This is a genomic window from Candidatus Omnitrophota bacterium, from assembly GCA_040755155.1.
Classification (GTDB): Bacteria; Hinthialibacterota; Hinthialibacteria; order Hinthialibacterales; family Hinthialibacteraceae; genus JBFMBP01.
In genome coordinates, this window is the sequence record JBFMBP010000154.1 from 1 (window position 1) to 45,761 (window position 45,761).

Genomic DNA, 45,761 nt, shown 5'->3' on the forward strand with positions numbered 1-45,761 from the left:
TCTTCCATGGCATTGGTTTCCTTCCAAGTCATTGAACCAACTCCCTTCTTCTCGTTGGTTCTTAGTATCGACTTGTGTAAACCATCTGCCCGGTCTATTTTGTAAAGGATGTGCCCGGTTCATACACTCCTAACCTCCCCCAGGCTTGGGGGAGGAATAATGGAGTTTTGCAAGAGGCTCTATGGAAAAAACATCCGGCTTAAAAAGATTGATCGAATGCCTGCCATAAGCAAATAGTACTAAATTCCAGAAGAGAAGATTTTTTCTGGAATGGCTCTCTGCGCATTAACAAATCGAAAAAAGAGGTTATCCTAATTACGCTTCCGTCTTTCGTAATCGTAGCCGCAATATTTTTCTTTAGAAAAACCTCACGCTGGAGGGGTGGCCGAGTAGGCTGAAGGCACCGGTTTGCTAAACCGGCATACTGGAAACGGTATCGTGGGTTCGAATCCCACCCCCTCCGCCAGTTGTAATTTTGGTTCCCCCCTGCTAAAACTCGCTAAATAATTTAAAACGCAAAATCGTATTCTTACTCTTCCAAAATCATTTTCATTCCGATATTTTATAGATAGTGGCGGGTTTCGTTTTGCCGCTTTACGGCGAAAGAATTTTGGATTGGATAGCGGCAAAAATCATTTTTGCAAAAAAACCCGAAAAAATATCGGCTTGAACTTTCCATTTTATTCGAATCAAGCGAGATAAATATCATGAACGCCGCATCTCAACCAACAGAATGCTGCCCCCCATTCAATCCAACGCTTTGGGACGATAAAACCTTTGAATGGAACAATAAAAAATTCGTCAAGGATAAAGTGTTCACGCTTTTCTATATTCCGATCAATTTCGGTTCGGTCATGAAAAGACTTGACGAGAAAGTGAGAAAAGCCAACGCAATTATAGAGGACGGGCTTGGCCTTTCCGATCACACTTCAAAATGGAATATGGATGTTTATGTCGCCGTGGATAAAGAAGTTCCCGGCCTAAAAAATACAACGCTTTCGGGAAAGTTTTTGAGCAAAGTTTACGAGGGAGATTTCAAGGAAACCGGGAACTGGTGCAAGGATTTTGAAGCCTTCACAAAAAGTAAAAATCTTGAAGTCAAAAAGTGGTACATGTGGTATACGACTTGTCCGAAATGCGCCAAAAAATACGGCAAGAATTACGTCGCGATTATGGGTCAAGTTGAATAAAATAATTTCACGCCAAAAAAACTTGAAATCGTTCTGGCCGCTTCCGCTTCAAAGCCAGGCGGCGGAAAAGAGATACGAGAAAAATCCCGCCGCCGAAAATCTCTTTCTTTCACTTTGATTATTTCCAAATTTCAAAACGTTGATCCTACCAAGACGAGACGAAAAAGCCTAATCTAGTCTCAACCGTTTATCTCTACGAAAAAGTTATGCGCAATGGGGGAATTGAAACCGATAAAAATCGTTAATGCCTTGCGAACGGCGTTCAAAAACCGTCCCTGGTTGATTGCTTTTACGGCGTTGGGAGGAATGGAAATCCTGGTTCTGCTTTGGGGCCTATTGACGAATCATGGATTTGGGCGCCGTTATCTACTGCTCGCCGCCTCGACGACCTTCATTCTCGCGGCGATCGCGGGCGGAGCGTTGTCGATCCTCTATGGCCGGTTGATTGCATTAGCCTTGGTCTTTTGCTGGCTGGGAGACTACGCCGGTTCTTATATTTTCTTACTTAGCATCGCCTCCTTTCTCGCCGCCCATCTCGCTTTGATCGCCGCCTTCTTCCTTCACGGCGTCGAACGCCAACGTCTATTCAAAGCCTTAGCCGTTTTCGTTCCAATCAGCGTCGGGATTTTCTTATGGCTGAATCCCTATCTGACGGAGGTGTTTTATTATCCCGTCATCGCCTATATAGTCGTAATTACGATTATGGCGTCCTGCGCCTTCGGCGCCCGGCCTTCTCCTGTCGCCGCAATTCTCGTTTGGGGCGCTTGCCTGTTTTATATATCCGATATCTTCGTCGCCCGCGCCCGTTTCGTCAGTCCCGGCGTCGTCAATTCCATCGGCTGCTATCCGCTCTACTACTCTGCCTGCTTCCTCTTCGCCATAAGTCCCGCCGCATGTCGAAATCAAGACCCCACGATATCCGAACCTTGATCGACGATAGCTGCGGATCTTCCACGAAGTTTTTCGTCATGCAAATCGATGGAAGAGTTTACAAGTTTTTTTCCCGTTTGTTATCATAAGGAAGAATGGCCGATCTCATCAGGCGTTGTGACTCCGCTCCAAATCGCAAATAAGGAATGGCTGCGCGATGCGTCATTCGTTTTGGTCCTTTAAAGGAATCGCAGGAACAATTTGCGCCGTCGCGGCGGCGGCGATTGTTTTCGCGGGATATCAAGCCCATCAAAAAGCCAGATATATAACTTTGTTTGACGGCCCATATCAAATTTGCCCCCGCGAGACGCCTCATTATTATCCCTCCCTCGATTACAACTTTTCCGAATATGGGGAAGAAGAGGCCGAACCCTGGGGACAAAAGGAGGGAAGGATTGAAGGCGCAACGCCGGCGACGACGCCCTCGAAAGCCGAATCCGCCCAGGCTTTGCAATTGCGATTGCCCACGGTATACCGGGACCGGCGCCCCTATCGATCGCTTCAGATTCTTTGTCCGGAAGACGGCGCCTATTATCCCCCCAATCTTTGCGAACCATTTATCAAGTGGGAAGATCCGGCTAACAATTTTTGGTTGATCGAAATCGAATTCGGCGAAAAGCCGGAAAAACTGTCGTTTCTCTGCAGGGAAAAACAATGGCGTTTCCCATCCGCCCTTTGGAAGAGCTTGCGCAATGACGCCGTAGATCGAGACGCTCGCCTTCAAATCAAGGGGATCCGCATCGGCGCCGACGGGAAAAGAACGGAAACTATCCAAGCCTCCAAAACCGTGCGCTTTCGCATCGCCCAAGAGCCGGCGGACAATTTTATCGTTTATCGCGTCGTCGTTCCCCCTTTCAGTTCCAAAAAAACGCCCGATATTAGAATCCGCGATATTCGAACGGATCGAGAAGAATGCCTTCTCTCTGCTCATCGGCAGTATTGCATCAACTGCCATACCTTTTCCGATAAGCAAGGAAACCGGGGAAAACTGGGATTGCAAATCCGCAGTTTAAGCGGCGCGAATCAAAGCGGGAAAACGCCGGATTTGCGCATGTATTTGGCCATATTCGATATGGATGAGAAACTAGGCTTCAAAGCGCAACTGCCCTTCGTAGTGCAAATGTCCACCTTCATGGCCTGGTCTCCCGGCGGCGATAAGCTGGCTTATTCCGCCAATCAAAAATTGGCGACGCTCAGTCCCGTCACCTTCGAAACGCAGCACGCCAGTACGGTTACGTCGGACATCGCCATCTACGATCTTTCTCAAAGCGTTACTTATTTGCTGCCGGAAGCGTCTGATCCCGACTGGTTGGAGAATTATCCTTGCTGGTCGCCCGATGGACGCAAGTTCGTCTTCGCTCGCGCCCCGACGGGACAGCATCCCGCCACGCTGCGGTACGATCTGTTCGCCATTCGGGAAGAAGAGGGAGAACATAAGGCGAGTCCTATTGCGGGCGCTTCGAACAATGGACATAGCAATTATTTTCCCCGTTTTTCTCCCAATGGAAAATGGATGTCGTTTTGCCAATGCGACGGCGGCGATTTGATCCGCTCTTCCAGCGATATTTATATCTTAGACGGCGAGTTGAACGGCCCGCCCCGGCGGTTGGAATTCAACACGGAAAACTCCGCCGATTCCTGGCACAGTTGGAGTTCCAACAGCCGCTGGCTCGTCTTCGTCTCCAAACGGCGGGATGGAGCGTTCGCTTCCCTCTATTTAAGCCGCATCGGCGACGAAGGCCGCGCCTCTCCCGCCATTCCCTTGCCGATAGAGAATGAACCGCTAGCCAGTTACAACATTCCCGAATTCATCGCCAACGCGCCTGCTGCGCAGGAAAATGAACTATATGGCGCCATACGGGTGGAACAACCGCCGCGCGTCATCCGTGAAATCGACGGACGCAGCGCTGCGCCTATCGTCCACCCCTAAAGATTAGGATATTCGTTCATGAAGGATTCTATTCTTCGTTCAGGACTAGCGGTTTTCGCGGCGGCGTTCGTCGTTCTCGCCGCCGTCTATTCGCCTCTTCTTCATTCCAACGTTGGTTTGGCGGACAGCATCCTTAGCGCTCCGCCGGTTTCTTATGCGGGAGATATCCCCCTGATTCTATCCCGCGATTTTACGGCGTATACGGACGGCCAATACCGGCCGTTGAGTTACATTTTATTAGCGGCGGCGCGCACTTTCATCTCAGCGGACAATATTCTTTTCTGGCGCCTATGGATGCTGGGATTCCACGCCCTAAACGCCGCGCTCGTCTTCTCCATCGTCCGCCTTTTTTCCGAATGCGCTCTCGTCTCCCTTTTCGCCGCCGCCGCATTCGCCCTTCATCCTCTTTGTACGGCAGTCGTCAATGATATCGATCAATTTCACATTTTGCTTGGATTGACATTTACATTGCTTTCGATGAATTCGTATTTCTCCTTTCATCGCCAGGGAAAACGATGGCAATACGCTTACTCCATTCTCTTTTTTCTATTGTCGCTATTCACGGCGCGGTTGAGCGGGGGGCTGGGACTTTTTCTCTTGCTTTACGAAATTCTCTACGAACGGACTTCGGCGAAGCGAGCTTTGGCGCGAGCATTCGTCTTTCTGCTCCTGCCATTTTTTTTTCTTCCCTTATGGAGCGCTTTTCGTCCCAATCCCAATTACTATCGATACGCTACGACGCTATCCCCGGATACTTTCCTCTACAGTTTCATCTCGGTGATGGGAGCGACGGGGGATTATCTCGGCGGATTATTGTTTTCCTGGGGCTATCCTTCCATCCTCTACGAAAAAGCGGCGCAGATTTTTTCTCCCGCCCACAGCCGTTTTCTATTCTGGGCGTTGTTCGATCTTGCTTTTTTATTATCGGTCTTCTTTGCCATAATCAAAAAGCATTGGGCAGCGATAGGCTTGCTGGCTTCATTCGCCGCCATGCTGCCTTACAGTTCCATCGCTCTCAATCCCGTCCTCGATTACGTGGCCTGGCCTTATCTCTATTTCCCCATGTTCGGCGCCGCTTTTTTTATGGGAGGAATGCTTGAATCTTGCCGCCGCATGACCAATCCCTATTATAAAATCGCCGGACAAATCTTCCTCGCCGCCATCCTGATCTTTTGGGGTGTGTTGGCGATGCGGATAAACTATCAAAGCCGTTCGCCGGTTTCTTATTGGTCTTGCGCCCTAAAACAAAATCCCGCCAGCCCCTCCGCCGCCTTGAAGTTGGGCGAGGCCTATCTCCGCGAAGGCGACGAATCCAACGCCTTGCGCGTATTCTTTTCTCCCGGAGTAAGAGAGATAAACGAACCCTGCCTGATGATGGCCCGCCATTATCTGCAAGAGGGCGACGCCTTCGCCGCCTCGATCCACTTGCGCTATGGAATGCAGGATAACGCGCCGGGGCTGATTTACGAAAAATACTGCCGCGTCAGCGGCGAACTCATGTTGGCGATCGACGCATTGGATCATGCGGAGGACAATTTCGGCAAAATCGTCATGGTCAATCCCTTCGACGCGGACGCCATGATCCATCTGGCCCGGATTTGGCATCGCAAGGGCCGCGCCGCCGCCGCTCGCCGCATGGTCGAACAAGTCCGCTCCCTTGCGCCCAGCGATCCCGCCATTTCTATGGCCGAAAACGATTTCGCCGAGGAAGAGAAACAGTGGGAGGACAATCCTCAACTAATCGCCGTAACGCCTCCCGATCCGGAATGGCTGCAATACCTTCTCAACCAGGAACTGACCCCGGGGATCATGCAAAAAATCATCGAATTGAGTTCGAAAGCGGACGAGAACGACGCCGTCATTCATATGGAAGCCATTATCGCCTTTTTGGAAAGCGGCCATCCCCAAGAAGCGGCCGCCAAAGCCATAAACGTTATGCGGCGTTTATCGGGCAACGCTTACGCCTGCTCCATCTCCTGCCGCGCTCTGGCGATGGCGGGGAAATCCGATCTGGCCGTCAAAGCGGGACTGCAAGCGATCGCGATCGATATCAATAACAAAATGGCGTGGGAAAGCCTGGCTGTAGCCTACGCCCTTCAGGATAAACCCGGCGAAATGGCGGAAAAATTTCTGGAAGCCCTCTCGCGCCGCCCGGAAATCGCATTCGTCTTCTATTACAATTTGGGATTGGAAAAAAGACGCAAGAACCTTGATCCGGAAGCCGTGGAATTATTCAAAAAATCCTTGCAGGCGAAGCCGAATCAATACGACGCCCAATTGGCGCTGGGCGAAGCGCTCTTCGATCTGGGACAAACGGACGCATCGATCGACGCCTTTCGCAAGGCTATAGCGCTAAAGCCCGGCATGGATGCGCCTCACGGAAAACTGGGCGGAGCGCTCTTAAGTCAGGACAAGATTTCCGAAGCGCAGGCGGAACTGCGCGCCGCCATCCAACTCGAACCGAACATCGCTCTCTATCACAACAACCTCGGCGTCTGTTTGGCCAAACAAATCCTCGAAGAGGAAGCGATGAAAGAATATCGCCGCGCCATCGAATTGGATCCCCATTTGGATAAAGCCCATTTCAACCTGGCCAATTCATTGCTCCGCGAAAATCGGATTGATGAAGCTATCGCCGAATTCCGCAAAACGCTTGAAGCCGCGCCGGATCATCCCTACGCCCATTTCAACTTGGGACATATTCTCTACCGCAAGGGAGAGATCGAGGATTCCATCCATGAATTGCGCGAACAGATTCAACGCCATCCCCAATTCGCAGAAGCCTACTCCTTCCTGATTGCGATTTATTTCAATCGGAGAGAGTATGGATTGGCTTGGGATGCAGCGAAACAGGCCAATAACGCCGGAGTTCCCCTCGATCCTAAGATATTGGACGCGCTAAAAAAAGTCTCGCCGCCGGAAGATAGAAATGCGGATGATTTTTTCCGCTAACGCCCCCCTCAAGGCATCTTTTTCTTCCAATATTGAATGAAGATCAGCAAATCGCGTTGATCGACGACGCCGTCGCCGTTTAAATCGGGATTGAACGTCATAGGAGGGGTCGTCGGAGTTGGAGTGAGAACGGGCGTTCCAGGCGCAGTCGGCGTGGGGGGCGGAAGCGTGGGCGTCGCTTGCGGCGTGGGGGTAGGCAGAAAAAGAAACGGCGTCGGCGTAACCGTCGGCGTCGCGATCGAAGTCGGCGTCGGCCTCGGTCCCAGAATGGATCGGGCAATGGCCACCGTTCCCGTGGCGGAAACCACCGCCATGCCGACGCCGCCGTCGGTGAAAAAGAATCCCGGACGCTCTAGGCGCGGCGACGAATAAGTAAACACTTTGTTGATTCGCCCATACGTGGGATCGTCCGTTCGTTGAAACGCGATTACGCCGTCGCTTCGCGTATAAAGCAGTTCGTCAATCCCATCGCCGTTCAGGTCGTAGGGGAAAATATCGCTGCCCAGATAATCGGCGGAAAGACGAATCTGAGAGACAATAGCATCGCCCGTCAGCGTTCCGTAGATCGTATGAAACCAATACGTCGGATCCACTTCTCCCGTATCGGAAATGACGACGAACTCCCGCAAACCTGGCGTTTGGACGAAAGAGGCAAAGGCTTGGCGCCAATCGCCCTCCAAAGCGATTTTCTGGCGGATGGGATAAGAAGCGTCGCCCGTGCCGAAGAGGATGTAGGGATCGGAATTGGGCGAAGTGCCTCCGCGCGATAAATAGGCTAATAAATCGTCGTATCCGTCTTGGTTGACATCGCCGGCGGCCAGCAAATTCCGCCCTAGAGAAATCGATTTTACGGGGGGAGAAAAAGAGCCGTCCCCATTGCCAGTCAACAAATTAGGCTCGCCCCCCGCCATTATGTCGATGAATTGATCTCCATTAGCGTCTAGCAACGCAACCGTTGCGGCGCTGGCGGGAATTTGGGAAGCAACGAGAGTTTGGCTAAATCCGCCGGAAGCATTCGCGAGAAATACGGTTATGTCCGTCAAGATAAATGGCGGGGGGTACGGGGAGGCGATGATGAAATCCATGCGTCCATCCCGGTTGAAATCCGCCATGCGCGCTTTCTGGGGACGATCGCAATCGTAAGTAAGCGTCCGGTCGAAACCGGCGTAGCCGTCGGAATAACGAAGGATGATTTGATTGTCCTCTTCTGACAATAGCAGGATGTCTTCCAACCCGTCTCCATCCATATCCATGACTTCCATGCCGCTTATATAGGCTTCGACCGTAAACCGGGATTTTTCGGCGAAAAGATCGTCTTCGATGGGATTGATCATAGAAGCCGGAGTCTCCAGCAGAGAGGCTGGGCTGACGCGCATCCCCCATGCGATGAAAGTTCCTTTATTTCCCGGAACCAAATCCATGACTTGCAGCGTCCAATCGCCTTTGGGGGATCCGTTAAACAGCGGAGCGAACGGCATAGCGGAGGGAGTAATCGTTTCGTAAACGGGCGAAAATAGAGATTGGGCGGAGGGAATGCGATTATGCAGTACTACATATTCTCCCGCCGGATTGGTTAATGCAATCATCAAATCTTCCACGGCGGGGTGATCGATGCGGACGGCGATTTCCAAACTCTCCAAATCGGCATCGCCGGAAATGCGGATGACGCTGGATATCCCTGTAAAATCATTGTCGGGAATCGCCGCGTTGACTTGAATTTCGGCGACGGCGGTAGGCGTTTCCGAGGTTTGAGCCAAAGACGGCGGCGCGGCGAATAGCGCCAACGCCATTAGCGCCGCCCCGCAAAAAAAACAGAAATCAGCCGCGTATTCCCTCGCCCTTTGGGAGAGGGTTAGGGTGAGGGGCGCCGCGTTTGCGGCTGCGGGGCGCGGGTTTGCTTTTGGGCGCTGGCAATTCCCTATCGATCGTTTCCATTCCCGCTTGTTCGTAGGCCATAATTTTGTCACGATAGATCGCCGCCTTTTCAAATTCCAAATTCTTCGCCGCTTCCACCATGCGGCGCTTCAATTCCGCGATAGCCTCTTTCTGCGTTTTTCCTTTGAGTTCGACCGCATCGGAAAGGCTGTAAAGCAGTTCCTCCGATTCCCGTTTCTTCGCCGACCGGGCGTCCAAAATGCTTCGTACAGATTTTTGTATGGTTTTAGGAATAATCCCATGCTTTTCGTTATAGTCAAGTTGAATCCGGCGGCGGCGTTCCATCTCCGCCAAGGCGCGCTTCATGGACTGGGTTTCCTTGTCGGCGTACATGACCACTTCCCCCGCCACATTGCGCGCCGCGCGCCCGCAGGTTTGAATCAGTGAACGCTCGTCGCGCAGAAAGCCTTCCTTATCCGCGTCGAGAATCGCCACCAGCGACACTTCGGGCAAGTCCAATCCCTCACGCAAAAGATTAATGCCAACGATAACGTCGAACTCTCCGGATCGCAGCCCTTCCAAAATTTCCGCCCGCTCCAACGTCTCCACTTGAAAATGGAGATAGCGCACTTTGATGTTCAATTCCATCATATAATTCGACAAATCTTCCGCCATGCGCTTCGTCAGCGTCGTTACCAGACAGCGTTCGCCCCGCTCCACGCGTTCGCGGATGCGTCCGATCAGGTCGTCCACCTGGCCGGTAGCGGGACGAACGGTTACTTTCGGATCCACCAATCCTGTCGGACGAATCAATTGCTCGGCAAGGGCTTCGCTGTTTTTTAACTCCAATTCCGCCGGAGTAGCCGAGACGAATACCGCTTGGTTGACGGAAGACCAGAATTCATCGAATGAAAGCGGGCGGTTGTCCAACGCCGACGGCAAGCGGAAGCCGTAGTCCACCAAAGTTTGCTTGCGGCTGCGGTCTCCGCCCGACATGCCGCGAACCTGCGGCAGCATGATATGCGATTCGTCCACAATCATGAAATAATCGTCAGGGAAATAATCGATCAGCGTATGGGGCGGCTCTCCCGGCGAACGATTGTCGAGATGGCGCGAGTAATTTTCGATGCCCTGGCAGAATCCCGTCTCCCGCAGCATCTCCAAATCGTACATGGTGCGTTGCTCCAAACGTTGGGCTTCCAACAATTTCCCCTCCTGGCGCAGCGATTGCAGCCGTTCGCGCAATTCGACATGGATCGCCGCGATAGCTGCCTCCAGCCGTTCCGGCGCGGTAACGTAATGCTTGGCGGGATAGATCGTGATGCGCCCCAATTCGCCGAGTACTTCGCCGGTAATGGCGTTGATTTCCAGAATGCGGTCCACATCGTCTCCCCACAATTCGATGCGGATGGGATGATCGCCGTAGCCGGGGAAAATCTCCACCACGTCGCCGCGTACGCGAAAGGTCCCGCGATGAAAATCCACGTCGTTGCGGCCGTACTGCAAGCCGACGAAGCGCCGCAGCAATTTTTGCCGGGAGATCGTTTCTCCCACGGCGATCGGCGCCACCATCTCGCGGTATTCTTCCGGCGAACCCAGGCCGTAGATGCACGAAACGGAGGCAACAATAACCACGTCGCGCCGCTCCATTAAGTTAGTGGTCGCTTCCAGACGCAGGCGCTCGATCTCTTCGTTAACGCTGGTATCCTTTTCGATAAAGATATCCTTGGAAGGGATATAGGCTTCCGGCTGGTAGAAATCGTAGTAGGAAACGAAATAAGAAACGGCGTTATGGGGAAAAAATTCCTTGAATTCGCTGTATAATTGCGCCGCCAACACTTTGTTATGCGAAATAACGAGCGTTGGCCGGTTCATGCGGGCGATGACGTTGGCCATAGTGAACGTCTTGCCGCTGCCGGTTACGCCGACGAGAGTCTGGAATTTCTTCCGGCTTTCCAATCCTGCGATCAGTTTTTCGATGGCTTGCGGCTGATCTCCGGTAGGTTGATAATCGGCCACCAGTTGAAAGGGAATCTGTTTGACGCCCAAAGCCTCGCGCCGCTCGGCGCTCTCGTTCATGGCGATTATTTTCTTGATATTCGAAACCATCGAAGACCGCCCGCTGGATTGGATTAGGATTCGTTTCTCCTATTGTAGCGAGGATTTAGGGGAACGCAAAATGGGCTGCGGATTCAATCGAGATTAAGATAATTACGACGGTTCGTTCTCAGAAAGATATAAAAAAACGGATGAGCCGGATAGAATGGGAACTATCTCTTGACTCATCCTGTTGTAGGAGAAAAGGAGAACGAAAAGACTTTTTGGGGTAAAGATACTTTCGTTCCTGATATCTGTTATTCCAATATATCGCATAATTTTCAAAATGAACGGAGTTTTTTTTGATTTTTCAGCGTCCTAATAGATCATCTTATATTAACTCATTGATATCCAATAAGTTAATCAATAAAACTTCTTCCCTTTATTTATTCCATACGCCGTAAATTCATTTTACCCTTCATGGAATAACAAGATGGTTGCAATTGCCAATAACCCTTTTTCCGGCGGGAAAAGAACGTGTTCCGTGCGCGTGGCTTTCACGCTGACCTCGTTTTCGGTTACGCCCAGAACTGGGGCAAGGCTGCGGCGGATTTTCTTGATATGCGGCGCCATTTTGGGAAAATCGGCCACGATCGTACAATCCACATTGCCCACGCTATATCCGGCGTCGTGCGCCAGCGTCATAACGGCGCGCAGCATTTCCAGGCTATTGGCGTCTTTGAAACGGGGATCGGTATCGGGAAAATGCAGCCCAATGTCGCCCAAGGCCAAGGCGCCCAAGACGGCGTCGATAATGGCATGGGTAAGCGCGTCGGCGTCGGAATGGCCCAATAAACCCTGCTCATGGGGAATTTCTACGCCGCCGAGAACTAACCGCCGTCCATCTTGCCAAGCATGTAAATCGAAGCCATAACCGATTCGGTAAGGATTTTTCATTTTTTTATTCTCCCTGACATTGTTTGCATCTAAAAAAGGAGCCTCTTGAACGGGTGGCAAGGGCAAAGTCGTTTTTGCCCTTGAATAATGTTGTATTAATTCAACGGTAGAAAAAATTTCTCTCACATAATCAAGGGCAAATAAAACCTTGCCCTTGCCACCCGACCCACCCAACAGTTCTGAAACTCAAAAGGCGAGTAGAACGCATTTCGTAACTCATTGAATTTCTTTTACTAACCACTCGTCACTCGTCACTATTTTCAGAATTACCAATCTACAACCGATCCGTCATCGGCGTCGTAGGTTTCTGGATTTTCCCAATTATGGCCGATTTTATCCGCCAATGCCTCTTCGTCCAACTCAATGCCCAAACCAGGGCCGGTAGGTAAGGCGACGTATCCATTTTCGATTTTAAACGGCTGCTTGATATAACCCTCGCCCAGCGATGCTTGCTCCTGGCAGAGGAAATTGGGAATCGACGCCGCGAGTTGCAGTCCCGCCGCCAGCGAGATAGGGCCAAGTGGATTATGCGGCGCAATAGCGGCGTAGTACGCTTCCGCCATGCCCGCAATCAACCGCGCTTCGGTTATTCCACCCGCGTGGCATAGATCGGGTTGAAGAATGCTGGCCGCGCCCTTCTCCAAAATCTCGCGGAATCCCCATTTGGTGAAGATCCGCTCTCCCGTGGCGATGGGAAGATGCGTCTCGCGAGCGATTTCCGCCATGACGTCCACGTTCTGGCATTGGACAGGTTCCTCAATGAACATCGGCTGATAGGGTTCCAGCGCTTTGATGAGCAGCTTGGCCGTTTGCGGCGAGATGGCGCCGTGAAAATCGATGGCGATGTCAATGTCCTGCCCCGCCGCTTCCCGCAATTCGGCGAAGCGTTGCGCCGCCCGGTCGATGAAGCCTTTCGTCTCTACGATACGGGCTGGACGGTCATGAAAAACACCGGTTTTGAACGAGGTGAATCCCTTGTCGATTCCTTTCTTAATATCAATGTCAGTGCTGGCGCGTCCATAGACCTTCATACGCTCCCGCGTTGGTCCGCCCAAGAGTTCATAAACGGGAACGCCCAGCGCTTTGCCCTTGATATCCCATAACGCCTGATCGATGCCGCTGAGGGCGCTGGTTAAAATCGGCCCCCCTCGGTAAAACGCATGGCGGTAGATCGCCTGCCAATGATGAACTACGCGGCGCGGATCCTGCCCGACAAGATAAGGCGCAATCTCCTCGATCGCCGTCGCGCAAGTTTTGGCGCGTCCTTCCGTGATCGGCTCGCCTAAGCCGGTAATCCCGGCGTTGGTGTGAATTTTCAAAAACAGCCAGCGCGGGTGTACTAAAAACGTTTCCAACTTGGTGATTTTCAGCGCATCCTTCGCTTCCGCCCGGCGGGATGCGTCCAGCAAAACGCCCAACCCCGCCGCCGCTTTCATCGCTGATCGTCTGGATAATGTACTTTTTTTCATAGGATCACCTTTTGTTGCTAAATCGGATCGGGAACATTCAAGGGCAGAAACCACCTTGCCCTTGGATCCCGGCTAACTTGGCAAACTAATTGATATCTAAATTTCTATCCTTGCTTTCAATGGAATCATAGAACAAAACTACACAAAAGCATATTTGCATATCAGAGACCGAGTCATAATTTCTCCTTGAACTGATGAGTATCGATTTGCGGAGCGAGAGTAGGATTTTGTTGGATTGCAATTTAATCCGAAGTTCCCTCCCTCAAAAGTCATAAGTGTATAATACTCTAAGAGATAAGCCCAAATGGGAGGTTAATTACTGGGTACTAAAGCGCTACAAGGGAACGCGAAGCAAATCCAGCGCGCCTTGTTGCAGCGGATTGGGTTGAGTGATTTTCTCAAAAGCCGGTATCGACGGATCCTTGGATTGCAAGCGGTTGTTTAAAATGGTGGCGAGGTTTTTCAGCAAACTCTGAAAACATAGAACCGGCATCCCATCTTCCGTGATTTTCTTCCGAAGTGATATAGAAGAATGGCCGCATGGCAAAATCGCAAAACCGTTTCTATCTCGCATAGGAATCGATGATAATTTCAGAAGCTTGCGAGAACTGGGATTTATCAGGCGGCTCCTTGCCGATGCCTTAATCCCTCTTTAATTAAATCAGGCGTTTGCGCTTGATCTCCCAGACGTTGTACGGCGGCGAGGATGGCGCGTTGGGCTTCAAGCGGCTTGCATCCTAAAGCGATCAGCGCTTCTTCCGCCTCTATAATGTTTGCATTGCGAGGTCCGATTTTGCGAGTCTCCGTTCCCGCCGGAACCAGGAAAAGAGGATGGGATATTCCCTTAAGTTCGAAAAGCAGCCGGTCCGCTCTCTTCTTTCCTATTCCGGGAACCTGGCACAGCAGCGCCGCTTCCCCTTTTTGCACCGCTTCCGCCAATCGAGAGATGGGCAGATGGGATAGAATATCCAAGGCGACCTTCGCTCCGACGCCGCTTACGCCCATCAGGATTTGAAACGCTTCCCGTTCTTCTTCGGAAGCGAAGCCATAGAGCCGGATATCGTCTTCGCGAAAATAGAGATGAGTGAACAAGGTCGCCGGCTCGCCGGCGGAGGGGAGTTCGCGGTACGTGGAAAGTGGGATTAAAACGTGATATCCCACGCCGCCTATATCAATAGTAGCGGAATTTTCCCGCTTAGCCCTTAAGATGCCGGAAAGATAGGCGATCATCGCGTCGTCTCCGATTATCTTCTCAATTCTTGCAGCAATTGTAGAACGTCTTTGGAGTGAACATAGGTTAAGGCGGCCGCTAGCGCGTCGGCGGCGTGATCCGGTTCGGGAATATGGGACATGGAGAGAAGAATCTGCATCATTTTTTGCACCTGTTCTTTGCTCGCTCGCCCTTGGCCGGTAATGGCGGATTTGATTTCCGCAGGACTATATTCCGACATGGGCAAAGCGTGGCGGGCGCCGGCGACGATGACCGCTCCCCGCGCCTGGCCCATGCTCAAAGCAATGGAAACGTTTTTGCAGTAGATGAGTTTTTCGAAAACCATGCGATCCGGCTTATATTTTTCGATCAATTCTTCCACGCCGGTGAAAATAGTAAATAAACGTTCGGGGAAACTTTGGCGGGGATTGGTTTTGATGGCGCCGTAATCGACCATTTTGGCTTGGCGGCCTGCGGCGTCGATAACGCCAAATCCTACCGCCTGGAGGCCGGGATCGATGCCAAGGATGCGTTCGATTCGCTGCTTCGTCATGAAATCGTTGAATAAATCCAGCGCCGCCAGATTCGGAAACGCCAAGCTATCCGCATTCTTAATATTGCAGGAAGAAACAATGGGAGGGCGCGTTGCGTCGCGCCCTCTCCTAATTTTATTTAAACAAAAAAGAGGCGTTTTGAATAGATCAAGGCGGGAATGATCCCGTAAGATTACATTCTCTCGAAAACTTCGTCCGGGATGTCGAAATTGGCGTAAACGTTTTGAACGTCGTCGTTGTCTTCGATGGCTTCCATCAGTTTGAGCATGGTTTCCGCCGGTTTTCCCTCCAAAGCGACCGTGTTTTCCGGGACGCGGGTGAGCGTGGCGCTGGTGGGAGTATATCCTTTGCTTTCGAGGGCTTCCTTGACGATTTGCAACTCTTCGGGAGCGGTGAATATGATGCAAACGCCGTCGTCGAATTGAACGTCGTCCGCGCCGGCTTCGATGGCGGCTTCCATGATTTCTTCTTCGTTCAGATTCTCCCCTTCGAGCGTAATCTGCCCTTTCCGCTTGAACATCCAGGCGACGCTGCCCGATTCGCCCAGGTTTCCGCCGTATTTTCCGAACATGTGCCGGATTTCGGCGGTAACGCGGTTTTTGTTATCCGTCAATACGTTGATATACACCGCCACGCCGCCGGGACCATACCCTTCATAGGTCGCTTCTTCGTAGCTGACGCCGGGGAGTTCGCCCGTTCCTTTTTTAATCGCTTTGTCGATATTAGCGTTGGGCATATTGGCGCCCTTGGCGGCGTCCAGCGCCGTGCGCAGGCGTGGATTGGAACCGGGGTCTCCGCCTCCCAAGCGGGCGGCGATGGTGATTTCTTTGATGAGTTTCGTGAAAATTTTCCCCCGCTGGGCGTCGATCTTCGCTTTTTTGTGTTTGATCGTACTCCATTTAGAGTGACCTGACATCTTCTTGTTCCTTGTAATTCCGTTTGCTTGGATAAATTAAACTCAAGGGCCGGTAGCCCTTCCCCGATTGGCGGGCTAGTATATCTCAAACTTAACATTATACAACCATCAAATTTACCAGAATAGAGTCGTCCCTATTTCGCAACGCGAAAAAAATCGAATTTCATTCTCGAGGGCTTCGTTCTTAATGAATACCCCTAAAAATTATTCCAGAAGCATTGCATTGGCGTTGTTTCTTTTAACGATGGGCGTTTATCTCTGTCTATCGCCCGCCCATTTTCTTACGACTCCCGACGAGGAGATCAATCTCCGCACGACGCTTTCTCTAGTAGAGGGGAAATGGGGAGCCATTCCTCCCCTCGAAGGTTTTGCCTCCAAAAAGGGAGCGGATGGAAAAGAATACGCCCAATACGGTTTGGGGCTTCCACTCGCCGCCGCGCCCTGGGGACTCATCGGCAAGGCGTTTGACCCTGGCGCCGCCGATCGCAACCGGTTGGACGCCGTGCGAGAGGGGGAGAAGGCGGGAACGATTTTCTTGCGCTGGTGGATGACGGTTTTCACGATGCTGATTTCCTCCTCAACCGTCGTTTTGTTTAATTCCATTTTACGCCATTTAGGGTTGAACCTATCCCGTTCGATTTTCTTTACCCTGCTTTTAGCTTTTGGGACAATGGTTTGGCCGCATGGAAGGACGTTTTTTACGGAGCCGTTGACGGCTTTTTGTCTGATGGCGGCGATGGCATGTTTTCTTAAAAGCCGAAACGCTATCCGTACTACGGGTTGGATTTTTCTCGCAGGTCTTTTTTGGGCGTATGCGCTTTTCACTCGCCTGGATGCGCTCGTTACTCTGCCCGCAGCGTTTTGGCTTCTTTGCATAACGGTTGAAGACGGACGGATTCGTTTTCGTTTTTCTTTGATGCGAATAGCGTTTTTTTCCATTCCCTTCCTAGTCGCCGCCGCCGCCATCGCTGGATATAACGTTTCTCGTTTTGGGGCGATTCTATCGACGGGGTATGAAGACCAACCGGAAAAAGTCCGATTCATAACGCCTTTGCTTGTCGGATTGCACGGATTTTTATTGTCTCCGGGCCGGAGTTTATTCGTCTACTCTCCGCCTCTGATTTTCTCCGTTATTGGATTCGGCAAACTCTGGAAGCGCGACGCCTGGTTGTTCGGGGGAATCGCGCTGCTCTGCGCAGGATATTTAGGGGCCATGTCGAAATGGCAGAATTGGGCGGGCGGCTACGATTGGGGGCCGCGCCATATCTACCAGATAACACCTTTTCTGATGATCGCGGCGTCAATGGCTTTCTTGGACAAACCGCTTTTTAACACTTCTGGGAAGCGAATCGCCTGGATGTTGTTCCTCTTTTTCTCGGTTTTCGTTCAAATCCTCGGTTTAGCTGCGGATCCGATGATTGTCATTAAATCGGTGATCTATCCCTGGCCTGCGGCTTTGCATCCCTACATCATGCAATTTACGATTTATTTGCCGCATTTTTCCGCGCCGGTTCTGCATTGGTTTTGGTTAGTGAAGCATGGCCCCGATCTTCTGATATTCACCTTATCCCCCTCATTAAAGGCGGGCTTGTTAATCCCCGCCGTAGCGGCTGGATGGGGGATTTGGACTCTTGTCTCAAAGAATGCCGATGATTCAAGGGGATGAAATAGAGATGCGCGTTATTTGTTTCCGTTCCGTGTTTTTTTAACGATTAATGTCGTTTAGTATTGCGGGAATGGCTTCTCTAGTTTTTTCGATTTTTGTAATCGGTAGTCTTAAAACCTCATGTTACGCGCTCTGGGAGTGCGGACGTCTCGTCCGCAAGTTGGAGCAGCCTATCCAACGCAGCGCATAGGTTTTATTTTTCGTTGCGTTTTCGAATCGCGAAATCGCGAAATGGCTCGAATTCCACGAAAATTTTGAATCGCGGATATCGCGGATTCTTTGGGATTTCATGGATAAATCTTTCTCACAAAGCGATTCCTTACATCGAATGTGGTTCTTTTCTTTTTTTCGCGTTTTTCTTTTTTTTTCGTGGTTTCGTGATTCAAACGACGAGGAAAAGAGATTCTTTTAATTTTCTCTAGCGTGTAACAAGAGTTAAAACATTGAATTCTGAAATGTGGAATAAGATTCGCTTAATAGAAAAAGAAGGATTTCAATCATTTTAAAGAGATATCAAGAATATGAATTCTTTTTAAATCCAAGACGCTTGTTAATAGGAATGGTAAAATCCTCGTAAGTGTTTTAGTAGGAAGATGTTGCGTTGATTTACTTCCTGATGGCCAGAGAAAAAAACGATTGGATTTCGGCGGGTCGATTCACTCATTGTATTGGGGGATTTGATCTGATTAAGAATAATATTTGGGTGAAATCACCCACATAAGACAGGAGGAAAGAATATGATGAAAAAAAATCTATTGATGAGTATCGGAGCATTGTTGGGAATGTGGATTGCGGCCGTAACTTCAAGCTGGCCGATCGAGGTCTCAAAAGAATACGCCGGCTCTGAAAAATGTTCCGTTTGTCATTTTAAAATCTACGATAAATGGAAAACAACCCTTCATTCGGGAATATACTTGCCACCGGTTCCCGAAAATGTTATTTCGAATTTCAGCGGGGATGTCACTCTGTCCGATTCGGGAAAGGGGATTCCTGCGACAATTTTCACTCTGGACAACAATGGAGGCAACGGTCCTTTCACGGTTACCGTTAAGGGGCAAAAATTCACTGTCGATCGCGTCCACGGAGGGAAGCCCATAGCTGAGAATGAAGATCCAAATTCACCCAATACGCCAGGAAAAGCGAAATATATTGGAAAACAACGTTATCAAACGAAAATCGGCAATAATTATGTGATTCTACCATTGCAATGGAATCCAATTCCCGACCTGGATGGCAAAAGCAGCGGATGGGTATCCTACAATCTTCAAGATTGGGTAGACCAACAGGGTAATGTCAAACCGAAACCCGAGACGAAGTCCGAAGAACAAAACTGCGCAGGCTGTCATCAAACCGGCGTATCGGTAGTTTTTAACGATAGCGCGAAGCTTTTCGAAATGGCGGCTAGCGAAGAAAATATCGCTTGTGAAGCTTGTCATGGACCTGGAGCGGATCATGCGGCGACCGCCGATAAAATGAAAATCGTCAATCCCAATGCTCTTATCGCATGGCAACAGAAAACGGATGTTTGCGGTCAATGCCATAGCCGGATCAAGAGTAAAGAAATCATAGGCGGTATGACGCTTTCCTACGCTTATGCCAATGGCCGCGGCTTCATACCTGGTGATCTTTTAGAGGATTTCGCCAACGATGCGGGGGGATATTGGAACGGCGGGCTTTCCAAACAACATCATCAGCAACATCAAGACTATGTTGGCCATGGCGAATATATGGGAAGCGCTCATGCGCGAGCAGGTATGACCTGCTGGTCTTGTCATAATCCGCATGGTTCCGATTTCGAACATGATTTAGTTAAGTCCGCTAGAGATAATGGCTTATGTTTGCAATGCCATGCGGGAAAGTTTCCCGATAACGCCGCCATTGAAAACCATTCGAAACATGCCGTTTCCAATACGGCCTCGCCGAAATGTATAGATTGCCATATGTCGGCTGCTCAAAAATCAGCGGTGGATTACGATATCCATCAGCATTCGTTCCGAGTTCTCACTCCAGCGCAAACTCTCGCTTTTGTCCAACCCAATGCTTGCGCCCTCTGTCATCGAAGTTATCAAGGCGTAACGGATACGAATATTGCGAAGTGGGATGAAGAGAGCGACAAGGTAATCAATACATGGCTAAGCGAACAATTCCTAACCATGTTCGGTTATACCAATATCAATGGATGGGAACTTTACTAAGCGTCTTGTTTGTCAATCCGATAAAGAGGAGATCGCGCGATCTCCTCTTTTTTTATATTTTCAAAAATATCTTGGATAATTCATGAGGACGAATCAATGCCATTTAGGGCAATTTAATGACTTGCAAAGCGGAATTTTGAACTGCAAGAGCGCGCTGGCCTTGAAGAAAGGCGATGATCTCATCGCCGATCAGTTTCGCTCCGTAAGGCGTAAGGAAACGATTCTTGACCAAATCCTCCATCGTTTTGGGCGCTTGGCGCAGGATGTCGAGATAGAAACCAGGATCGACGAGGTGGGCGGAAGCGATTTTGTGGCTGGCAGCTAAAATTCCGACGTAACATCGCAGCAATTCCACAGCTCGAGATTCGGAGAGGGAAGGGGGAGTCGGATGTTGGAAATCCGGCATGACAACGCCTTGGGATTTTTCGGCGTTGTCGATGATTTTCAAGATTTCTTCCCCGCGCCGGTTGATTTCGTTTTTGCTGAGTCCCCGAAACGCCTTCAAGTGCTCTAAATCCTTGGGGCGCACTTCCGCCAGGTTGATCAGAATCTCGTCGGCGGCGAGCCATCGCCGGGGGAGGTTCAACTGCCGGACGCGCTCCTCGCGCCAGCGCACGAGTTCCAGCAGGATGGGATAATTCTTGGGATTGATGCGCCCGTTTTTGGCCAATCGGCGGACAAGGGCTTCGGGATTCGGTTCGAATTGCGCTTCGTCCCATTGGTTCGACAAATCCACGGCCCATTCGCGCCGGTTCCGCTGGTCGAGTTCTTCCAATAGCGCCGAACCGAGTTCTACAAGATGGATGACGTCTTCATGGGCGTAATGAATCAACTGGCGGGGCAAAGGACGGGCGGACCAGTCGGTGCGGGCGTGCCCTTTTTTGATAGCGACGTTCAGGACAGCTTTCAGAAGATTGCCCAGGCCGATGCTTTCGCCATATCCGCACAACGCCGCAGCGATGGAGGTATCGAGAATCGGCGCAGCGACGACGCCGAAACTCGCGTAAAGGCATTCCTGATCCCCTTGGGCCGCATGGACGATTTTCAAAATATCCGGATCGGCCAAAACGGCGAGAATGGGTTGCAGAGGCGAATCGTCAATGCTCTTATCCATGAGACGGCGATAGGGTTGAGCATCGATCAGCCATGAGTCTTCCTCCGTGGCGATTTGGATGATCTCCAGCATGGGGAAGAAAGTTTTTTCCCGGATGAATTCCGTATCGAAAGCGATCGTTTTACGAGTATTTAGATGATTCGCCAGCCGCGCCAAATCCTCGCGGCTCGAAATCGGTTCTGTATGGCATTCCATTTTGCGCATCCTTCGGCGTTGGTGGCGATGCAATCGCTACTCTATAATGTAGGCGGGAAGCGGCGTTTTGTCTTCCGCCCCATAGCGTTTTCAAGAAAAAAAGCGGGCGGCGGTTTGAAATTATCGTCTCTGGCGAGATAATAAAAGGATGGTGGTTTGGGGGCGGTTTTCTCTATCCTGGAAGAAGTGTAGAGAGCATCAGAATAAATTATGATCTATGGGAAAATTGGAATAGAATGGGGTAAAGCGTCGTTTTTTTCGTATTAGTGTTCAATTTGCGAATAGAGGGCATTAGCGTCTCACGCCTCGTATGTACAGCCAGCCGTATCCGTTGCATTGTGAACATATAGTTTCGCCCTCCAATCCATTTGCCTGACATGATGGACATTCTACCCAATCATTTGGCGCCACTGCGCTCCCGTAAACTCCGCGACATCTCTTACCATTAATTTTAAGTCCACAAGGTCCGTTTATCGCATTGACGTTTCGACTGGGTGCGCCGCATACTGTACAAACCGCGATCGGTTTTTCTTTCATAATAATCTAATCTCGAACTTGTCTTTGAACTCTTCTTTTGTTATGCCCTCTATGAATACCCGAATCAGGCTGGCTGCATTAGCTATATCCAACAAAGTTGTCTCATCTCTCCGCATGTTCGGCCTCATACTCGGAGAAAAGGATTTGAGCGGAATCTAATATCGCTTGGCGGCGGAGCCAATTTTTACTGCGTTCGATTGCCCGTTTGCCGATAAAGTCTACTTTTCGGTGAAACATTGCTTGCAGTTCGTTTTGCATCTGAACATGGTCGAGCAATCCCCATTCCGCCTTTTCACCAAAATCGGCCATGATATCCACATCGCTGTCAGTATCGAAATCGTCGCGTAAAACCGAACCAAACAAAGCCAATTCTTTTATTTTCCACCGTTGGCAGAATTTGGCTATTTCCTCTTTTGAAATTGCGTCAACAAAATTATTCGCCATGATCGATCCTTCCAAGGGAAAACGGTCCGATGCGAATTCAACTCTTTCATATCCTATAGGTCTGATGTTAATCATACAGCGATTTTTTTCCCTATGTCAATATAAAAATCATGCCATCCTCTCTACCCTTGCCGCCGATCGCCGTTTTGCGTAGAACGAGGAGATGAGGTTTGGGAAAATAATGGACGGCGGTTTGAAAATTCCGCCTCCGGCGGGATAATGAAAGGATGGCGGGATCGTGGGGAAGGGTTTAGGGCTTAGAACGCAATCGATAAATAGGTTGAATCGCCGTTTCATGGCGGCGGCAGGTTGAATAATGAATGCAGATTGGGAAAAAATCATCGAACGCCTGCCCGGCGTCTTACTTCGTGACCAGCATCCCGAAGGTTCGGGAATCGCCGTCAGCGTGGAAAAAACGGAGGGCCAATGGCGCGTCCATTACGCCAAAGAGGCGGAGGGGGGATTCAAGATTCGTCATGGGGCGCCGGTTACCGCCCAAGGCGTCTATGAAAAATTGAGAAAGTTATTCCAAGACGCCGGATTCGTACCGGTATTGAACGAGAGCGAATTGGCTATTCTTGGTTTGCCTCATCTTGAAGAAGTTCAATCCAGCCGTCTTATCCAAAAAATGCCGGGGTATTATCTCGGCTCTCAGGATGGGATGGAAAGCGGCATGGCGTGGGGCGTCCATTATTCCGTCCGGAAGAATGAAGGGGGCGATTATACGCTTTATTCTTGCATCGAATGCGAAGAGGAAAATGCGCTCCCGGAACCGGAGATCGAGGCGTTGGGCGCCTATTCGCTGGCCGTACTATGGGAAGAAACGCATAGTTTGGGCTTGCGTCTGGAGCATTATCCTTTTTTCGCGGAAATCACTGTAAATTCTTGGAAGGAAGCGGCGAAAGCGATGCCAGGACGGCTCTTGCAAAGCGATCGATGTTCCGAGAGTGACAACCTGGTTTCCGCCGCCGAAAGCCGGGATGGGAAATGGAACTTGTTTTACGCCGTCCCGGAGTCGCAGGGCGTCTATTCTTTAAAAGCGATCTTGGGATTGGAAGCGAAAGAGTTCTATAAAAAATCCTTCGAATGGTTGAAAACCGTCTTGAAGAAATCCGACGCGGAGGCGCTGCGTCTTCCTCCTTTGACGGAGCTATTCGGCGAGGCGCTGGAAAAAAAAATGAAGGGGCGGTTTCTCGGCGGCATCTCGGGCATAGACGAATCCGGCCGTCCCTGCGAGATATTCGTCTCCGTGAAAAAGGAAAAAGACGAAACCTGGATTTTCCAAATCGCCGATGCCCGCGATCTGCTCGATGGATCGCGTAAAATCCTCGTCCGTAAAATCGGCTCTTTTCATGCTGTGGAAAGAAACAAGATGATAGAGGCGTTGTTGGAGCGAGGCGTCGATCTCCTGGAACTGTTATTCCTATTGCAGGAAGCCACTTTCCCGGAAGCGCTTGAATTGGCGGCGTTGCTAAAAGAGTATCTGGAAAAGTAATATTCCCCTTCAAAAATCCTCGCAACGGAAATGCACTTCCATCCGATTCGATGGCAAGCGATCGAAACGGCTCGCTTAACAATAATAATAGAAGAATCGGCTCCCTGCTGAAGAAAAGACAGTTTTTTTATTGGATTGACGCCCATCATAACTAGCTTTTTTCCCTCTCTCCTATTTTTTCCAGAAAAATAATTATAAAAAATATCGCATTCGTAACTTCAATGTATAGAAAGAGTTACAAAGCGGAAACTGAGAGGCGGGATTTTATCAAGAAAAAAATAATTAAAGTTTTTATGTCAGAGGCCGATAAATCCGATTAAACCATATTATGTGCAGGGTTCAGGTCATTCGAATGTTACCGCTTTACCAATGTGCAGTTCGTCTATTTGTTGGGAATCTTCAAAAAGACGCTTGATTATGTTATGCGCTTTGTTGGAATGCTGTTCTCCTTTTGATCTCTTGTAATGGTAATGAATGCGCCATTTGTTCTAGCCAAATAAATAAGCCATTCATTAACTGTGTTCCCAGTGGTTGAAAGTAAAATTAAGCCGCTGCGTTGTAGTGGCCAACTTTTGAGGCGATGTAGGAGGCGTATAATGTATACGAATATCCAAGGCTATTTTAGCAAAAAAACCGTTGCTGTATTCTTCACTCTCTTTTTAATGCTAGCGCTCGGGGCGGGACAAGCGTCCGCCCAAAACATCAACAATTCCACCGAATTTCCCGATGCGCAATTTCGCGCCGCGGCCGAACAGTTCCTCGGCGTATTGCCGGGCGCGTCCTTCACGGCGGCGGATTGCGCGGCAAAGACCAGCCTGTTCGATTTTTCCGATTTGGGCATCTCAGAGGTAAAGGGTTTGCAATACTTTACGAACATTACCCAACTCGATGCGTCGGACAACAGCATCACGGAATTCAAGACGACGACGGGTACGGATTACCTTGGACCACTAACCAAATTGTGGTCTATTGACGTTTCCGGAAACCTGTTGACGGCGTTGGAGCTTTCCGCCAGTCAAAACGTTATCAAGGATTTGAAGTTAGCCAATAACTCCTTGACGGCGATAACTTTCGTGGCGGCGCACGCGACGATCGAATATCTCGACATTACCGGCAATAATTTCAATTCGGTCGATCTCTCCTTGCTTACGAATTTGCACGATTTTCTCGCGGCGGATAATAACCTTACTACCATCTCCTTGACGAACAACACGGCGTTGAGGACGTTGGATATTGCGGGCAATCAGATTTCGGCATTAGATCTTAAGACGAATTGGCCGCAGTTGTGGGAAGTGAAAGCGGGCCGCAATCTTTTCGTGCAGATCGGCACGGATATAGGCGGCGAGACGGATTGCTTACAATTAGATAACACGGTCATCCATTTGTATTGCGACGGCGACTCGGCTTCCACACCCAAAAAGAACGATCTATCGACGGGAGGCGGCAACCGTTTGTATCTCGATCACATGACCGAACTGAAACTGCTGGACGCATCGGATTGCGGATTGACGGATTTGTATACGGCGAGAGACGTGTTAGTCAATAATACAAAGTTAGTTACGTTGATTCTGCAAGACAACGCCATTCACAGCACATCGGGAACATACGCCTTGAGTTATGCGAACAAGGCGGATTTGGCGGTTCTCGACGTTTCCGGCAATACGACGTTCAACGCCACGGATGTTTCCATCAGCAGCACTAACAATCCCGATATGCGCGAACTGGATATCTCGAGAATCAATATTACGACCGACGAATTGTCAGCCTGCCAAGGCAGCGTCCGCGCGATATTGAGCACAACCGATTCGACGATGTTGAATAACCTGGAATCGTTGAAAGTCAATGATACGATCGGTCCGATCACTATCCTGGGCTGCACATTCTTTACCAGTCTAACTTACCTCGACTGCTCGGAAAACAACATCGCGGCGGAAACCGTCTACGGCGCTTCTTACATGACGGCGTTGACCTATTGGGATATGTCGAAAAACCGTAATTTGACGGATAAGACAACGTTCCATCTTACTACATTGGATAATGCTTCCACGGGAGTGTTGGAAACCGTGAATGTTTCCGAATGCGGCATCAAATATCCAAACTTCAATGGAACGAACCGGACGACGCTGCAGCCGAACTCTTTCGCCTTCAGCGATCCGACTTCGCTAACATCGCTCATCATAAAGAATAATCCCATTACTTTGCTGGATAACGTTACGGATAACGACTGGTTCCTGCATACGAGCATTAACATTCCCGATCCTACGCTATTGGTCGTCGATATGCGCGGAAGCGCGCTGCCGATTACGGCGACGGATACCACCCGGCTCTACGACCGCATCGGCCGCCCCATATACGACAGCTTTGGCCAAGTATCATCGGGCTACGCGGTTATTCCGGCGACGAATCAGAATATCTACGGATGGTGGGGCGAAGACCTCAGCAATTGGCCGCCCGCCGAAGGCGTCAAGTTGATTTATCCCAACGGCGGCGAGGATTTCGAAGTGGCGAACAATACGCTGGCGGATGTTACGTTTGTTTTCGCTACGGATAAATCGGCTCTGTGCAAGTTCTACTTCAGTTCGGACGCCGGCGCCACCTATACGGAGTTGACAGCGCTCGCTACGACTCCCTTAACATTGAACGTGCCGATCGTAACGAATGTCAACGTATCGACTGGCGGATCGACAAGCGGCCGCGCTTGGCAGAATATTCAAGATATCGATTCCAGCCAATGCTTGATTAAAATCACCCGCGCCGACGACGAAACCACTTACTTTGACGTTAGCGATTACTACTTCAAGATTGGACGCGGCGGCACGCAGTTCGTCAGCACGACGCGCAAGTTTTCGGCGGAGACGGACGATCCATTGGGACTCTTTATGAAACCGCAGGGCGAAATGGAATTCAAGATTAAACTGAGTGATACCCAGAATGTCGAATCCTACAAAGTGCAGTTGAAATACGACAATACGAAACTGTACTATGTAAGCGGCAGCGCCACCCATGCCAACACGGCGGCGAAGAACTTCCAGGATCCCGTCGTGAACAACAACTCATCCGCCGGATTGCTGACGATCGTCGGCGTAGGCCATACGAAGATCGCCGCCAATCAAGCCACGACCTTATTGAAAGTAAAGTTCCGCACGTTCCCGACCGTGCCGAACGGAACCAAGACGAAGATCGAATTCATCAACGTCAATACGTCTATCAACGACGGCGCGATCGATTTCTACGGCGTCCCGGCGGAAATCTACGTCGGCCAGCGGTTCATGTGGGGCGATTTGAACAACGATAATATCCCCGGAACCTTGGATGCGGCGGAATTGATGCAGTTCAACGCTCTCCTCATCGATCACTTCACGGGATATCCGGATACGCTTTCTCCCTCCTTCCCGGAAGCGGCCGATCTGAACGGCGACGGCAAGGCGGGTACTTTGGATGCGACGCTGTTGCTGCAATATGCGGCGGGCATTATCAACAAGTTCGAAGACGTGGATGACGACGAAGACGGCTATGGTCCCGATCCGTTGATTCCCGCTATGGCGGCTTCGAGAAACATCGCTTCCCAACCGAGAAAATTGGCGGCTTCCGTGGCGAGCGGCGCCAACTCTTGGACGTTGAATCTCTCCGTGGACGACGCGGATGACATCAGCGGCGTTCGCATGGTGTTGCGTTACGATCCCAGCGTTCTGAAAGCGGCGGTCGATTCGGCTTGCTGGATGGAATCGCCTTCGGACGCCGTCGTAGCCAATGCGCAGGATGGCGTGTTGATCATCGTGGGCGCTTTGATGAAACCTCTGGATGAAGGCGAAAGCGGACTCGTCTCCGTTAACTTCGAGCCTGTCGCCGGAGCCGATCAACCGCTGATCGTGGAAGTGGATAAGGCGCTGTCCCAGATCAACGACGGTCAGATCGCCATCGACGGCGCCAGCCTTACGTCAATCGATCTCGTGACGGGCGAAGCGAAAGCGACGACCGACGTCGACAACTGGATGTTCTATTAAGATGGCATGAAGCAAAGGCCGGCGAATCGCGCCGGATAGGTAAATGGGACGCGCGCTTGCGGTCGAACGACTGGGGCGCGCGTTCCCTTTTCCCAGGCTTAGCGACGATGAATTCAAGGGCAGAAAAGACCTTGCCCTTGTCACTCGACGGGAGCAGAAATGAATTGAGATTAGGAATCCTCTATTTTTTCCCTGACGATTCCCATATAAGATGGTGGGATACGTTGTTTCATTCCGGGGAAAAAATAACTTCAAAAGCAATGAGCCGATTCAACTTATTTCTCAAGAATCCGATACTATGTAGAATCGCAGAAAATCCTTTTGGGAGCGGAATGATGAGTTCTTCCTATCGCCTTCGTTTCATTGTAATTCTTATGCTCGCGGTCTTGTCGCTACTCCCTTCCGTAAAGGAATCTATTGCCCAGACCAGGAAAATCACCATCGGCGCCATACAGGGCAAAACCGGCGAAGAAATATTGATTCCGATCAGCATCGATAACGCCGACGGCGTATTATCCATGAAATTAATCGTCGATTTTCCGAATACTTCGCCCGATTATCCTTTGGAATACATAGAATTCGACAGCGGCGGAACCTTGACGAGAAAATGGAGCCTTTTAGACAATGACTTGTCCAAGAGTAACGGATTCGTCATTATCGTCGGCTCGACGACTCAAACCGCTTTGACGGGATCGGGCGTTCTTTTGAATTTGCGCGTCAAGGTCAAAGAGGATGCCGCCACTCAATCCCTTCAGTTGGGCTTCCTGGAAGGATCGACGATCAATGATGGAAAGATGGACGCCGAGTTCCTCAGCGGGACCATCGACGTTTCCGAAGCCCCCATCTATACGCCGACGCCAACATCTACGCCCACGCTTTCGCCCGCTCCGACAAGCGCTTTTTCGCCGACGCCGACGCCGACTTTTACCAATACGCCGGAACCGACAGCGACTCCTACGCCGACGAGAGGCGCGACGAATACGCCTCGGCCGGGCAACGTTCCTCCGCAAATTTCCTTCAGCCCCGGCGATACGTTTATTTTGCTCAAGGGCGAAAAAATGGAACTGCTTGTCGTCGCTTACGATTCGGATAACGGCGACCTCATCGAAGTAACCACCTCCTATATGGCGCCAGTAAAACTGAAATCCGTCGAGGAACTGCCCCATTTTACGTTGGTGGAATATCTGTTGGATACGTCCAAACTGGGAACGTATTTTTTCAGCGTCTATGCGTATGACGGCAGCGATGCCACGGAGCGGCAAGTGGTCTTGGCCGTCGTGGACGATTTGAACGCGCCCACGTTTACGCCGCGGCCGAATACTCCCACGCCAACGTTTACCGCGTCGCCTACGATTCCTTATGTTACGCCAACCGCCACTCTAGAACCGACGGAGACGCCGTCTCCTACGATATTCGTTTCGCCTACGCCGACGCCTGTAAAGCCTCGGGTGGTCTACGTTACGGACAATGCGGAAACCGTCGTCGATTTGTCAGGCCAGACGGATTTCGATCCGGCCGATGCGCGCCAGATTACTATCCGGTGGACGGCGCCATACGGCAATGCGACGAACTGGCATGTTTACGTACGGCAGGGGATCAATGGACAGAAATATCTCGGCGCTACGGGAACGCGGGAGGATCGCCGATTGGATTGGTTTTCCGGCAGTCCGCTTATCGCGGGCGAATTTCAAAAAGGCCCCGAATTCAATTCCATCTATCTTTTCCGCGTGATCCGGATCGACGATCGCTTAACCAAGGACGATTACTACAATCAGGATATTCCCGAAGGTTTCAACGTGGAGGGCACCGCCGCCGTATCGCTCTCACCGCCGGAAATGCCGAAGTTAACAGCGAAGAAAGTATCCGTCTACGACGATTATCTAGGCGGGGACGATTTGGCGCCGCAAGGGTTGGATGGGTACGATGTCGATCCGCCGGACCGGCGCGGGATCTGCGTGGCGTGGAACTTCATGGAGAATGTGGAAAATATCCTCGATTATCAAGTCGAAGTGAAAGTGGACGATGGGGATTTTCAGCCGTTGGGTCAGACCAACGATTCCCGCTTGAATTATTTTCTCTGGACGCCTAAGCGTCCCTTCGATACGAAGAAGCCGTTTTGGGATGGGCCGCAAGACGGAAAGATGTATCAATTCCGCATTACATTGGTCCCCGTCAGCGGCCAGGGGACATCCATGACCAGCGGCGTCTTGAACTATTTCGTCAATGAAGATACATCGATCGTTCCCATGCCGACATGGACTCCAACGCCTTCCGTAACGCCGACGGGGACAATGACTCCGACGTTTACGCCGACGTTCACGGCGACTCCCGTCAAGATCGCTACGCCGGGACCTTTTACCATCTATCCCCATACGGCGGAAGCCAAAGTCATAACCGTGGTTTTGCCCAATTTGCCGCCGGATTCGATGACGTTGGATATGAATCTCATCCCGGCGGGAAGTTTCATGATGGGTAGTCCGGAGGAGGAAAAATCGCGGGAAGTGGACGAAGGACCGCGGCATTCCGTAAAAATCTCGAAAAACTTTTATATCGGCGTTTATGAAGTCTCTCAGGCGCAATGGCGGGCGGTTATGGGAAATAACCCCTCCTGGTTCAGCGACGATTACAATAAACCGGTGGAAGCGGTCAGTTGGCTTGACAGCCTGGATTTCATCGAAGTGTTGAATCGGGAAGTCGATAAAGGCACTTTCCGGCTGCCCACGGAAGCGGAATGGGAATACGCCTGCCGCGCCGAGACGACGACGCGCTACTCTTTCGGCGACGCGTTGGAGTGCGTAGACGCAGACGCCAATTATTGCAGCCTATTCGATCAATATATGTGGTGGCTGGGCAACGATCTTTACGAAAGTTACGGACACGGCACCAAGCCGATCGGAGAGAAGCAGCCGAATGCTTGGGGATTGTACGACATGCACGGAAACGTGTTGGAATGGTGCCAGGATTGGTTTGGTTCATATGCGTCCAACGCCGTTGACGATCCCGCCGGCCCCGCCTCGGGATCGAAGCGGGTTTTGCGCGGCGGAAAATGGAGCGGACACGCCAGCCACTGCCGTTCCGCCCGGAGGCTGGCCCAGGAGCCGGAAATCCGTTACGTCAATGCGGGATTCCGCATCGTTTGGATCGTAGAATAAGCGCCGTCGAAACCAGAGACGGACGAAAACGTTTTTTTCGATAATGTAATATTCAATAAATGAAATGACTACCATCCAGCGCTGGCGAAGCGGCTGGGAGGCGACGATCGATGAGTGTTTTAAGCCGTTGGCTTTGGTTGGAATTATTGGTCTCAGCGTTGAGTTTTCCGGTATGGGCGTCGCCCGATTCGGAAACGGCGAGTGGATTTTTTCCGCGCGCGGCTACGCCGTATCTAACGATTCAGCCCGCCGCCAGCGCGATCGGAAAGGAAAATGAAATCGCGACGCTTACCCTCGCCGTCGCGAACGGAGGTTCTTCGAAATATCGTTACGATTATTCTCCGGTTACGCGCAACGCCTCCATCGATTTCGACGCTGGAGTTTTTCGGTTTTTCCCCGATTACGATCAGGCGGGTGAATATAGTTTTACTTTCCTGGCGGACGATGGCGCGACGGTTTTATCGGCGACCGCCGCCGTTTCGATCATGGACGCTTCCCCAGCGAAATTGAGGATCATACCCAGCGACTCCTTTTCTATGATGGAAAACGAGTCGCTCTCTTTCTCGCTGCGAGTCGACAATCCCAGTTCCCGGCCATACGTCTATTCCGTCACGCCCGCCGTCGATCACGCCGCCTTGGACGAAATAACAGGAGAATTCCGTTTTCGTCCCGATTTTCAACAAGCGGGCGCGTATCGCTTCGTCTTTTCCGCTTCCGATGATGGACATGCCGTCCTAACGGCGGAAGCGGCGGTCGAGGTCGGAAACGATGAGGGAACCCATCTCCTCATCAAACCGAGCGCCAATATCGTTACGTATGAAATCGAACCGGTCACGCTGTTTTTCGAAATGGACAACGCCGGCGTTTTGCCGTACGTTTTCAGCGTCTATCCCATGCCGATGAATTCTTCGCTCGATCCCACCGGCCTGTTTCTGTTTCTTCCGGACTACGGTCAGGCGGGAACGTACAATTTAAATATCGTTGCGAGCGATGGAATTCAACAATACTCCGCCGTAGCGACGATTGCGGTTTTGGAGAACAATCGTCCTCCCGATTTGCAGTTGAGTTTTCTCGGAACCTTATCGATCAAAGAGGGCGAATCCGTTTTGATTCGCATGACGGGAATCGATCCCGATTTGGGCGATACGCTGACCTACAGTGTTTCGCCGCTGTTGAAAAATATGGTAGTCCAGTCAAATACGGGCGATGTCTCCTTCTCGCCCGACTATAAGCAAGCGGGAGAATATATCGTCGCTTTCAGCGTATCGGACGGGCAGCATACGAAAACGCAATGGCGGACGATCAACGTCGTCGATTTCAACCGTTTACCCAAGTTATATTTGAACCCTCCGTCCGGCAAAGTTCTCGAAGTCGGGGAAAACTTCTATCTGCTGGCCTTCGCCACGGACGAGGATAAAGATTCCTTGACCTTGCAGGCGGATCGCCTGCCTCCCAACAGCCAATTCAATCCGGCTTCGGGATTTTTTTCCTTTTCCCCCAATTACGAGAATTTTTTGCAAACATACGATGTGAGATTTTCCGTCAACGACGGAAAAGACATCGTCAGCGAAACGATCGTCCTGGAGGTAACGGCGCCTGTATCGCCGATCTTCGAATTCAATCATGACGGGGATTTTCTAGGTTGGGGAATCAATTCCCAGGTGCAGGCCGCCATTGTAGAGGGCGGTTTCCTGAAAGGGACGACGATTCCCGACGATCCTTTCCTGTATTATGAAGGATTGGAGATCGATACCTTTGCCCAGCACGAGTTGGTTTTGCGGATCCTGATGTCGGACGCTCGTCCTGTCGAGATCTATTTCATTACGGAAAACGAAGAGTATTACGGTCCCGCCGTCATCGAAACGGATTCGCCTTTCGAATACAAAACGTATTACGTCGATTTCAGCGATTTGTTCGAAGTTCCTAAGATGATTACTACTCTGCGCATCGATCCCGGCGACGCCATGAATTACTTCGAGATCGATTTCGTGGGTTTTGTGGAATCAGGATTTTCGAAGCGCACGCCGACGCCGAATCCCTCTTTCTCGCCAACGCCGACGTTGACGCCGACGCCGACATTGACAAAGACTCCGACGAAGACGTTTACTCCGACGATGACCCCGACGCCCACTCGGACATTCACGCCGACGATCACGCTGACGCCTTCCCAGACTTTTACGCCGACGATCACGCCAACGCCGACGATTTTGGGATACGATTTCAGCAAAGGGAGCGATTTGACGGATCAATTCGAAATCTTGTCGCCGGGCGGCTACCAATCCGCCTTTGTTTTCGTCGCGGATTACGCGGATACGGATCTATTTTCCGGCGGCGCCATGTTCGTTCAGGCCAAGCCGGGCGAAGCGGCGATCTTGGTTTCCAAGCAAAACGTTTATCTCGCTACGGAGCCCGTGTTGATTAAATGTTCCGCATTGACGAATTCCGCTTCCGCTTCCATCGCCCTGATCGGATTCAATTCGCCCGTGGACGGTCAATTGGCCTATCACCAGGCCGGAGGCGGCTCGTTGCCTCTCAATGCAGAAAGCGAGATGTCGCTCGTCTACAAGCCGCCTGGCGGAGCATTGCAGATCGGCGTGCAAATCGTCAATCCACCCAGCGCGACGGATACGATCAACGTGCTCGTCGATCGATTGCGGGTGGAAAAATTCGTACCCGCCGTCCGCGGCATGCTGCAACTCGAACCCGACGGCTCTTTCGAGGGGAATTTGAAAACGTTGTTGACTAATATCAACGGAGACGACGGAGACGTGCACCTGATATGGAGCGCCAACAACAAAGCCATCAAACTGGCCGTGAATACGTTCGAGACGTCGGCCAACGCCGGCGTGTGGGCTTATTCGGCGAAGCCGCGCATTCCCGATTTGTTTCTCGCCGAAGCGAGGGCGAGCCGCGAATACGGAGAGGGCGGAATGATGGCTCTGGTCATTACGCAAGGGTGGGAGGAGATCGTTCTTTTCGAAGGCGGCTTCAATTTAGCGCCTACGGGAGAATGGAGGCCGATGCTGGTGGGAGGAAATTTCCAAATTCCCAATCCCTTGATGCCGCCCCTGGTGGTCATTCAAAACGCGGGTATGGGATCGCTGACTTCCATTACGGTCGACGATTTGACGTTGAGTTCGATACGCTTGGAGTCAGAGAACTCCGGGAACGATTAAGCATATAATGCCAAACGGTATTGAGATTGTTGTTTTTTGTCCCTCTCCCAAGATGGGGAGAGGTTAGGTGAGGGTTGATGTTAATGGACTTATATTTCCCTCACCCTAACCCTCTCCCAAAGGGCGAGGGAATGGAACTACGCAACATGAGCAATTATGCAAAAACCGCCGCGCAGGTTGTTCAGCGGGAGGATGGTTCATAATCATGAGGAAGACGATGCGGCAAGGCGGAATAATCTGGCTGATTTTGATTCTCGGCTTATGCGCTCTATCCGGCGCGGCGCAAGAGGTGGATCGTTATCTTATCCATACCTTGACCGGACATGCGGGGAAAGTGACCGCCGTGGCTTTTTCGCCCAAGGGCGACCAAGTTTTGACCGCCGGCGAGGATGGATTGGTGAAATTGTGGGACGCCTCCACAGGTCTGGAAGTCCGCAGCTATCCCGGCCCCTGGTATCTTCTTTCCATCGCCTTTTCTCCCGACGGAACCAAAGCGCTCACCGGGAGCCTGAGCAACGTCGTGGAAATCTGGGATTTGGAAACGGCGTCGGAACATCGGCGGTTGGTCGGCCATACCGATACGGTCTCTTCCGTCGCTTTTTCCCCCAGCGGGACGCGCGCTTTGAGCGGCAGTTACGATAAAACAGCGATCCTTTGGGACGCTTATCACCAGGTGCTTCTAAAAACGTTCACTGGCCATTCCGACCGGGTTACCTCCGTCGCGCTTTCGCCGGATGGAACGCAAGTGCTAACGGGGAGTTGGGACAAAAGCGCCAAGTTGTGGGACGCCGTCTCCGGCGCGATGATTTACGCATGCAGCGAGACGAGCGCCATCCTGGCCGTCGATTATTCTCCCATCGGCTTGCGCTTCGTAACGGGGAGCGGCGCGCCCGACAACGTCGCCAAAATTTGGAATGCGAGCACGGGACAAGTGGAGCATATCTTATCGGGCCATACCGGTCCCATTCTATCGGTCGCTTTTTCGCCGGATGGCAGCCAGATCATTACTGGAAGCAGCGATAAGACGGCCAAACTGTGGAATACCTATACCGGCCAATACGTCCGCGACTTTACCGGCCATACGGGAGACATCACCGATATCGCCTTTTCTCCCAATTCGAATGACAAACAAGTGGCGACGGCCAGCGCGGATGGAACCGTCAAGACATGGTGGTTGTGGGATTCTCTCTCCGTCCAGGTCGTCGACCGGGCGAATAGCGCTCCTCTTTCCGAAGCGGAAGTAACCACGAATACGGGCAATGAGGGACGGTTGATTAATCCCGGCGTCTATAGTTTCGGTTATTTGCCGCCTGGAACCTATTCCGTTACGGCGTCGAGCGCCAATTATCAGACGCAAACGGTCTCCAATGTCGTCATCAAGGAAAAAGATACGACCCAGGTTCTCGTCGAATTGCCCGCGTCGGGGCCGTTGAACATCACGGATGCGACGCTGCCTTTGGCCGTGACAGGCCAATATTACTCGGCGAGAATCCGCATGGGCGGGGGCGTATATCCTTATAAATTCACGGTCGCTTATGGTTCGCTGCCTCTCGGTTTGAGTTTGGATTCGGCGGAAGGAATTATCAGCGGCATACCTGCTACTCCCAATACCTATGCTTTTGCGATTCGGGTAACCGATTCGAAAGGGATCTATTCCCAAAAGGAATTCGCGATCGTCCAGACTGATCCCATCGTCTTTACCAACAGCGATATTTTAACCAGCGCCGTCGTCAATAAATCCTATTCCCAGTCGATTGTCGTCACGGGGGGAATGGCTCCATATACGTTCTCGCTGGCGAGCGGAACCTTGCCGACGGGACTAACGTTGTCTTCGGCTGGAGTGATAAGCGGCATCCCAACTTCCACGGGCGTTTCGACGATAACCGTGCAGGTCATGGAATATTATAATCGGACAATGGATAAAACGTTCACGCTGAATGTGGTGGATCCTTTGACGATCGCCACGCAAAAAGTAATCGACGGCGTCATCGGCAAAACCTACAGCCAAACGTTGACGACGGCGGGCGGGTATGACGCCGTAACATGGCAATTGTATTCCGGTTATTTGCCGAACGGTTTGTCGCTGAATACGCAAACCGGCGTATTATCGGGAACGCCGACGGACGAATTTTACGGCTCCTTTGGCATTAAGGCTGTCGACCAACACGGTCATGAAGGGTATAAAAGTTTCGCCCTTAAGATCGATTATTCCCTTGCCATTCTTAATACGTCTATACCGTCGGGCGTGAAAGGGTACGACTATTTGGAAAAGATTCGAATCCGGGGAGGCGTCGAACCGGTCTCCTATTCCTACGAAGGACAGTTGCCCGACGGGCTTTCATTGAATAGCAAAACGGGGATTATTTCAGGAGTTCCCAGCGCCGTCCAATTGAATAATATCAAGTTAACCGTGACGGACAGCAATTCGCCGTCGCCGTCCAAGAGAACAAAGGATTATTCATTCCAAACCAGTTCTCAATTGGGCATTATCACTCCTTCTGTAATCTCATCGGGTCAGATCGGCAGTTCCACGACGATATCGTTAACATCCAAATTGGGACCGCCTCCGCAAAAATGGTCCATTGTATATGGCTATCTTCCGCCGGGCATCGCTCTCAATCAGGATTCGGGAGTTCTATCCGGCGCTCCCACTACGGCGGGAGAATATTCGTTTTGCGTTCGAGTCGAAGACGGAACCCAAAAAACGTTCGATAAGGTTTTTTATTGGAAAATCAATCCGGCTATCTCCATTATCAGCGATTCGCTTCAAGACGGGGTGGTTGGCGCATATTATCAAGCCCCCGTGGCGGCGTTTGGCGGATTGCCGCCTTACTCATGGAGCGTAAAAACGGGAACGCTTCCCACAGGGCTGACGTTGGACGCCACGACGGGCGTCATTTCGGGAGAACCAACGGCGGCTGGCCAATCCACTTTTACTATTCAAGCGGCGGATCGATCATTGCCGGCGCAAACGGCGCAGAAGCAATTCATCTTATCCGTAACGACGTCGATGACGATCACGGCGACGCAAATCCGCAATGTTCGCGTTAACGATAATTTTTCGTCGTTGCTTCACGTCAAGGGCGGCTCTTCACCGTATACGTGGAGGCTTCTTTCGGGCAGTCTTCCGCCCGGTCTGCAGTTGCAAGCGGGGGACGATACGGCGGTTTTAACGGGATCGGCGATTCAAACGGGTGAGTATGCCTTCACGATCGAAGTGGAGGACGACAGCGTTCCCGCCAAGAAAACGTCGCGATCGTATTCCATGAAGGTCTTGAGCCGAGTTGCTATCGAAACGCGATCATTGATCCTTATGTACAAGGATGTTCCTTATAAAGACGTCATCGCCGTTTCCGGCGGCGTTCCTCCCTATGTCTGGAAAATTATCGACGGAAATTTGCCGAACGGTCTGGCTCTCAATCCGGGCACGGGGGAAATCAGCGGTTATCCTTTGCTGCAATTAGGCGAGAGCGAAGGCTTCATGATCCGGGTTAACGATTCGGCGGCTCCCATATCTTCGGAATCCAATACTTACTACTTGAAATTGTACGAAGGAGTGCGCGTTGGAACGGAAGCGCTGCCCTCCGTTTTGCAATACTCCATTTACAATGAAACGTTAATCGGAAATGGAGGGACGAAACCTTATAAATGGTATTTTACCGGCTCGTTGCCGCCGGGACTTCGCTTGGACTCCGATTCGGGAATCATCTCCGGTCTTCCGACCGCGTCGGGAACCTATGGTTTCACGGTTCAGATGGTGGATTCCTCGGCGCCTCAGAAAACGGATTCCAAGTATTTGACGATACAGGTCGATCCCTCCTCTCCGCCCAATCTTTCCATAAGCGCGGAATACGTCGTCAATAGCGAGTCGCGGGGGGCGATTGCTTCCGGCGATATATTGAGCGTTCTTTTCCCCGATCAATTGGCGGAAATTTATATGATCGTCGTCGATCCGGCGAATGGAGTCGTTTACTACCCCGCCATTGAAACCGAGGGCGATCTTGGCGCCTTTGCGATATCGCAATCCGAGCCGGGCCGGTTGATCGGAAAGTATAGTTATCAGGTTCCCTCCGATGTCCAAAATTCGCTCAAAACCGTCTCGCTGACATTTTCCACTTCCTTCGGCCAGACGACGACGTTCGTCTTCACTTTCCAGTTTCAAACGCCGACGCCGACGCCGACGGCCACGAATACGCCAACCCCAACGAAGACTTCAACTTTCACGCCGACGGCGACGGGGACTCCTCAGCCGATTCCGACATCCACTTTTACGCCGCTGAAATCGCCTACGCCGACCAGAACGCCGACCCCGACTAGAACGCCGAGTCCGACATATTCGTTCACGCCGTCGGCTACTCTTGCGCCGGGCGAAACGCGGACCTTTACTCCGACGGCGACCCGCACTCCCACTTGGCCGCCCGGGACGACGCCAACAGCGGGCGCGCCGACTTTCACGCCCACCTTGCCGCCGGGAACGACTCCTGCGGCGGGAACGACGACTCCAACGCTGGTATCGTTGCCTACGTCCGCCGCGCTAAAGCTCGCCGTAGCCGACGACAGCATTAATCTGAACGATCTTACCGGGGATGCCGATTTCGATCTCCCCGATGCTCGCGAACTATTCGCTTATTTGAAAGCCCCTATCCAAAGCGCGAGAGACTGGCATTTCTACGTGCGCCGGGGATTGGGCGGCGGACGGTTTCTCGGCCAGTCCGGCGCCGCTAATAAAACCTATTTAAGTTGGAAAGCGGGAGCGCCGGGATTGAACGTCAAGTTTCAAAATGGCCCCGATTTCAACTCGGCCTATTCCTTCCGAATGATTCGCATTGACAATTCGTTGGGGCGGGACGATGTTTACGATCAAAATGGCTGGATCGGCTACAATATGGAAGGAGGGGCGACGCCGTCGTTGACTCAGCCCGCGCCTCCGAATTTGAAATTGCGCGACGTCGCCGTTTATGACGATATTTTGGGGGGAAATAACCTGGCGCCGATGGGAACGACGGGAGTTGACGTAGACAATTCCCGATGGCGGGCGCTCATGATCGCCTGGAATTTCGGCATCGATCCGACGTTAGTGCGAGATTATCACGTCCAAGTCAGCGTCGATGGCGCTGATTATAAGGATTTGGGGCAAACCGTCAGTTCCCATATCAATTATTTCTGGTGGACCTCCATCGGCGAGTTCCAGACAAGTTCCCAATTTGCCGACGGTCCCCAGCATGGCAAGGTCTATTTGTTCCGCGTCGTTTTGGTTCCCTATGAAGGTTATGTGGATAATTTGACAAGCGGAAAATTGGGATATTCCGTCACGGAGTCGGATCAACCGCCGTCGCAGAAAATCTACATCTATGATACCCCCAGCGATTCGAGGGGCGATATCACCGGTCTGACGGATTACGATCCCATCGATGGCAGGAATTTGACGGTATTCTGGGGAACTCCTCCGGGAAAGGCGAAAGATTGGCATATCTACGTCCGTAAAGGACTCGGCGGCTATAAGTATCTTGGGAAAACCAGTATAGGCAGCGCCACCAGCATCAATTGGAGAGCTAATCTGCCCGATCTGGCTCCGGAATTCTCCAATGGTCCCCAATTCAATTCAGCCTATTCCTTCCGCGTCGTGCGCATTGACGATTCGGTAACGACGGACGATTTCTTCGAGCAAGCGGGACAAGTCGGATTTAATATCGTGGGAGGCAACGCCATTCCATTGTATCAACCCACAATGCCTAATTTGAAAGTTCCCGAAATCGCCATTTACGACGATATCCTGGGCGGGGAAAATCTTGCGCCGTATTTGATGTATGGCAAGGACGTGGATCGCACCAGCCAACGGGCGATTCAGGTCGCCTGGAATTTCGGCGGCGATCCCGCCTCCGTCAGCGATTACCATGTCCAGATTAGCGTAAACAGCAGCACTTTTGAATATCTCGGACAGACGATGAGCGGCTCGATCACCTATTTCTTATGGACTCCCAACAATGAATTCATAACGGCGAAAAAGTTCGCCGATGGGCCGCAGCATGGAAATATCTATCAATTCCGCGTTTTTCGGCTTTCCGTCGATGAGCCGATGCAATGGTTGGAATCGGGCAGGCTGGAATACTCCGCTCTCAACGACTTGACTCCGACTCCGCAGAGCACTCCCATCTCCACGCCGACTCCCACGCCGACGCCCTTCAAAGTAAGGGAGACCGTCGTCGAAATCCCCGCGTTGTCGATTGGAGCGAAGTCTTTGACGATGATTCAAATCCCGGCTGGCGCTTTCCTGATGGGCAGCACCTATACGGAGCGTGGGAGGGAAATCGACGAATTCCAACACGTCGTAACGTTGTCGCGTGATTTCTTGATGGGGAAATATGAAGTAACGCAGGCGCAATGGGAATCGGTGATGGGATATAATCCCTCGCGCTTCCAGTCGCCCGACCGGCCGGTGGATCAGGTGAGTTGGCTCGATGCCGTCCGTTTTTGCAATCAACTGAGCCGGTTGTCCGGCCGCACGCCCGCCTATAAGGAAGACAATTGGACCGTCATCGAAAACGCCAACGGCTATCGCTTGCCCTATGAAGCGGAGTGGGAACGCGCCTGCCGCGCCGGAACCACGACGCGGTATTCTCACGGCGATGTTTTGAACTGCGGCGACGAGTGCGAGGAATGCTCCGTGAATAACCGTTATATGTGGTGGTGCGGAAACTATACCCCCGAAACCAAAGATGTAGGAATGAAGTTGCCCAATCCTTGGGGGCTTTACGATATGCACGGCAATGTGTGGGAATTGTGTCAGGATTGGTACGCCGATTATCCCATCGAAGCGCAATACAATCCCACCGGACCGAAGACGGGTATCTATCGCGTCCAGCGCGGCGGCGGATGGGAAAACGAAGCCTGGTATTGCCGTTCGGCGAATCGCAGTTGGGTTCCGCCGAGTCATATCAATAAATATATGGGATTCCGCATAGTTTGTTGGAAATAGCGAGGAGAAGAAGCGAGATGGAAAGCCGATGAGAGCCGTAGGCGTTCAGCTGGATATCGTTTGGGAAAATAAACAAGCCAATTTCGCTAAAGTCCGCGAACTTCTCCAGCGGGAGACTGTCGCGCCTGGAAGTTTGATCGTCCTGTCGGAAATGTTCGCCGCCGGTTTTAGTTTGAATGTCAATGCCATTTGCGAAGAAGAGAAGGGCGAGACTTGGCGGTTTTTAAGAGAAACGGCGCAACGTTACCAATCGTACGTCGTTGGGGGAATCGCCGCGAAAGCGTCCGATGGACGCGGACGCAATGAGGCGGCCGTCTTCGATCCATCCGGTAACGAAATCGTCCGCTACAGGAAATTGCATCCGTTTTCCTATATGGACGAAGATAAGCATTATATTCCCGGCGAGAGGGTGGAGACGTTTCGCTGCGGCGAATTCGTCGCCGCGCCTTTTGTTTGCTACGATTTGCGTTTCCCCGAAATTTTCCGCTGCGCCATACGCAAACAAGCGGATTTATTGATCGTGATCGCCTGCTGGCCGCAAGCAAGGGAAGCGCATTGGAAGGCGTTATTGAAAGCCCGCGCCATCGAGAATCAGGCTTACGTCATCGGCGTCAACCGCTGCGGAAAAGATCCCAAACATACGTATTCGGGATGCAGCGCTATTATCGATCCCCGCGGCGAGCCGCTCGCCGAAGCGGGGGACGGCGAAAAGACCATCGCCGCCGAATTGGATTACGCCTCGTTGGCCGATTATCGCCGCGAATTTCCCGCGCTGAAGGATATGCGTCGGGAATTTTTTAACGATATCGCTGTCTTTTCGGTTTAGAAAATATTCTTTCCGAATTCTAAAGCCGTTTCGATAAAACGATAGTAGTTTTGCGCCGTCTTTTCCCATAATGGCGCGTTGATGGGGGCGGCGGTGGGCATGATGACGTAGCCGCCTCCCTTCCCCGCCGCCTCGATGGAGTGTTTGACGTAATCGTCGATCTGGCTGGCCTCCCAATACTCCAGATAGGAGAGTTCGATATTGCCGAAGAGAATCAAACGATCGCCGTATTTTTTCTTCACTTCCGCCAAGTCCACGTCGCCTTGCGGAGGCGGTTCGAGGGGATCGATGGCGTCGGCGCCCATTTCCACGATGATGTCCAACAAGCGGCTGACGCGGCCATGCGAGTGTAGACGGGCTTTGCCGCCATATTCGTGGATCAAGTCGATGATTGGCTTGTCGTAAGCGGCGACCAATTCGCGGAACGCTTCGACGGGAAAATAGGGAGGGCTGATGTATTCCGGCCCGTAGATGCGCCAGATGGGACCAGCTCCCAGTTCGAGTTTATGGCGCAGCTCGATAAGCAGCCGTTCCAAAACGGCGTCCATGCACTTCTTGATGCGTTCCCGTTCCTGCCAGGCGTAGATCATAAAGGATTCGAAGCCGAAACCGTATGCGAGAGCGCAGACGGGATCCAGCGTATCGCAAAGCATAAGTCCCCGCTCCCCCATGCGCGCTTCGATTTGGCGGTAGCGAGCCATATCTACGCCGCCGAAATCCCAAGGCAAGGCGAAATAGGCTTCGGCGTCTTCCAGAGTTTTCAATAAAGGTTCGACGGTCCAAAGAGTGTTCAGGTTGGCGTCGCGGCGCGTCAGACGAGTCAGATCGCCTTTGGAAGTATGGAGGATATAACGCTCGAAGGAACTCTCGCCCTCGCTCCAGCGCTGAAATTCTTCGTCCCAGGCGCAGGCGTTTTGGGCGGGTTGATCCCAAAGGCAGAGAATATCCGTCTTTTCCGCGATGAATTGCAGCAATTCCCGATAACTGGGTTGGGCTTCATACCAGGGATCGGCGCCAAAGGGCATTAATTCGTAAGTAGAGACGGGAATCCGGTCGATCGGTTCTCGGTTGAAGGTTCTAAGCAGCCGCTCCCGCGATGTCAACTCCATTGTGGATTCTCCGTTATTCTCCCTTTATTATCAACCAAGTTCCGGCGCGGCTCCCCAGGGTTCGATTTGGCGCAGTTTTTTATTTTCCAGCGCTTGATAGCAATCGGGCAGATCGAAGGTTTTCAAAACATCCGGCAATAAGGTGGATAGCGGCCATTTGTAATCCTCCGTTTCAGCGATTTGGGTAAAAGAGACAGGTGCGTTTTTGAAAGTGATTTGAACGACGGATTCGGTAAGCAAAGATGCGAACGCAGCCGGAAGGGCGCCCCACCCCTTGGCGGCGATGTGGATTTCCGAATGCCCGCAGGAATTCAACAACGCGATGACTCGCAATAGGTCATACGTTTTCTGTCCCGTATAGGGATAATCCAGCATGATGGAATGGATGGCGTAGAAATAATCGCAGCCGTAAGGATTGGAAAAATCGGCGCCGCAAGTGTTCGGTTTGGATTCGCCGACGCCCCGCACATCGCAGGAATAGAAAGCCGCCCCCGGTTCCGATTCGATTAACTCGCGGATCAGCGGTTCGTTGTGCAATTCATCGTCGCTGGAGAGATGGGAGACATAGAGCACGGCGCGCTTCGCGTCTCGCGGCGGGCGGGAATATAAGGATTCTTGCGCCAGTCGATAGACTAGAGCGAAAATCCCCGGTTCCGTTTCCACGGCGTAGGTTGCGAAATGCGGCTTGGGATATTGGCGGGAAGGCAAAGCGCGCAGAATCCGGAATTCGGGAACGCCTTGGCTTTGAGGCATTTTCAACGCCGCCGCTACCGCTTGCTTGAGCGCATCGCCGCTGAGCCGAGAGCGTTGCTTCGCCAATTGCTCCGATTTTTCTTTCGTAAAAGAGAATACCGTGCGGGAACCGAGTTCGCAGACCTGGCCGCGCGGCGTACACCAGAGCGTTTCGTCCTTTTCGATGACGAGTTCCGGTTCGCTTTGAGCGGTGGAAACATGCGTCGCATTATTGAACCAGCGATACATGGCTTCCCGCAATTCTTGCGAATAGCCATGATAGGTTGGACCGGCGAATAGGCCGATATTCTCTTCAGCGCTGAGAAGTTTATAAATGCGCCGCAAACGCGCATAGGCCTCCTCCAGCCCGCGAATATCGAAGAAGTCTTTCTCCTTGCCTAGTAGAATGACCGGTTTAGGCGCCATCGCGGCGATGAAATCGGCGTGATCCAATCCTAACGCCAGCGCTTTGGGCGGGCATTGCTCCGTATCGGCGGGCAGTTCGTTTTCCAGATTGCGCCGGAACGTGACGACGAAGCAGCCCGGCGCCGCCATGGTCCAACGCGATTCGAGGCCGCATAGCCAGGTCGTCATGGTTCCGCCGCCGGAATTGCCGGTAACGCCGATATGATGGGGATCCACTTCCTCGCGGGATAGCAGATAATCGAGCGCCCGGATGCCATCCCACGCCCGCCAGGATCCGATGAATTCACCAACCAGGAATTGCTGATTTCCGGCTTGAATATGCTCGCCTACGCCGGGCCGGTAACGCGAATGCAGATTCTCGTCCGGGTATTGCAGCCTTTCGCCCTGGCCGATGGGATCGTAGATCAATACTACGTAGCCCAGCCGCGCCAAACCCTGCGCGAAGGATTGATAAGGCTCGGCGGCTTTGCCGTTATCGGAATGGCCGCAGGAACCCACGATGCCGGGAAGAGGAAAGGACTTTCCTTTGGGGATATATAAATTCGACGTAACGAGAAAATTGGGGCGGCTCTCGAATATGACCTTTTCGATGCGATAGGCGTCCCGATCGACGATTCCGGTTATTCGCGGATTCAGCGGCGTCTTTTCTGGGAAAGGACCGAAGCATTCGCGAATCTTCTGGCGCACGGATTGGATATACGCTTCCGCGTCCGTCCGGCTTTGCAGCGACGATATCCGTTTTTTATTATCCTCATCGATGCGGACGATGCGGTCGACGAAATATTCCTGCATCATGCGGGGAAAGCGGTTCAACGCCGCATAATCGCCTTTTTCGGATGAGACGGCGGCTTGTCCCGCAACGGGATTCAACCAACCTGAACCCCATAATCCCAGCGTGCTCCATGCGCTGGTTTGAATCATCGTTCTCCGCGACATTCCTGGTCTGTTCACTCGTCTTGTATGGATCGAATTCATGGCAATTCCTCCATTATCATGGAATGAACTAATCCTACCGTATGGAATAGAAAAACTCTATGTTGATGAGTGATGAAAAACAGGCTTATGAGCGTTTTGCTCTGATCTACCCTGCATTTTTTTCCTCTAAGCGATTTTCTTTCCTTTCTCTTATTGTCAAATTTAAATTCTATTTAGAGGAACTCTTTAAATATCAGGCCATTATGATTATTTGGCGGCATGGCATGTCTGTTGCTTTTCTTCATGATAATCGTGAGCGGCTTCCTTTCATCCGCTCGTCAATTTCTTATGGAGGATTCGCATGGGTAACGTGATTAGCCTTCCCGTTGCCGCCGAAGTTGGGCGATATGGAGACCGGTTGTTTACGCGCGGCGAACAGTGGGTTAGCCGGGAGAAGCATCTTCTCGATCAGGCGGAATTTTTGGAAGCGATGATTCTCGTGTTGGACGACGTTCGCCTGCAAAACATCCGCAACCGCGATTACGCCATGATGGGAATCGTATCCGAAGAAATTCCCCGTTATCAGAAAAGGCTGGAAGAAGTACAGCAATCCTTGGCCGATCTGCGCCGCAATTATTCTTCCGGCGATCATTGCATGGCGAATTGACGGGTAGTTATACGTAATGCCCTTTTGTTTGATGCACAAGCTTTGGAAAAGATGGGAGGGTGAGCCTCCTGGCGAACTATTGGATCTATACGTCTCGGCGGGAGCCTCGCCC

The 45,761-nt window shown here is 51.6% G+C and carries 25 protein-coding genes, 1 tRNA gene and 1 pseudogene; 15 read left to right on the plus strand and 12 right to left on the minus strand.

The window, feature by feature from the left end:
- The first annotated feature begins 375 nt into the window (after window positions 1–375).
- The 5 genes from AB1656_24445 to AB1656_24465 all read left to right on the plus strand — a co-directional run bounded on the left by AB1656_24445 (window position 376) and on the right by AB1656_24465 (window position 7,002).
- Window positions 376–466: transfer RNA gene (locus AB1656_24445), tRNA-Ser, on the plus strand.
- Between the two features lie 241 nt (window positions 467–707).
- On the plus strand, window positions 708–1,190 hold the full coding sequence (locus tag AB1656_24450; protein ID MEW6238549.1) for a hydrolase: 483 nt from the start codon (window positions 708–710) through the stop codon (window positions 1,188–1,190).
- Between the two features lie 213 nt (window positions 1,191–1,403).
- A complete protein-coding gene (locus AB1656_24455) occupies window positions 1,404–2,120 on the plus strand; it encodes a lysoplasmalogenase (GenBank protein ID MEW6238550.1) in 717 nt (238 codons plus the stop codon).
- Between the two features lie 157 nt (window positions 2,121–2,277).
- Window positions 2,278–4,050, plus strand: a complete 1,773-nt coding sequence (locus AB1656_24460; protein ID MEW6238551.1) for a hypothetical protein — start codon at window positions 2,278–2,280, stop codon at window positions 4,048–4,050.
- A gap of 18 nt (window positions 4,051–4,068) precedes the next feature.
- Entirely contained in the window at window positions 4,069–7,002 is a 2,934-nt protein-coding gene (locus AB1656_24465) for a tetratricopeptide repeat protein (GenBank protein ID MEW6238552.1), read from the plus strand.
- An 8-nt stretch (window positions 7,003–7,010) separates the two neighbouring features.
- On the opposite strand, the gene AB1656_24470 is transcribed toward AB1656_24465, so the two are convergent.
- The 8 genes and pseudogenes from AB1656_24470 to AB1656_24505 all read right to left on the minus strand — a co-directional run bounded on the left by AB1656_24470 (window position 7,011) and on the right by AB1656_24505 (window position 16,020).
- Complete coding sequence (locus AB1656_24470) at window positions 7,011–8,792, minus strand: FG-GAP-like repeat-containing protein (protein MEW6238553.1); 1,782 nt, start codon at window positions 8,790–8,792, stop codon at window positions 7,011–7,013.
- A gap of 163 nt (window positions 8,793–8,955) precedes the next feature.
- Window positions 8,956–10,956: pseudogene (uvrB, locus tag AB1656_24475) on the minus strand (excinuclease ABC subunit UvrB).
- Between the two features lie 429 nt (window positions 10,957–11,385).
- The gene (ispF, locus tag AB1656_24480; GenBank protein MEW6238554.1) at window positions 11,386–11,871 is read right to left on the minus strand and encodes a 2-C-methyl-D-erythritol 2,4-cyclodiphosphate synthase; all 486 of its coding nucleotides are present in this window, start codon (window positions 11,869–11,871) and stop codon (window positions 11,386–11,388) included.
- Window positions 11,872–12,137: 266 nt separating this feature from the next.
- Entirely contained in the window at window positions 12,138–13,340 is a 1,203-nt protein-coding gene (gene dgoD / locus AB1656_24485) for a galactonate dehydratase (GenBank protein ID MEW6238555.1), read from the minus strand.
- Between the two features lie 334 nt (window positions 13,341–13,674).
- Window positions 13,675–13,833 (minus strand): hypothetical protein, encoded by a 159-nt coding sequence (locus tag AB1656_24490; protein MEW6238556.1) that lies wholly within the window; start codon window positions 13,831–13,833, stop codon window positions 13,675–13,677.
- A 125-nt stretch (window positions 13,834–13,958) separates the two neighbouring features.
- Entirely contained in the window at window positions 13,959–14,570 is a 612-nt protein-coding gene (gene ruvA, locus AB1656_24495; protein ID MEW6238557.1) for a Holliday junction branch migration protein RuvA, read from the minus strand.
- A 14-nt stretch (window positions 14,571–14,584) separates the two neighbouring features.
- Window positions 14,585–15,148: a crossover junction endodeoxyribonuclease RuvC gene (ruvC, locus tag AB1656_24500; protein ID MEW6238558.1), complete on the minus strand. Its 564-nt coding sequence runs from the start codon at window positions 15,146–15,148 to the stop codon at window positions 14,585–14,587.
- Between the two features lie 128 nt (window positions 15,149–15,276).
- Complete coding sequence (locus AB1656_24505; protein ID MEW6238559.1) at window positions 15,277–16,020, minus strand: YebC/PmpR family DNA-binding transcriptional regulator; 744 nt, start codon at window positions 16,018–16,020, stop codon at window positions 15,277–15,279.
- Between the two features lie 187 nt (window positions 16,021–16,207).
- Between AB1656_24505 and AB1656_24510 the strand changes: the two genes are divergently transcribed.
- Window positions 16,208–17,686: a hypothetical protein gene (locus AB1656_24510; GenBank protein ID MEW6238560.1), complete on the plus strand. Its 1,479-nt coding sequence runs from the start codon at window positions 16,208–16,210 to the stop codon at window positions 17,684–17,686.
- A gap of 737 nt (window positions 17,687–18,423) precedes the next feature.
- On the plus strand, window positions 18,424–19,881 hold the full coding sequence (locus tag AB1656_24515; protein ID MEW6238561.1) for an ammonia-forming cytochrome c nitrite reductase subunit c552: 1,458 nt from the start codon (window positions 18,424–18,426) through the stop codon (window positions 19,879–19,881).
- 103 nt (window positions 19,882–19,984) lie between these two features.
- On the opposite strand, the gene AB1656_24520 is transcribed toward AB1656_24515, so the two are convergent.
- Together AB1656_24520 and AB1656_24525 are read right to left on the minus strand one after the other, a co-directional pair.
- Entirely contained in the window at window positions 19,985–21,190 is a 1,206-nt protein-coding gene (locus tag AB1656_24520) for an HRDC domain-containing protein (GenBank protein MEW6238562.1), read from the minus strand.
- Between the two features lie 639 nt (window positions 21,191–21,829).
- Window positions 21,830–22,171 (minus strand): nucleotidyltransferase domain-containing protein, encoded by a 342-nt coding sequence (locus tag AB1656_24525; GenBank protein MEW6238563.1) that lies wholly within the window; start codon window positions 22,169–22,171, stop codon window positions 21,830–21,832.
- A 316-nt stretch (window positions 22,172–22,487) separates the two neighbouring features.
- Here AB1656_24525 and AB1656_24530 point away from each other — a divergent pair, with 316 nt between their 5' ends.
- From AB1656_24530 to AB1656_24555, 6 genes are all read left to right on the plus strand, one after another.
- On the plus strand, window positions 22,488–23,666 hold the full coding sequence (locus tag AB1656_24530; protein MEW6238564.1) for a hypothetical protein: 1,179 nt from the start codon (window positions 22,488–22,490) through the stop codon (window positions 23,664–23,666).
- A gap of 596 nt (window positions 23,667–24,262) precedes the next feature.
- Window positions 24,263–27,670, plus strand: a complete 3,408-nt coding sequence (locus tag AB1656_24535; GenBank protein ID MEW6238565.1) for a hypothetical protein — start codon at window positions 24,263–24,265, stop codon at window positions 27,668–27,670.
- A 332-nt stretch (window positions 27,671–28,002) separates the two neighbouring features.
- A complete protein-coding gene (locus AB1656_24540; protein MEW6238566.1) occupies window positions 28,003–30,822 on the plus strand; it encodes an SUMF1/EgtB/PvdO family nonheme iron enzyme in 2,820 nt (939 codons plus the stop codon).
- 110 nt (window positions 30,823–30,932) lie between these two features.
- Window positions 30,933–33,998: a hypothetical protein gene (locus AB1656_24545; GenBank protein MEW6238567.1), complete on the plus strand. Its 3,066-nt coding sequence runs from the start codon at window positions 30,933–30,935 to the stop codon at window positions 33,996–33,998.
- A 205-nt stretch (window positions 33,999–34,203) separates the two neighbouring features.
- A complete protein-coding gene (locus AB1656_24550; GenBank protein MEW6238568.1) occupies window positions 34,204–40,974 on the plus strand; it encodes a putative Ig domain-containing protein in 6,771 nt (2,256 codons plus the stop codon).
- Window positions 40,975–41,002: 28 nt separating this feature from the next.
- Window positions 41,003–41,800: a carbon-nitrogen family hydrolase gene (locus AB1656_24555; GenBank protein MEW6238569.1), complete on the plus strand. Its 798-nt coding sequence runs from the start codon at window positions 41,003–41,005 to the stop codon at window positions 41,798–41,800.
- On the opposite strand, the gene AB1656_24560 is transcribed toward AB1656_24555, so the two are convergent.
- Window positions 41,797–42,909, minus strand: coding sequence for a uroporphyrinogen decarboxylase family protein (locus AB1656_24560; protein MEW6238570.1), 1,113 nt, complete (start codon window positions 42,907–42,909; stop codon window positions 41,797–41,799). The genes AB1656_24555 and AB1656_24560 overlap by 4 nt on opposite strands.
- Before the next feature lie 30 nt (window positions 42,910–42,939).
- A complete protein-coding gene (locus tag AB1656_24565; GenBank protein MEW6238571.1) occupies window positions 42,940–45,042 on the minus strand; it encodes a prolyl oligopeptidase family serine peptidase in 2,103 nt (700 codons plus the stop codon).
- A 65-nt stretch (window positions 45,043–45,107) separates the two neighbouring features.
- On the opposite strand from AB1656_24565, the gene AB1656_24570 reads away from it, so the two are divergent.
- Window positions 45,108–45,356, plus strand: coding sequence for a hypothetical protein (locus tag AB1656_24570; protein ID MEW6238572.1), 249 nt, complete (start codon window positions 45,108–45,110; stop codon window positions 45,354–45,356).
- Window positions 45,344–45,649: a hypothetical protein gene (locus AB1656_24575; GenBank protein ID MEW6238573.1), complete on the plus strand. Its 306-nt coding sequence runs from the start codon at window positions 45,344–45,346 to the stop codon at window positions 45,647–45,649. The genes AB1656_24570 and AB1656_24575 overlap by 13 nt, the downstream gene beginning before the upstream one ends.
- The last annotated feature ends 112 nt before the right edge of the window (window positions 45,650–45,761 follow it).

What these genes read in the sequence shown, in the direction of transcription:
- AB1656_24450 (MEW6238549.1), top strand. Translation starts at nt 708, where the DNA reads ATGAACGCCGCATCTCAACCAACAGAATGCTGCCCCCCATTCAATCCA.
- AB1656_24455 (MEW6238550.1), top strand. Translation starts at nt 1,404, where the DNA reads ATGGGGGAATTGAAACCGATAAAAATCGTTAATGCCTTGCGAACGGCG.
- AB1656_24460 (MEW6238551.1), top strand. Translation starts at nt 2,278, where the DNA reads ATGCGTCATTCGTTTTGGTCCTTTAAAGGAATCGCAGGAACAATTTGC.
- AB1656_24465 (MEW6238552.1), top strand. Translation starts at nt 4,069, where the DNA reads ATGAAGGATTCTATTCTTCGTTCAGGACTAGCGGTTTTCGCGGCGGCG.
- AB1656_24470 (MEW6238553.1), bottom strand. Translation starts at nt 8,792, where the DNA reads ATGGCGTTGGCGCTATTCGCCGCGCCGCCGTCTTTGGCTCAAACCTCG.
- ispF (MEW6238554.1), bottom strand. Translation starts at nt 11,871, where the DNA reads ATGAAAAATCCTTACCGAATCGGTTATGGCTTCGATTTACATGCTTGG.
- dgoD (MEW6238555.1), bottom strand. Translation starts at nt 13,340, where the DNA reads ATGAAAAAAAGTACATTATCCAGACGATCAGCGATGAAAGCGGCGGCG.
- AB1656_24490 (MEW6238556.1), bottom strand. Translation starts at nt 13,833, where the DNA reads ATGCCGGTTCTATGTTTTCAGAGTTTGCTGAAAAACCTCGCCACCATT.
- ruvA (MEW6238557.1), bottom strand. Translation starts at nt 14,570, where the DNA reads ATGATCGCCTATCTTTCCGGCATCTTAAGGGCTAAGCGGGAAAATTCC.
- AB1656_24505 (MEW6238559.1), bottom strand. Translation starts at nt 16,020, where the DNA reads ATGTCAGGTCACTCTAAATGGAGTACGATCAAACACAAAAAAGCGAAG.
- AB1656_24510 (MEW6238560.1), top strand. Translation starts at nt 16,208, where the DNA reads ATGAATACCCCTAAAAATTATTCCAGAAGCATTGCATTGGCGTTGTTT.
- AB1656_24515 (MEW6238561.1), top strand. Translation starts at nt 18,424, where the DNA reads ATGATGAAAAAAAATCTATTGATGAGTATCGGAGCATTGTTGGGAATG.
- AB1656_24520 (MEW6238562.1), bottom strand. Translation starts at nt 21,190, where the DNA reads ATGGAATGCCATACAGAACCGATTTCGAGCCGCGAGGATTTGGCGCGG.
- AB1656_24525 (MEW6238563.1), bottom strand. Translation starts at nt 22,171, where the DNA reads ATGGCGAATAATTTTGTTGACGCAATTTCAAAAGAGGAAATAGCCAAA.
- AB1656_24530 (MEW6238564.1), top strand. Translation starts at nt 22,488, where the DNA reads ATGAATGCAGATTGGGAAAAAATCATCGAACGCCTGCCCGGCGTCTTA.
- AB1656_24535 (MEW6238565.1), top strand. Translation starts at nt 24,263, where the DNA reads ATGTATACGAATATCCAAGGCTATTTTAGCAAAAAAACCGTTGCTGTA.
- AB1656_24540 (MEW6238566.1), top strand. Translation starts at nt 28,003, where the DNA reads ATGATGAGTTCTTCCTATCGCCTTCGTTTCATTGTAATTCTTATGCTC.
- AB1656_24545 (MEW6238567.1), top strand. Translation starts at nt 30,933, where the DNA reads ATGAGTGTTTTAAGCCGTTGGCTTTGGTTGGAATTATTGGTCTCAGCG.
- AB1656_24550 (MEW6238568.1), top strand. Translation starts at nt 34,204, where the DNA reads ATGAGGAAGACGATGCGGCAAGGCGGAATAATCTGGCTGATTTTGATT.
- AB1656_24555 (MEW6238569.1), top strand. Translation starts at nt 41,003, where the DNA reads ATGAGAGCCGTAGGCGTTCAGCTGGATATCGTTTGGGAAAATAAACAA.
- AB1656_24560 (MEW6238570.1), bottom strand. Translation starts at nt 42,909, where the DNA reads ATGGAGTTGACATCGCGGGAGCGGCTGCTTAGAACCTTCAACCGAGAA.
- AB1656_24565 (MEW6238571.1), bottom strand. Translation starts at nt 45,042, where the DNA reads ATGAATTCGATCCATACAAGACGAGTGAACAGACCAGGAATGTCGCGG.
- AB1656_24570 (MEW6238572.1), top strand. Translation starts at nt 45,108, where the DNA reads ATGAGTGATGAAAAACAGGCTTATGAGCGTTTTGCTCTGATCTACCCT.
- AB1656_24575 (MEW6238573.1), top strand. Translation starts at nt 45,344, where the DNA reads ATGGGTAACGTGATTAGCCTTCCCGTTGCCGCCGAAGTTGGGCGATAT.